The following is a 56,539-nucleotide window of genomic DNA, read 5'->3' as shown; positions in this document are numbered from 1 at the left end:
TTTGCCACGCAGAAGTATGTCGACTGGATGCGCGCCTACGCGCCGCCGGAAGCAGCGGGCATGACCTTCTCCGAATCCGGGCCGGTGCCGTCCCAGGGCAACATCGCCCAGCAGATATTCTGGTACACCGCCTTTACTGCCGACATGACCAAACCCGGCCTGCCGGTGATGAATGCCGACGGCACGCCGAAGTGGCGCATGGCGCCATCGCCGCGTGGGCCGTATTGGGAGGAGGGCATGAAGCTGGGGTATCAGGACGTGGGTTCCTGGACCTTCCTCAAGTCGACACCGGAGAAACAGAAACTGGCGGCCTGGCTCTATGCCCAGTTTGTGACCTCGAAAACCGTGTCGCTGAAGAAAACCATCGTCGGCCTGACGCCGATCCGCGAGTCTGACATCAACTCCCAGGCCATGACCGACCTGGCACCGAAGCTTGGCGGGCTGGTGGAGTTCTATCGCAGCCCGGCCCGTGTGCAATGGACACCGACCGGGACCAACGTGCCGGATTATCCACGCCTGGCCCAACTGTGGTGGAGCCATATTTCGGAAGCCGCCAGCGGCGAGAAAACCCCGCAACAGGCGCTGGACGGTTTAGCCAAGGACCAGGACGCCATCATGACGCGTCTGGAACGCTCCAAGGTGCAGCCGATCTGCGGGCCGAAGATGAACCCGGAGCGCGATGCGCAATACTGGTTTGATCAGCCTGGGGCGCCGAAGCCGAAACTGGCGAACGAGAAGCCCAAGGGTGAAACGGTCAACTACAACGAGTTGCTCAAGTCGTGGGAGGCGGCGCGTAAGTAAGAGGGGGCGTTAGTAGAACGGCACCGTGAGGTGCCGTTTTTTGTGGTGTTTCTGCTACCGCTATCGCGATAGCAATAGACGTCGCGCGGCCCCTCTTGGATCTATTCCCAGAAACGCAAAACGGCACCCGAAGGTGCCGTTCTATTTACTGCAATCGCCTAAACGATCAACCCGCCATCACCGCATGCTGCACCAAGGTGAGCAACGGTTGTGGGTAGACGCCGAGGAAGAACGCCAACAAGGCGATCGCCAGCAGCATCACGCCGCCGGCTTTCTGTTCCCAGTGCAGTTCGGCGTCGACACGGCGCAGGTTTGGCTCGATCAGGTACAGCGTCACCATCACGCGCAGGTAGTAGAAAACGCCGATGGCGCTGCCCAATACCAGCGAAGCCACCAGCCACCATTCGTGCGCTTCAACACCGGTAGCCACAATGTAGAACTTGCCGATGAAGCCAGCGGTCAGTGGGATACCGGCCAGGGACAGCATCATCATGGTCAACACGGCAGTCAGGTACGGGCGGCGCCAGAACAGGCCGCGATACTCGTACAGGGCGTCGGCGTCGCGGCCTTTGTAAGGCGAGGACATCAGCGTGATCACGCCGAACGCGCCAAGGCTGGTGATCACGTAGGTGACCAGATAGACGCCGATGGCTTCCACCGCCAGGCCCTTGCTTGCCACCAGGGCGATCAACAGATAGCCGAAGTGAGCGATGGACGAATAACCCAGCAGGCGCTTGAGGTTGTTCTGGGTCAGGGCCAGTAGGTTACCGAACAGGATCGACGCGATGGCGATGATGGTCAGCACGTCGCTCAGTACACCGGTGTTGGCTGCAGGCGAGATCTGGAACAAACGCACCATCACTGCAAACACCGCGACTTTCGAGGCGGTAGCCAGGAAAGCAGCGACTGGCGCCGGGGCGCCTTCGTACACGTCCGGGGTCCACAGGTGGAACGGCACCAGCGACAGCTTGAACGCCAGGCCGATCAACATCATTGCCAGGCCCAACTGGGCAATTGGCGCAGGCATGCTGGTGGCGGCCAGGGCGTGACCGATACCGCTGAAGCTCAGGCTGCCAGCTTCGGCGTAGAGCAGCGCCATACCGAACAACAGGAACGCGGAACCAGCCGCCGACAGCACCATGTACTTGATGCCGGCTTCCAGGGAGCGCTTGTTGAAGAAGGCGTAGGCCACCAGGCCGTAGGTCGGGATCGACAGCAGTTCCAGGCCGATGAACAAGCCGGCCAGGTGTTGCGCGCTGACCAGGACGATACCGCCGGTGGCAGCCAGCAGGATCAGCAGATACAGCTCTTCGCGGTTGCCTGGGTAACCGGTGCCGCCTTCGCCGAGGTAGGCGTGGGCGAGGGTGACGCAGGCCAGAGTGGCGACGAGGATCAACGCGATGTACAGCAGCGCGAAGTCATCGACCATCAACAGCGGGGTGACCGCCAGTGGCGCGACCTTGAGTGCCGGGATGATCGACAGCAAAGCCACGTTCAGGCCCGCCACCGAAATCAGGAAGGTCTGCGAGTGGTTGCGGCGCCAGGCGATCGCCAGCATCACCGTTACAACGGTGAGGCTGGTGATCAGCAGCGGCGCAAGCGCGATAAAATGTTGGATCGTGAATTCCATAGCGCTCTTACCGGGCCGAAGCGAGTTGAGTGAAGGCGGTGCCGAACCATTGCTGCACGCCATGCATCGTTGCGGCAGAGGTATCGAGGAACGGCTGCGGGTACACGCCGATGTAGATCAGCAGCACTGCAAGGCCGAGCACCATGATCAGTTCGCGAGCATCCAGGCCATGCAACACGGCGTCCGACTTGGACGGACCGAAGTAGGCACGGTGGATCATGATCAGCGAGTAGACCGAACCGAACACCAGGCCGGAGGTAGCGATAGCACTGACCCACGGTGTATTGACGAACGCACCCATCAGGATAAGGAATTCGCCAATGAAGTTGCCGGTACCCGGCAAGCCCAGGGACGCGGCGGCGAAGAACAGGCTGATGGCCGGCAGGTAGGCGATACGCGACCACAGGCCGCCCATCTCACGCATGTCACGGGTGTGCAGACGCTCATACAACTGGCCACTGAGGATAAACAGTGCCGCCGCCGAAACGCCGTGAGCCAACATCTGGATCACTGCACCTTGCAACGCGACCTGGCTGCCGGAGTAGATGCCGATCAGTACGAAGCCCATGTGGGAAACGGACGAGAAGGCGATCAGACGCTTGATGTCGGTCTGGGCGAAGGCCAGGAACGCACCGTAGAAGATCCCGATCAGACCGAGGGTCATGGCGATCGGCGCAAACTCGGCCGAGGCATTCGGGAACAGCGGCAGGGCGAAACGCAGCAAGCCGTAGGCCGCGGTCTTCAACAGGATACCGGCCAGGTCCACGGAACCGGCGGTCGGCGCCTGGGCGTGAGCGTCAGGCAACCAGGAGTGGAACGGCACCACCGGCAGCTTCACCGCGAAGGCGATGAAGAAGCCCAGCATCAAGATGTACTCGGTGGTCAGGGACATCTTGGTTTTCAGTAGCGTGGCGTAATCAAAAGTGATTACCCCGGTGCTGTTGAAGTTGACCAGTACCAGGCCGAGGATCGCCACCAACATGATCAGGCCGGAAGCCTGGGTGAAGATGAAGAACTTGGTCGCCGCGTAGATCCGGGTTTTCTTGCCGTCCGAAGAACTGTGACCCCAGAGCGCGATGAGGAAGTACATCGGCACCAGCATCATTTCCCAGAAGAAGAAGAACATGAACAGGTCGAGGGCGAGGAACACGCCGACAACACCGCCCAAAATCCACATCAGGTTCAGGTGGAAGAAGCCCACGTGATGCTGAATCTCTTTCCAGGAGCAGAGTACCGAGAGGATACCCAGCAGGCCGGTCAGCAGGATCATCAACAGCGACAGGCCATCGAGGGCCAGGTGCACGTTGATGCCAAAGCGCGGGATCCAGATGTGCTTGAACTCAAGCGCCCAGGTGGGATCGGCGCCAGGCGCCGGAGCAAATGAATAGTCGCCATGGGCCCACAGCCAGAGGCCGAGAGCGAGTTCCAGGGACATGGTCAGCAACGCAATCCAGCGGGGCAGGGTAGCGCCGAAGCGCTCACCCATCCAGCAGAGCAGGCCGCCGATAAAGGGAATCAGGATTAGCCAGGGCAGAATCATGACGGGCTCGTTTCCTTTCGCAAGTTCGCAAAGTTCATATCAGACCGCTACCACAACGATGGCGCCGATCACCAGCACGGCACCGGCCGCCATGGAAGCTGCATACCAGCGCAACTGGCCAGTCTCGGTGCGGCTCAGGGCGGTGTGACCAGCCTTGGCAGCACGCGGGATCAAACCGATGGTCTGGTCGAACGGGTCTTTGCGCAGTACGTGGCTGATCGCAAGGTAAGGCTTGACGAACAGTTTGTCGTAGACCCAGTCGAAGCCCCAGGCAGCGAACCACCAGGCCGAAAGGAAGCGGCCAATGGCACTGTTGGCAACGGCGGTGACGAAGCGACGCTTGCCGAGGAACAGCAGTGCCGCCAGCAGGATACCGGCCAGGGCGATGGCGCCCGAGGCGATTTCCAGGCTGTGCTTGGCGTCGCCGCCGGCATGGCCGACGCTTTGTGGTAACACGCCAGCCAGTGGCGGGGTGATCATGGCGCCGACGAAGGTCGACAGGATGATCAGCACCGACAGTGGCAGCCAGTGGGAGATGCCATGGCCCGCGTGGGCTTCGGTCTTCGCTTCACCGTGGAACGCGATGAAGATCAGGCGGAAGGTGTACAACGAGGTCATGAACGCACCCACCAGGCCTGCATACAGCAGTCCCTGGTTACCGCTGGCAAAGGCTTCCCAAAGGATTTCGTCTTTGGAATAGAAGCCTGCGGTCACCAATGGCAAGGCCGACAAGGCCGCGCCGCCGACGATAAAGCTGGTGTAGGCCAGTGGCAGCTTCTTCCACAGGCCGCCCATCTTGAAGATGTTCTGCTCATGGTGGCAGGCAACAATCACCGCACCGGAGGCAAGGAACAGCAGGGCCTTGAAGAAGGCGTGGGTCATCAGGTGGAAGATCGCGCCTTCCCAGGCACCAATGCCCAGGGCCAGGAACATGTAGCCGATCTGGCTCATGGTCGAGTAGGCGAGGATGCGCTTGATGTCGGTCTGAACCAGTGCAGCGAAACCGGCGAGCACCAGGGTCACACCACCGACGATGCCGACAAGATGCAGGACGTCCGGCGCCAGGGTGAACAGGCCGTGGGTACGGGCGATCAAGTAGACACCGGCGGTTACCATCGTCGCGGCGTGGATCAGTGCCGAAACCGGAGTAGGACCGGCCATCGCGTCCGCCAGCCAGGTTTGCAGTGGCAGTTGCGCGGATTTACCGACAGCGCCGCCCAGCAGCATCAGGGTCGCCAGGGTGATCCAGAAGTCACCGACCTGGAATTTCTGCGGCGCGAGCACCAGCAGTTCCTGGATATTCAACGTACCCAACTGTTGGAACAGGATGAACAGGCCGATGGCCATGAACACGTCGCCGATACGGGTGACGATAAAGGCCTTGAGTGCCGCGTTACCGTTGTTGCGGTTGCTGTAGTAGAAACCGATCAACAGGTACGAGCACAGGCCCACACCTTCCCAGCCGAAGTACAGGAACAACAGGTTATCACCCAGCACCAGGAACAGCATGCTGGCGATAAACAGGTTGGTGTAGGCGAAGAAGCGCGAGTAACCGGCTTCACCGCGCATGTACCAGGAGGCGAACAGGTGGATCAGGAAACCCACGCCCACCACCACGCCAAGCATGGTGATCGACAGGCCGTCGACGTAGAGGGCGAAGTTGGGCTTGAAGCCCTCCACCGACATCCACTGCCACAGCACCAGGGTGTAGTGACCACCCTCGGGCGGCGCGACGTTGAATTGCCAGATGACGTAGGCGGCGACAATCGCCGACAAGCCAATGGACCCGACGCCGATCAGGGCCGAGAGATTTTCCGAGAGACGTCCACGGGAGAACGACAGCAGCAGAAAACCGATCAGGGGAAATACGAAAGTCAGAAAGATCATGTTCATCCGCGCATCTCACTGGCAGCGTCGATATCAAGCGTGTGGAAGCGACGATACAGTTGCAGCAGAATCGCCAGGCCAATACTGGCCTCGGCGGCTGCCAGGCTGATCACCAGGATGAACATGACTTGTCCATCCGGCTGGCCCCACCTTGCACCTGCCACGATGAACGCCAGTGCAGCGGCGTTCATCATGATTTCCAGGCTCATCAACACGAAGAGAATGTTGCGGCGCACCATCAGGCCGACCAGGCCAAGGCAGAACAGGATGCCGGCGACCGCCAGACCATGCTCCAAAGGGATAGCAGGCATCATCATTGCTCCTTGGCTTCGTTGCGGCCCAAGTGGAAGGCGGTGATGGCTGCGGCAAGCAGCAGCATCGAAGCCAGTTCGACCACCAGCAGGTACGGGCCGAACAGGCTGATGCCCACGGCCTTGGCGTCTACGGTGGTGTGGCCGATGGCGTGGCCGCTCTGGTGAGCGAACAGCACATACAGCAGCTCGCCAAGCAGCAGGGCTGCCAGGATCACCGGGCCGATCCAGATGCCGGGTTTGAGCCAGACGCGCTCCTGGGCGACCGAAGCCGGCCCCAGGTTGAGCATCATCACCACAAACACGAACAGCACCATGATGGCGCCAGCGTAGGCGATCACTTCCAGCACACCGGCGAACGGTGCGCCGAGGCTGAAAAAGGTCATGGCCACGGCGATCAGCGAAATGATCAGGTAGAGCAGGGCGTGCACGGGGTTCGTGTTGGTGATCACGCGAAGCGTGGCCACTACTGCAATACCCGATGCGAAATAGAAAGCGAATTCCATCTTTCTTCCTTAAGGCAGCAAGCTCTTCACGTTGATCGGCTCGGCTTCGTTTTGCGCGGAGCCTTTTGGCTTACCGGCAATGGCCATACCTGCAACACGATAGAAGTTGTAATCAGGGTTTTTACCGGGACCAGAGATCAGCAGATCTTCTTTCTCGTACACCAGGTCCTGACGTTTGAACTCGGCCATTTCGAAATCCGGTGTCAGCTGGATCGCGGTGGTCGGGCAGGCTTCCTCACAGAGACCGCAGAAAATGCAGCGCGAGAAGTTGATACGGAAAAACTCCGGGTACCAACGACCGTCTTCGGTTTCAGCTTTCTGCAGGGAGATGCAGCCCACCGGGCACGCCACGGCGCACAGGTTGCAGGCCACGCAGCGCTCTTCGCCGTCGGGGTCGCGGGTCAGGACGATACGGCCGCGATAGCGCGGCGGCAGGTACACCGCTTCTTCCGGGTATTGCAGGGTGTCGCGTTTGCGAAAGCCGTGACCGAACACCATCACCAGGCTTCGCAACTGGGTACCGGTACCCTTAACGATGTCGCCAATATATTTGAACATGGGTCAAATCCTCACTGAACCGCGCCCGCTGGCGTGTTCAACAACACAACGGCAGCAGTCACCAGCAAATTGATCAGGGTCAGCGGCAAGCAGAACCTCCAGCCGAAATCCATCACCTGGTCATACCGTGGACGCGGGATGGCAGCGCGCAGCAGGATGAACAGCATGATGAAGAACGAGGTCTTCAAGACGAACCAGAGGAAAGCCAGTTGCGGCAGGATGCCGAACGGACCGTGCCAGCCACCGAAGAACAAGGTCACCAGCAGCGCCGAGATCAAGATGATGCCGATGTACTCACCGACGAAGAACATGCCCCATTTCATGCCGGCGTATTCAATGTGATAACCGTCGGCCAGTTCCTGTTCCGCTTCCGGCTGGTCGAAGGGGTGACGGTGAGTCACGGCTACGCCTGCGATGAAGAAGGTACAGAAGCCGAAGAACTGCGGAATGATGAACCACAGGTTCTGCGCCTGGTACTCGACGATGTCGCGCATGTTGAACGAGCCGACCTGCACCACGATGCCCATCAGGGCCAGGCCCATGAACACTTCGTAGGACACGGTCTGGGCCGAGGCCCGCAAGGCGCCCAGCAGGGCGAACTTGTTGTTACTGGCCCAACCGGCGAACAGCACCGCATAGACCGACAGACCGGCCATGGCGAAGAAGAACAGCAAGCCGATGTTCAGGTCCGCCACGCCCCAGGTCGGGGTGATCGGGATGATTGCGAAGGCAATCAGCAAGGCGCTCATGGCCACGACCGGTGCCAGGGTGAAGATCACCTTGTCGGCAAACGGCGGGGTCCAGTCTTCCTTGAAGAACATTTTCAGCATGTCGGCGGCGATCTGGAACATGCCGAACGGGCCAACGCGGTTCGGACCGTAACGGTCCTGCCACCAGCCCAGCAGTCGACGTTCGACGAAGCTGAGCAGGGCGCCCGCGACCACCACGGCCAGCAGGATCACGATGGCCTTGACGACCGCAATGATCACGTCGATCACTTCAGGGGTGAACCAGGTCATTGCGCTGCCTCCTGCAGACCGTCAACGATAAAGCCTGCAATTGCCGGCGGGATACCGGCGATACCTGCTGGCAATGCCACCAGGCCGGCGCCCAGCTCTTCGTTGATGCGCAGCGGCAGACGCAGGGTCTGGCCGCCTACGTTCAAGCTGAGCAGGGCACCGTCGTTGACGCCCAGGCGATCGGCTTCCGACTTGGCCAAGGCTACATAAGCAGCCGGGATGCGCTCTTGAACCGGCGCGGCCTTGGAAGAGTTCTCTTCGCTGCCGAACAGGTGGAAGAACGGCACGACCTGCCATGTACCCTGGGCCGGGTTGAAGGCGCGTGGAACATTGGCGAACCAGTTCAGCGAGTCACCCTGGCTTTCGATCAAGCGGGTGCCTGGGTCGCCAGCGCGGATATGACCACCGACTTCGTCCTGGAACTTGTTCCAGGCTTGCGGCGAGTTCCAGCCCGGCGACCAGGCGAACGGCACCTGCTGGCGAGGCTCGACCGAGCCCGAGTAACCTTCCATGGAGAAGGCGAACGCGGTGTCGTTGTCTTGCGAAGTACGCGGTTCATGCACGCTGATGTCGGCGCGCATGGCGGTACGACCGGAATAACGCAACGGTTCACGGGCCAGTTTCATACCTTTGATGCGGAACGAGGCGGACGGTGCAGCGTCGACGATGCGGGCCAATTGCGGCGTGCTGGAAGCGCAGGCTGCGGTGACGTGGTCCAGTAGGGTCCAGTCGATTGGCTGGTTCAGCAAGGTGGCGCGCAGGGCATGCAGCCAGCGCCAGCCTTCGTGAACCAGGATGCTCGCGTCGAGGTACTTCGGATCGAACACTTGGAAGAAGCGCTGGGCGCGGCCTTCCTGGCTGACCAGAGTACCGTCGCCTTCAGCGAAGCTTGCCGCTGGCAGTACCAGGTGGGCACGGTCGCTGGTGGCGGTTTTCTGGTGGTCGGCAACGATCAGCACTTTGGCCGCGTTTAGCGCAGCGTCAACCTTGGCTGCGTCAGTGCGGGTGTACAGATCGTTTTCCAGCACCACGATGGCATCGCTGCTGCCGTCGATCACGGCTTGCAGGGCGGCGTCCAGGGACTCGCCACCCAGCATGGCCAGGCCGAGGCTGTTGGCTTCTGGCACGATCAGGCTGATGGAACCGTTCTTCTCGCGCAGCTTGAGGGCCTTGGCGATGTTGGCCGCGGCTTCGATCAGCGCCTTGGAACCCAGGGAGGTACCGGCGATGATCAGTGGGCGCTTGGCCGCCAGCAGGGCGTCGGCGATGCGCTTGGCCAGTTCCAGGGCTTCGGCGTCCAGGCCCTCAACGGCAGGCGCGCTGGCGTCGATGGCATGGGCCACGGCAAAACCGATGCGGGCGAGATCGTCAGGCGCGGCGTGAACGCACTCTTCGGCGATATCGTCGAGCTTGGTTTCAGCCAGGCTTGCGATAAACAGCGGGTTCAGCGCGTTCTGGCCGATGTTTTTCACCGCCGCGTCGAGCCATGGCTGGACGCGCAGGGCGTCGGCCATGTCTTCAGCCTTGCCCTTGACCGACTGGCGCAGGGCCAGGGCCATGCGGGCGGCGGTCTGGGTCAGGTCTTCACCGAGGACGAAGATCGCGTCATGGTCTTCGATGTCGCGCATGTTTGGCACAGGCAGCGGGCTGTCGTTCAGCACTTGCAGGACCAGGCGGATGCGTTCCAGTTCAGCGGCTTCGATACCCGAGTAGAAGTGCTCGGCGCCTACCAGTTCGCGCAACGCGTAGTTGCTTTCGAGGCTGGCGCGGGGCGAACCGATACCGACGATGTTGCGACCGCGCAGCAGGTCAGAGGCTTTATCCAGCGCCTGGTCCAGGCTCAGCTTGGCACCATCGGCCAGCAGCGGTTGGCGTGGACGGTCTTCGCGGTTGACGTAGCCATAGCCGAAACGGCCACGGTCGCACAGGAAGTACTGGTTGACCGAACCGTTGAAGCGGTTTTCGATACGACGCAGTTCACCATAGCGCTCGCCAGGGGAGATGTTGCAACCGCTGGAGCAGCCATGGCAGATGCTCGGCGAGAACTGCATGTCCCACTTGCGGTTGTAGCGCTCGGAGTGAGTCTTGTCGGTGAACACACCGGTTGGGCAGACCTCGGTGAGGTTGCCGGAGAACTCGCTTTCCAGCACGCCATCTTCAACGCGACCGAAGTACACGTTGTCGTGGGCGCCGAACACACCGAGGTCGGTGCCGCCGGCGTAGTCCTTGTAGAAGCGCACGCAGCGGTAGCAAGCGATGCAGCGGTTCATTTCGTGGGAAATGAACGGGCCCAGTTGCTGATTCTGGTGAGTACGCTTGGTGAAGCGATAACGGCGCTCGTTGTGGCCAGTCATCACGGTCATGTCTTGCAGGTGGCAGTGACCGCCTTCCTCGCAGACCGGGCAGTCGTGCGGGTGGTTGGTCATCAGCCATTCAACGACGCTGGCGCGAAACACTTTCGCTTCTTCGTCGTCGATGGAAATCCAGCTGCCGTCGGTGGCGGGGGTCATGCAGGACATGACGATCCGACCACGCTTGTCATTCTCGTCGGTGTACTGCTTGACCGCGCACTGGCGGCAAGCGCCAACGCTGCCAAGGGCGGGGTGCCAGCAGAAATAAGGGATATCGAGGCCTAGCGACAGACACGCCTGTAACAGGTTGTCTGCCCCATCGACTTCGAGCTCTTTGCCGTCTACGTGGATAGTGGCCATGGTTCAAAGTTCTTCGTTGGCCCGGTGTCAGCGGGCGTGGCTAATGGAATCTTGTTATTCATGTGAATCAACACAGCCTTAAAGGCGTCATCACATGAGAAAGCGAAGGGCACGGACCTTTCGCCTTGTTAAGCGTTACGCGCCGACTACGATCGGCCTCGCCAGAGGCGGGACGGCGGCGCTGGTGGGCGCGATGCCGGCTTCGAACTCCGAACGGAAGTATTTGATTGCGCTGCCCAATGGCTCCACGGCGCCCGGTGCGTGAGCACAGAAGGTCTTGCCAGGGCCGAGGAAGCCGACCAGACCCAACAGGGTCTCGATGTCACCGGGCTGACCTTCGCCTTTCTCGATGGCCATCAAGAGCTTGACGCTCCATGGCAAACCATCGCGGCAAGGCGTGCAGAAGCCGCAGGATTCGCGGGAGAAGAACTGCTCCATGTTGCGCAGCAAGGAGACCATGTTGACGCTGTCGTCCACCGCCATGGCCAGGCCGGTACCCATGCGGGTGCCCACCTTGGCGATGCCGCCGGCATACATTTGTGCGTCCAGGTGCTCGGGCAACAGGAAGCCGGTACCGGCGCCGCCTGGCTGCCAGGCCTTGAGGGTGTAACCGTCGCGCATGCCGCCGGCGTAGTCTTCGAACAACTCGCGACCGGTGATGCCGAATGGCAACTCCCACAAGCCAGGGTTCTTGACCTTGCCGGAGAAGCCCATGAGCTTGGTGCCCATGTCTTCACTGCCTTCGCGGGCCAACGATTTGTACCAGTCCACGCCGTCGGCAATGATCGCCGGCACGTTGCAGAGGGTTTCAACGTTGTTTACGCAAGTCGGCTTGCCCCACACACCGACGGCGGCAGGGAAGGGCGGCTTGGAGCGCGGGTTGGCGCGGCGGCCTTCGAGGGAGTTGATCAGTGCGGTTTCTTCACCGCAGATGTAACGCCCTGCGCCGGTGTGGACGATCAGCTCGAAATCAAAACCGCTGCCCAGGATGTTCTTGCCCAAAAGGCCGGCTGCCTTGGCTTCTTCCACTGCACGGTTCAAGTGCTTGGCGGCGGTGGTGTATTCGCCACGCAGAAAGATGTAGCCACGGTAGGTTTTCAGCGCTCGGGCACTGATCAGCATGCCTTCGATCAGCAGATGGGGCAGTTGCTCCATCAGCATGCGGTCTTTCCAGGTGTTGGGCTCCATTTCATCCGCGTTGCACAGCAGGTAGCGGATGTTGATGGATTCGTCCTTGGGCATCAGGCCCCACTTCACGCCCGTGGGGAAGCCTGCACCGCCGCGGCCTTTCAGGCCTGCGTCTTTCACGGTCTGGACGATGTCGTCCTGGGCCATGTCGGCAAAGGCTTTGCGCGCGGCAGCGTAACCGTTCTTGGCCTGGTACTCGTCGAGCCAAACGGCTTCGCCATCGTCACGCAGGCGCCAGGTCAGCGGGTGAGTCTCGGCCGAACGCTTGATGCGGTTGGCAGGACCGAAGGAAGTCAGGGTCATGGGTAGCCCTCGAGCAATTGGGCGACGCCAGCAGTTTGCACGTCACCGAATGTGTCGTCGTCGATCATCAACGCCGGCGCCTTGTCGCAGTTGCCCAGGCAGCACACCGGCAGCAGGGTAAACCGGCCGTCAGCGGTGGTCTCGCCCAGGCCGATGCCCAGCTTGCTCTGGATTGCGCCGACCACGGACTCGTGGCCGCCGATATAGCAGACCATGCTGTCGCACACGCGAATGATGTGGCGGCCCACCGGTTGGCGGAAGATCTGGCTGTAGAACGTAGCCACGCCTTCAACGTCGCTGGCGGGGATGCCGAGTATCTCGCCGATGGCGTAGATGGCACCGTCTGGCACCCAGCCACGTTCCTTCTGGACGATCTTCAAGGCTTCGATCGACGCCGCGCGCGGGTCTTCGTAGTGATGCAGCTCGTGCTCAATGGCCGAGCGTTCGGTTTCACTCAAGGTAAAACGGTCTGTCTGGATAAGCGTGCTGTTCATGCTTAGCGGTCCACGTCGGCCATAACGAAATCGATACTACCCAGGTACGCAATCAAGTCCGAGACCATGCTGCCTTTGATCACCGAAGGGATCTGCTGCAGGTGCGGGAAGCTTGGGGTGCGAATCCGGGTGCGGTAGCTCATGGTGCCGCCATCGCTCGTCAGGTAATAACTGTTGATACCCTTGGTCGCTTCAATCATCTGGAAGGACTCGTTGGCCGGCATTACCGGGCCCCACGAGACTTGCAGGAAGTGCGTGATCAGGGTTTCGATGTGCTGCAGGGTGCGCTCTTTAGGCGGCGGCGTGGTTAGCGGGTGATCCGCCTTGTACGGGCCTTCCGGCATGTTGCGCATGCACTGGTCGATGATTTTGATGCTCTGGCGCATCTCTTCGACGCGCACGATGCAACGGTCGTAGGCATCGCCATTGGCCGCCAGCGGGACTTCGAACTCGAAGTTCTCGTAGCCGGAGTACGGGCGTGCTTTACGCAGATCGAAATCACAACCGGTGGAACGCAGGCCGGCACCCGTGACGCCCCATTCCAGGGCCTCTTTGGTGTTATAGGCAGCGACGCCGATGGTCCGACCCTTGAGGATACTGTTGTCCAGGGCGGCTTTCTGGTACTCATCGAGGCGTTTTGGTAGCCACTCGACGAAGTCTTTCACCAGTTTTTCCCAGCCGCGCGGCAGGTCATGCGCAACGCCGCCGATGCGGTACCAGGCCGGGTGCAGACGGAAACCGGTGATAGCTTCGATCACCGTGTAAGCCTTCTGGCGGTCGGTGAAGGTGAAGAACACCGGCGTCATCGCACCAACGTCCTGGATATAGGTACCCAGGAACAGCAGGTGGCTGGTGATCCGGAAAAACTCGGCCATCATGATGCGGATGGTGTCGACTTTGTCCGGCACCTTGATGCCGGCCAGCTTCTCGACCGCGAGCACGTACGGCAGGTTGTTCATCACACCGCCGAGGTAATCGATACGGTCGGTGTACGGGATGAAGCTGTGCCAGGACTGGCGCTCGGCCATCTTCTCGGCACCACGGTGGTGGTAGCCAACGTCCGGCACGCAGTCGACGATTTCTTCGCCGTCCAGTTGCAGGATGATGCGGAAGGCACCGTGAGCCGAAGGGTGGTTCGGGCCCAGGTTGAGGAACATGTAGTCCTCGTTGGTGCCGGAGCGTTTCATGCCCCAGTCTTCCGGACGGAAGCGCGCGGCTTCTTCTTCAAGCTGCTGCTTGGCCAGGGTCAGGCTGTACGGATCGAATTCAGTGGCGCGGGCAGGGAAGTCCTTGCGCAGCGGGTGACCTTCCCAGGTCGGCGGCATCATGATGCGCGACAGGTGCGGGTGGCCGGGGAAATCGATGCCGAACATGTCCCACACTTCACGCTCGTACCAGTTGGCGTTTGGCCAGATACCGGTCACGGTCGGAATGCTCAAGTCGCTCTCGGAGAGGGCAACCTTGATCATCACGTCGCTGTTACGTTCCAGCGACATCAGGTGATAGAACACGGTGAAGTCGGCGCCGCTCGGCAGCCCCTGGCGCTTGGTACGCAGGCGTTCGTCCACGCCATGCAGGTCATAGAGCATGACGTACGGCTTGGGCAGGTTGCGCAGGAAGCTCAGGACTTCGACAAGCTTGGCACGCGCCACCCACAGCACCGGCATACCAGTACGCGTGGCCTGGGCGGTGAAGGCGTCAGGGCCAAAACGGTTATTGAGTTCGACGACCACATCCTGGTCGTCTGCCTTGTAAGGCGGGATGTACAGAGCACTGCCTGTAGTCATGGTTTTTTATCGCTTTCGGTCAACGTAAAGAATGAAGCCAGGTTTTCGTTCTATAAAAGAAGCGGCTCTGGATCAGACTTCGTCGGGGCTGCGCAGGTTGGTGACCTGAATACGCTGTTCGCGGCGCTGTTCCTTTTGTGACGGCATCTCGGCGCGGTATACGCCTTGATCTCCGACAACCCAGGAAAGTGGGCGACGCTCCTTGCCAATCGATTCCTGCAACAGCATCAAGCCTTGCAGAAATGCTTCAGGGCGGGGCGGGCAGCCAGGCACGTAGACGTCCACGGGCAGGAACTTGTCCACCCCCTGAACAACGGAGTAGATGTCGTACATGCCACCGGAGTTGGCGCACGAACCCATGGAGATAACCCACTTTGGTTCGAGCATTTGCTCGTAGAGACGCTGAATGATCGGCGCCATCTTGATAAAGCAGGTACCGGCGATAACCATGAAATCCGCCTGGCGCGGCGATGCCCGGATAACTTCGGCGCCAAAGCGCGCGATGTCGTGGGGCGCCGTGAAGGCGGTGGTCATTTCCACGTAGCAGCAGGAAAGGCCGAAGTTGTACGGCCACAGGGAGTTTTTACGCCCCCAGTTGACCGCGCCGTTCAGCACGTCTTCCAGCTTGCCCATGTAGATGTTTTTGTGGACTTGGTCTTCTAACGGATCGGAAACGGTTTCCCGCTCGCCGATGGGGTACTGCTCGTTAGGAGCATCCGGGTTGATCCTGGTGAGATTGTATTGCATCGCCAAAGCCTCATTGTTTCAGCTTCGCTTGCCGCTTGCGACGAGCTTCCGGAGCCCAGTCAAGGGCGCCCACTCGAAATAGGTAGACAAGGCCTGCCAACAGAATTGCTATGAAAACGAGAGCTTCGACGAATCCGGTCCAGCCACTTTCGCGGACGGACACAGACCAGGCAAAGAGAAAAAGGGCTTCGATATCGAAGATCACGAAGAGCATCGCGACCAGATAGAATTTGGCTGAGAACCGCAAGCGGGCGCCACCTGTAGGTAGCATGCCGGACTCGAACGGTTCGTTTTTGCTGCGACCCCAGGCTTTTGACCCCAGGAGGCTGGATACACCGAGCATGAAGGCGCAAAGGCCGACGACACCCAAAAGGAAAATGGCAAAGCCCCAGTTGTGGGCCATGAGTCCTGTCGCTTCGGGCATGCTGGTAATCCTTAACAGAGAGCAAGGGTCTCTGAGCTTGATAAAGAAATAAAGCAGTGACGATATGTCGCAGAGCAATCAATCGCGGTGATTTTATGGCTAAACACCGGGCAAGTAAAATTCCGAGAGCGAATTTATTCGATGGAATAAGGACATAGTGCACCTTTGTGGGGCTGCAGCCCATACGCTACGGGCATTAGCTTGATTTTCATCAATTATGTTTTGTTTAACGAGTAATGAAGTTTCTGCCCTCCAAATGATAATGACTATTGTTTGAGCGGATTTTAAACGGGTGTTGGGTGTGTTACGGGAGAAGTTGTTGTTACTTGCCCGTTTGGCCCAAGTTGGTAAAGGGGATCTTTTAACCGAATCTTCCGAAGCGAATACCGCTCTGGATCAATGTTCTGCGAAAATTCTGGCGCTGGGCGCATTTCCAGTGAGAGTCGGGCTTGTTGTGCCGAGTGGGCTTGTCGGATCACCGAACCGCCGCGTTGGAGCGCGGAGCACTCCCTGGCCGGCCACTGTGATTTATCAGAAAGACCGCAGTGATCTTACTGGGGCTACTGCGCAGCCCAGCGCGGGCAAGCCCGCTCGCCACAGGGAATTTACACATCAGCTAGCGCCCATCCGCTTTTGCTTTTCACCACTCAGGTCGGCTACCAGGCCGCCGTGCTTTTGCTTTTGATCTAAGGCGCCCCGTTAACCACGATGGCTGAACGCAGGCATTGATCCGTGGGTAAACCGGCAGGACGCCGGTTTAGCCGCGCTGGGCCAGGGATTGCCCATCGCGGCGGCCCACGGAGCAATGCCGCAGAGAGGGTATGCCGAGCCTAAGCGAGGCACCAAGTGGTGGGGCAAGAGCCTTTGGCTACTTTGGGCTTTTCAAAGTGACACGTCGTAAGGACGTAACCCTAATCCGCCCTGACCAAAATAACGGATATATACCCAGCCCAGCCCGCAACCCCAAAACCCTGCCGGCAAAGATGCGTAGATACCCATGCACCTATGAGGCAAGCCACACATTTGATCTTCGGTGTGCCAGGGAGATCTTCGCAGGCAAAAAAAACGCCCCGAACCAGTCGGGGCGTCAGATCGTGCGGCACTGCGGTTAGCTTTTTATCGGGTCCGCAATGGCCGTGTACTCAGGTTACTCAGTGGAACTGTTCTTCTTCGGTCGAGCCGGTCAGCGCGGTTACGGACGAGGAGCCGCCCTGAATTACGGTGGTCATGTCGTCGAAGTAGCCAGTGCCCACTTCCTGCTGGTGCGCCACGAAGGTGTAACCCTTGGAGGCATCAGCGAATTCCTGCTCCTGCAGTTTCACGTAGGCAGTCATGTCGTTGCGGGCGTAGTCGTGCGCCAGGTTGAACATGCTGTGCCACATGTTGTGAATGCCGGCCAGGGTGATGAACTGGTGCTTGTAGCCCATGGCGGACAGTTCGCGCTGGAACTTGGCGATGGTCGCGTCGTCCAGGTTTTTCTTCCAGTTGAAGGAAGGCGAGCAGTTGTAGGACAGCAGTTGGTCCGGGTATTCCTTCTTGATCGCTTCAGCAAAGCGACGAGCTTCGTCCAGATCTGGCTTGGCGGTTTCGCACCAGATCAGGTCGGCGTACGGTGCGTAGGCCAGGCCGCGAGCGATAGCCTGGTCAAGGCCGGCGCGTACTTTGTAGAAGCCTTCCTGGGTGCGTTCGCCAGTCACGAATGGCAGGTCGTACGGGTCGCAATCCGAAGTCAGCAGGTCTGCTGCGTTGGCGTCGGTACGGGCCAGGATGATGGTCGGTGTACCGGCAACGTCAGCCGCCAGACGGGCAGCGGTCAGCTTCTGTACGGCTTCCTGGGTAGGAACCAGTACCTTGCCGCCCATGTGGCCGCATTTCTTCACGGAAGCTAGTTGGTCTTCGAAGTGAACGCCGGCAGCGCCTGCCTCGATCATGCTCTTCATCAGCTCGTAGGCGTTCAGTACGCCGCCGAAGCCGGCTTCGGCGTCAGCCACGATTGGCGCGAAGTAGTCGATGTAGCCTTCATCGCCCGGGCCTTTACCGGCTTTCCACTGGATCTGGTCGGCGCGGCGGAACGAGTTGTTGATGCGCTTGACCACGGTTGGCACGGAGTCCACCGGGTACAGCGACTGATCTGGGTACATGGATTCTGCGGAGTTGTTGTCCGCAGCCACTTGCCAGCCAGACAGGTAGATCGCCTGGATACCGGCCTTGACTTGTTGCACAGCCTGGCCGCCGGTCAGGGCGCCCATGCAGTTGACGAAATCTTTATCGGGACGGAAGGACGGCTTGGCGCCCTGGGTCACCAGGTTCCACAGCTTCTCGGCGCCCAGTCTTGCAAAGGTGTGCTCAGGTTGAACCGAGCCGCGCAGGCGGACGACGTCAGCAGCGGAGTAAGCGCGTGTCACGCCTTTCCAGCGTGGGTTTTCAGCCCAATCTTTTTCGAGGGCTGCAATTTGCTGTTCGCGTGTCAGTGCCATGGAGATAAACCTCGTCGCATAGGTCTGGGTGGAAAAATCCTGTTGCCAGCCGCGCATTCAGTGCGTGGGCGTGGCTGCTCGCTGACCAGAGGCTTAGGCTTGGCGGGGACTGCGACGGGATGAACGATGAGCTCAAGGGGGAAGTGAGCAGGTAGAGGCGAACCGAGAACTGTCTTCGGGCATCGTGGGCCCTTGTACGATCCATCAGTGTATTGCCGGGTTACCTGGTTAGCTTCCGTCCCTCGGGACAACTTCGTTCCAGTCGCAACCTCGTCAAACACACCTTGTGGGCGGGTACAGACACGAATCGGCTCAAGTGGGTAGCTAAGAGCTGCGATCCGAAGGCCCTTGCCAGGGCCTCTGATTAGCGGGAGCGAGGCCATCATGCCCATGCTTTTTTGGATCGTCAAATGTTTTGTAGTGCTTTTTTTCAAGCACTACATCTTTAGTCTAAGACGACTAATCAGTCAGTTTTTGGTGCTTCAGTTCAATGTGTCGACTTTGACCCGCAAGGTCAGGTCATCCCTGCCCTGAGTCGAGTAGGTGCGGGTTGCGCCCTGTTTGTCGGCCTGGGTCTGACGATTGATCCCGGCCAGGGTGATCCATTCGCCCAGGCGGCCGCTGACGGTTGTGTCGGTACTTTGTACGTTCACTACATCGGGACGTTCCTGGCTCATGCGGTCACGATTGGTACTGATGCTCAGGTGGACGGTTTCGCCGGTGACGCTGGCAGTGACGTAGAAACCCTGGGTGACGTTGCGATATTGGGTCTGGTTTTGCGGGCGGCCGTAGGTGTCGGGTTGGGTTGTGGTGAGAGGTACGCTCTGGCCCACCTGGATCAGCGCCGGCACGCCTTCGCTGGCCTGGATCTGCTGGATGCCGCCGTCGCGGCTTTCAGTGCTGTAGGTAATGACTTGGTTGTTGGTTTGCTGATTGTTTTCATTAGTGTCGACGGTGATCAGCAGGCGCTTGGACGGTATGTCCAGTTGCGCGAGGAGGGCGCGCAAGCCCTGGATCTTGTCTGGCTCGGCGTTGACAATCAATTGATTGCCATAGGCGCTGACGGTGCCGTCCTTGCCGATAAAGTTCTGTGCCACTGGCAGCAGGTCGGCGCTGGTGCGATTACTCAGGGGCACGACTTCGGTGGCGGCCATCACCGAGAAGCTGGTGGTCAGGAGCAGGGCTGTGAGTAGGGTGCGTAGGGACATGTCCGTTATCTCTGCGAATAAATGAAGCCCCTAGGAGCTGTCGAGTAAAACGAGGCTGCGATGGGCCACCATAGCAAAATGCCCCGCTATCGACATGATAGCGGGGCATTTTGTGGTGTTGCTTATTGGGGCTTGGAGGCTTGGATCAGCCCTCACGCACCATATCAACATGAGGAATCCCTACTTCCAGGAACTCTTCGCTGACGATTTTAAAGCCCAGCCGCTCATAAAAAGGCGTCGCATGAACCTGGGCGCTAAGGATCTGTTTGGCCTGGCCGCGCTTCTGGGCCTCACCAATCACCGCATCCATCAGTGCATCGCCGACCTTCAGTCCGCGCCAGTCCTTGAGGACCGACACACGGCCGATCTCGCCGCTGGGCAGCAAGCGGGCGGTACCGACAGGAAAGTCGCCTTCCAGCGCGAGGAAATGCACCGCGCCAGCGTCGTCAGCATCCCATTCCAACTCAGGCGGAACTGATTGTTCGGCGATAAACACCGCTTCACGAATACGCCGAATCTCGGCGTTGTCCTTTAGCCAGTCCGCGACACGTACGCGAATCTTATTCATCGGCAAACCCCAGGCTTCCTTGCTTGACCAGTTCGCAGAGCAGATCACGGCCCTCTTCATCCGCCAACCAAGGACCGAGGTTGTCGACGTGCAGCGAATCGGCGGCGCAAACCATTTTCAACAGATCCCGCAGCTTGCCCGGCAACAGACGGCTATGGCCGCTGGCGAAGAGCAGCAGGTCGTCATCCACTTCCGACCATGCCAGGCGTGCGCTTGGGTTGCGAATCAGTACGGCGCCCTGTTCCAGGCTGCTCAGCAGGTCGTCTTCTTCCAGTTCCGGGCCTACTACCAGTTCGGGATAGCGCGGTTCGGTCATGAACTGTCCGAACCAGGTCAGCAGCATGCGCTCGTCGCTCATGTGCTCGGCCAACAGCCCCTTGAGGCGATCAAGGGCGTCGCTTTGGATCTGGTGCGGATCACTCACGGGCTGGGCGTCGGCGTCGGTGTAGCGCTCTTCATCCGGCAGGTACTGGCTGAGGAAGTCGGTGAAGTGGGTCAGCACTTCAGCGGCGCTCGGGGCGCGGAAGCCCACCGAGTAGGTCAGGCAGTCATCCACGGCAACACCGCAGTGGGCCAGGCGCGGTGGCAGGTAGAGCATGTCTCCCGGCTCCAGCACCCATTCTTCGGTGGCTTCGAAGTTGGCGAGGATGCGCAGGTCGGCGTGCTGCAGCAGCGGGCTTTCGGAGTCGCACATCTGGCCGATTTTCCAGTTGCGCTTGCCGGCGCCTTGCAGCAGGAACACATCGTAGTTGTCGAAGTGCGGGCCAACGCTACCGCCAGGGGCGGCATAGCTGATCATTACGTCGTCGATGCGCCAGCTCGGCAGGAAACGGAAGTTTTCCAGCAATTCGGCAACTTCCGGGACGAACTGGTCGACAGCCTGTACCAGCAGAGTCCAGTCACGCTCGGGCAAGGCGCTGAAGGCATCTTCGGCGAACGGGCCGCGACGCAGCTCCCACGGACGCTCGCCGTGCTCGATCACCAGGCGCGACTCGACTTCTTCTTCCAGGGCCAGGCCGGCCAATTCATCGGCATCGATCGGGCTTTCGAAATCGGGAATGGCCTGGCGGATCAGCAGCGGTTTCTTCTGCCAGTAGTCGCGCAGGAATTCCCGTGCAGTGATGCCGCCCAGAAGTTGAAGAGGAATATCAGGATTCATGTGTAACCTATTGAAAAAAAGCACTTTTAAGACGGGAATAAAAACGCCCGGCGCTGCCGGGCGTCTCAAGGGTCTTGCAGCAATCAGATGCGTTTGGCTTGTGCCACAGCGTTGCCGATGTAGTTGGCCGGGGTGAGCAGTTTCAGCTCAGCCTTGGCGGCGGCTGGCATGTCCAGACCGTCGATGAACGTTTGCAGTGCGTCGCAGGTGATGCCCTTGCCGCGAGTCAACTCTTTGAGCTTCTCGTAAGGGTTTGCGATGTTGTAACGACGCATCACGGTCTGGATCGGCTCGGCCAGGACTTCCCAGCAAGCGTCCAGCTCAGCGGCGATTTTCTGCGCGTTGAGTTCCAGCTTGCTGATGCCTTTGAGGCTGGCTTCGTACGCGATCACGCTATGAGCGAAGCCCACGCCGAGGTTGCGCAGTACGGTGGAGTCGGTCAGGTCGCGCTGCCAGCGGGAGATAGGCAACTTGCTGGCCAGGTGCTGGAACAGGGCGTTGGCGATACCGAGGTTGCCTTCGGAGTTTTCGAAGTCGATCGGGTTGACCTTGTGGGGCATGGTCGACGAACCGATTTCACCGGCAATGGTGCGCTGCTTGAAGTAGCCCAGGGAGATGTAGCCCCAGATATCGCGATCAAAGTCGATCAGGATGGTGTTGAAGCGCGCAATGGCGTCGAACAGCTCGGCGATGTAGTCGTGCGGCTCGATCTGCGTGGTGTAGGGGTTGAAGCCCAGGCCCAGCTCGTCTTCGATGAAGGCGCGGGCGTTTTCTTCCCAATCGATCTCAGGGTAGGCACAAATGTGCGCGTTATAGTTGCCGACGGCGCCGTTGATCTTGCCCAGCAGCGGTACGGCAGCGACTTGAGCGATTTGACGCTCCAGGCGGTATACCACGTTGGCCAGTTCTTTACCCAGGGTGGTCGGCGAGGCCGGTTGACCGTGAGTGCGCGACAGCATTGGCACGTCGGCAAAGCGGATAGCCAGCTCACGAATGGCCTCGCTGGTCTGGCGCATCAGAGGCAGCATGATGTCATCACGGCCTTCACGCAGCATCAGGGCGTGGGACAGGTTGTTGATGTCCTCGCTGGTGCAGGCAAAGTGGATGAATTCGCTGACCTGGGCCAGCTCTGGCAGTTTGGCCGCTTGTTCCTTGAGCAGGTACTCAATGGCTTTGACGTCGTGGTTGGTGGTGCGCTCGATCTCTTTGACACGCTCGGCGTGCTCCAGAGAGAAGTTTTCCGCCAGGGTGTTCAGTACAGCGTTGGCTTCGGCTGAAAACGCCGGCACTTCGCTGATGGCGGGGTGAGCAGCCAGGCGCTGGAGCCAGCGCACTTCAACCAGAACGCGTGCACGGATCAACCCGTATTCGCTGAAAATAGGGCGCAGGGCCTGGGTTTTGCCGGCGTAGCGGCCGTCAACAGGGGAAACCGCAGTGAGCGAAGAAAGCTGCATGGGGTGCTCTCGGACAGTCGGGCAACGAAATGGGGCGCGTATCATACATGAAAAAATTCGCCGGTCCGCTGCCAACTGACCGGCGTATTACGCGTAACGAGGTGATAAGGGGCCTGTATCTGCGACTTATTCGTTGCGCATCAACGGGTAAAGCTCTTTAAGTAATTTGCGACGGCTAATGACCAGCTGCCAACGATGACCGCCCAATTGCCGCCACAACCGCGCCGAACGAATACCAGCCAACAGCAGGGCACGGATTTTCGAGGCGTTGTTCGGTTGTTGCAGATTGCGCATGTCGCCGTGGACCTGGATGCGCTGGCGCAAGGTGCTCAAGGTGTCCTGGTACAGCGCGCCACAGGCTGCGATCACATTTTCGTGGGCCGGGCCGAAGTGCTCGACCTGAGACTGAATCTGCGGCAGGCGCTTGCCGATGGTTTCCAGCAGGTCGTCGCGCTTGGCCAGTTGCCGCTCCAGGCCGAGCATCGACAGGGCGTAGCGCAGTGGCTCGCGCTGCAGGGTGTTTGGGTCGCGCTCCAGGGCACCGATCAGGGCGCGATAACCTTCGCGCAGGGCCAGGTCGTCACCGCCGTAGACTTCCAGGGTGTCTTTTGGGTCGCGGATCAGCAGGCTGCCAAGCATGCAGGTTAGGCCCGCTTCGGTAACCTGGCCGGTCTTGGCGATTTTATCCACCAGCACGGCGGCAAGAAATACGCCGCCCAATGCCGTCAATTGCTCCTGGGTCGGGCTCATGCCTTGCTGCTCCAGGGTTCGGCGACTTCAATCACGCCGCCTCCCAGGCAAATCTCTGCGTCATAGAACACCACCGATTGCCCCGGTGTGACCGCGCGTTGCGGGTCGTCGAAGGTGGCGCGGTAGCCGTTGGCGGTTTTTTCCAGGGTGCACGGCTGGTCGCTCTGGCGATAGCGCACCTTGGCGGTCAGGCGGCGCGGCGTGCTCAGGTCCACCGGGTTGACCCAGTAGATGTCAGAGACGAGCAGGGCGCGGGAGAACAGGTACGGGTGGTCATTGCCCTGGCCAACGATCAGTTCGTTGTGCTCCAGGTCCTTGATCAACACGTACCACGGCTCGTCACTGGCGTCTTTCAGGCCGCCAATGCCCAGGCCCTGGCGCTGGCCGATAGTGTGGTACATCAGGCCGTGGTGCTGGCCGATGACTTCGCCTTCGGTGGTCTTGATCTCGCCCGGTTGCGCTGGCAGGTATTGTTTGAGGAAGTCACTGAAGCGGCGCTCGCCGATAAAGCAGATCCCAGTGGAGTCTTTCTTCTTGGCGGTCGCCAGTTCGTGTTTTTCGGCGATCTTGCGCACTTCGGGCTTTTCCAGTTCGCCGACCGGGAACAGCGTCTTGGCGATTTGTTCACCGCCAACAGCGTGCAAGAAGTAGCTCTGGTCCTTGTTTTGGTCCAGGCCCTTGAGCAGTTCGGTGCGGCCGTCTACATCGCGGCGACGCACGTAGTGGCCCGTCGCAATCAGGTCAGCGCCGAGGATCATGGCGTAGTCAAGGAACGCCTTGAACTTGATCTCGCGGTTACACAGGATGTCCGGGTTCGGCGTGCGACCGGCCTTGTATTCAGCCAGGAAGTGCTCGAACACGTTGTCCCAGTACTCGGCGGCAAAGTTGGCGGTGTGCAGCTTGATGCCGATCTTGTCGCAGACGGCCTGGGCATCGGCCAGATCGTCCATGGCGGTGCAATATTCCGTTCCATCGTCTTCTTCCCAGTTCTTCATGAACAGGCCTTCCACCTCATAACCCTGCTCCATCAGCAGGACGGCGGAAACGGAAGAATCCACGCCGCCGGACATACCGACGATGACGCGCTTCTTTTGTGTGTCAGAAGGGGCTGGATCACGCATAGGATTTCAACGGGTGTCTTTAAAAAGGACGCGATTCTAGCAGGCCCGAGCCTGCAAGGCTAAAGAGAAGGGCGGATCAATTTGAGACTGTGGTGAAAGCCTGCCAGATAATCATCGATGCAACGGATGATCAGCTCGCTGCGCCAGTTCTCGCGCAGCGCCATCAGCTCGTCACGGGTCAGCCAGCAGGCGCGCACGATACCGTCGTCCAGTTGATAGTCCGGATGGTGTTTCAGGGCTTTGGCGATGAAGCAGACCCGCTGGTAGGTCACGCCGTTGCTGGGGGCGGTGTACAGGTAGATCCCGACGATGCCGGTAGCTTCGACGTCCCAGCCGGTCTCTTCGAGGGTTTCGCGCACGGCGGCCTCGATCAAGGTTTCATTCGGGTCGAGGTGGCCGGCGGGCTGGTTGAGCACGGCGCGGCCGCCCTTGAGTTCTTCGACCATCAGGAAGCGGCCATTGTCTTCGACGATGGTGGCGACGGTGATGTGGGGTTGCCAGGTCATAAAAAGGTCTCGAACGATCAGATTGACATGAGTGTTCTGCGTGGTACGTGCGACATCATACGGGGTGCCTGCCAGCGCTTGTTTAATTTGGGCGCCCGGCAGGCATCGGAACGTCGGGCTTGGACCGCTGCTCATTTCAAGTAGGGGGGGGCAGCTATTTAAGTGCGTTGGTAATGGCGTCAAAGGCGACCATGTCGTCAATGACCTCGCCGCCCGTGGCTTTGGTTTGCGCTTCCCACACTACGATCACGACGTTATGGGTTGGGTTGATGTAGAGGTACTGGCCAAAGATACCTGCAGCAGTAAAGGCTTTATCGGCCTTTGAAGCGGCAGTCCAGCCCGGCCACCACATGGAAGCAAAGTCACCGTACGCGGGGTCAGTGCCCGTGGTCGCGCTGGCGAAGCTCGTCCAGCCTTTGGGTAGCACCTGCTTGTCGCCAGCTTTGCCACCGCTGAGTACGAACTGTCCGAAACGCCCGTAATCCTCCAGGGTCGCACTGATGCCGCTGCCCCCCACTTCATTGCCATTGGGGCCGTCGAGCCACCAGTTTGCGTCGGCTTGCATGCCGTATGGCACCCAGATTTTCTCACTCAAATATTGTGCTAGCGGCTTGCCCACGGCAGCGCTGACCAGTTGCCCCAATACCTGTGTTTCACCCGTGCTGTAGTTGGTGTGGGTGCCAGGTGGCGCGATGCTGGGCAGGCTGGCCATGTACTTGAGGGCGGAGCCGGGAACTTGCTCTGTTTGCAGCTTGAGCATCACTCTGCGGTCTGACGTTGGGTCGGCATATTTCTCGCTCCATTTGACGCCGGATCGCATGGCCAGCACCTGGCGTACTGTCGCCTGCTCGTAACCGCTGCCGGCCAGTGACGGCAGGTAGCGGGTCACTTTGTCATCAAGGCTTTTGATCGCGCCGTCCTGCAGTGCGGCGCCTACGAGGGTCGAGGTGATTGATTTGGCCACTGACATGGACATCCATCGGGTATCGGGTGTGTTGCCTTTTTCGTAGCGTTCAGTAACGACTTGACCGTCCTTGAGCACCAGCAAGCCTGTTACGCGGTTGAGGGTGACGAAATCATCGAGGCTGTAGCGTTTGCCTTCGTAATCAAATGCAACCGGCCCCAGTTGCTGGCTGCTGCGTGGTAATGGAAAAGGGTGACCGCCTGCCTTGATGGTGCGCACGGGGAATAAGCGGTCGATATTGCGAAAGGTAGTGACGGCGGTTTCTGCGCTGAGTTTGCCGTCGTACATGGTCTGAACGTTGCCAATCGGCTCCTGAGTGTGGAGGTAGGCACTCGTGGGCCCTGAGTTGGCCGTGCAGGCGGTCAGCAGGGCCAGTACTGAAGAGCAGGCTAGTGCCTGGAAGATACCGGCCCTAACACGCCGTTCCGCGCTTGATGAATGATCAAGAGTTGTTGGCATAGAAGCTCCCTTCTTTATAGTTTTTGATGGCTGGAGCACAAATGCGCAGCAAGTACTGCGCCAATAGGTGTGCGCCAAGGTATGAGAGCGGTTAGCAGTTAATTTCCGAATAAAAGGCAAAAAAAATCCGGAGTCCTTGTGGGACTCCGGATTTTCCTGCTGCTTGAGGATTAGTCAGCAATCCATCAGGGGCAGCGTCGCGGCACAAGGTCGCGTTTATATCTTTACACCAGCGCAGCAATCGCCGCGTTGAAGGTGTTGCTTGGGCGCATGGTCTTGCTGATCAGGTCGGTATTGGCGTGGTAGTAACCGCCGATGTCCACCGGCTTGCCCTGTACGGCGTTGAGTTCGGCAACGATAGTTGCCTCGTTCGCGGCCAGGGTCTTGGCCAGTTCGCTGAACTGCGCTTGCAGTGCGCTGTCTTCGGTCTGGGCAGTCAGGGCCTGAGCCCAGTACAGCGCCAGGTAGAAGTGGCTGCCGCGGTTGTCGATGTTGCCGACTTTGCGCGATGGCGACTTGTTGTTGTCGAGGAACTGGCCGGTGGCCTGGTCCAGGGTCTTGGCCAGTACCAGGGCTTTCGGGTTGTTGTAGTTCACACCCAAATGCTCAAGGGAGGCGGCCAGGGCCAGGAACTCGCCCAGGGAATCCCAGCGCAAGAAGTTTTCTTCCAGCAGCTGTTGCACGTGCTTTGGTGCCGAACCGCCAGCGCCGGTTTCGAACAGGCCGCCACCGTTCATCAGCGGCACGATCGACAGCATCTTGGCGCTGGTGCCCAGTTCCATGATCGGGAACAGGTCAGTCAGGTAGTCGCGCAGTACGTTGCCGGTCACCGAGATGGTGTCCTTGCCTTCGCGGGTGCGGTCCAGGGTGAACTTCATCGCGTCAACAGGCGCCATGATGCGGATGTCCAGGCCGCTGGTGTCGTGATCCTTCAGGTAAGCCTGAACTTTCTCGACCACTACGCCGTCGTGGGCGCGCAGTGGGTCCAGCCAGAAGATCGCCGGGGTGTTACTGGCGCGGGCACGATTGACGGCCAGCTTGACCCAATCCTGGATTGGCGCGTCCTTGGTCTGGCACATGCGGAAGATATCGCCGGCTTCGACGGTCTGTTCCATCAGCAGGTTGCCCTTGCTGTCGGTGACGCGAACTACGCCGTCAGCCTTGATCTGGAAGGTCTTGTCGTGGGAGCCGTACTCTTCGGCTTTTTTCGCCATCAGGCCAACGTTTGGCACGCTGCCCATGGTGGTTGGATCGAAGGCGCCGTGTTGCTTGCAGTCTTCGATCACCGCCTGGTAGATGGTGGCGTAGCAGCGATCCGGGATCACGGCCTTGGTGTCGTGCAGTTGACCGTCAGTGCCCCACATCTTGCCGGAGTCACGGATCATCGCAGGCATCGAGGCGTCGACGATAACGTCGCTCGGTACGTGCAGGTTGGTAATGCCTTTGTCCGAGTTGACCATGGCCAGGGACGGACGAGCGGCGTACACCGCCTGGATGTCGGCTTCGATCTGCGCTTGCTGATAGGCCGGCAGGGCCTTGATGCGGGCGTACAGGTCAGCGATGCCGTTGTTCAGATTGAAGCCAATCTGCGCCAGCACATCAGCGTGCTTGGTCAGGGCGTCTTTATAGAACTCGGCAACGATCTGGCCGAACATGACTGGGTCGGAAACCTTCATCATGGTGGCTTTCAGGTGAATCGACAGCAACACGCCTTGTTTCTTGGCGTCTTCGATTTCAGCGGCGATGAAGCTACGCAGGGCGTTTTTGCTCAGTACGCCGCAATCGAGGATCTCACCAGCCAGGGCGGTGGTTTTTTCTTTCAATACGGTGGTGGTGCCGTCTTTGGCGATCAACTCGATTTTGACAGCGTCAGCCGCTTCGATCTGTACGGCTTTTTCGCTGCCGTAGAAGTCGCCGGTGCTCATGTGGGCAACGTGGGACTTGGAGTCCGCAGCCCAGGCGCCCATTTTGTGCGGGTGCTTGCGTGCATAGTTCTTGACCGACAGCGGTGCGCGGCGGTCCGAGTTGCCTTCGCGCAGTACCGGGTTCACGGCGCTGCCCTTGATCTTGTCGTAACGTGCACGGGTTTCTTTTTCCGCGTCGGTGGTTACGGTTTCCGGGTAGTCCGGCAGGTCGAAGCCCTTGGCTTGCAGCTCCTTGATCGCGGCCTGCAACTGAGGCGTCGAGGCGCTGATGTTCGGCAACTTGATGATGTTGGCTTCAGGGGTGACAGCCAGGGCGCCCAGTTCGGCGAGGTGGTCCGGCACGGCCTTGGCGCCCAGTTGCTCGGGGAAGCTTGCGAGGATGCGCCCTGCGAGGGAGATGTCGCGGGTTTCCACGGCAATATCAGCGGAAGCGGTGAAGGCCTCTACGATAGGCAGCAGTGAATAGGTGGCGAGGGCTGGGGCTTCGTCGGTGAAGGTATAGATGATCTTCGAGCGGGTGGGCATATTCGGATTAACTCTCTTCTTTACTGAAAGCGTGCGCGGAAACTCGAGATGCGCCGGGTAAAGCGCGTTCGTTCAAAGTCATCCATGAGCCGAATGTCGATGTTTCTTCGCGATGATGTTGGGTTGCATCAGTCGAGCGTCAAGCGGGTGGACTGCTGTGGCAGCCCGGCTTTTGGGCGGAAAGTCTCGTAATAGAGAGGCCAGCCGTCGTGACTCTGTGGTCAGCGGCGGCATTATACATAGGTCGCTATGCTTACGCCGAGCCTTCATACAAAAGGTGTCTCGTCCATTGGTCTAAAGGTCGCAGGTACCGGGCTACGCCTAAAGTCGCACGTTGTGCTCAAGTTTGGCGTTTTTCCCTTTGATTTCAAGCTTGTAGGCGGCTAAATGTGCTGTTTTCGCAGCGAATGGGCAGGGGCTGAGGTTCCCGTTGCCAGGCAACTGGAGTACGCTCGAGCGCAGCCAGATGTTCAATCCACAAACGGAGTTCAGCATGGGATACAAGAAGATTCAGGTTCCGGCAGTCGGCGACAAAATCACCGTCAATGCAGACCATTCTCTCAATGTTCCTAACAACCCGATCATTCCCTTCATTGAAGGTGACGGTATTGGTGTCGACATCAGCCCGGTGATGATCAAGGTTGTCGATGCAGCTGTTAACAAGGCCTACGGCGGCAAGCGCAAAATTTCCTGGATGGAGGTTTATGCCGGCGAGAAGGCAACTCAAGTTTACGACCAGGATACCTGGTTGCCCCAGGAAACCCTGGACGCGGTCAAGGATTACGTGGTTTCCATCAAGGGCCCGCTGACCACTCCGGTCGGTGGCGGCATCCGTTCGTTGAACGTGGCCATGCGCCAACAGCTCGATTTGTATGTGTGCCTGCGCCCGGTGCGCTGGTTCGAAGGTGTGCCAAGCCCGGTCAAGAAGCCTGGCGATGTCGACATGACCATCTTCCGTGAAAACTCCGAGGACATTTACGCGGGTATCGAGTGGAAAGCCGGTTCCCCGGAAGCGATCAAGGTCATCAAGTTTCTGAAAGAGGAAATGGGTGTCACCAAGATCCGCTTCGACCAAAACTGCGGTATTGGCATCAAGCCGGTATCTCTGGAAGGCACCAAGCGCCTGGCGCGCAAGGCCCTGCAGTATGTGGTCGACAATGACCGCGACTCGCTGACCATCGTGCACAAAGGCAACATCATGAAGTTCACCGAAGGTGCCTTCAAGGAATGGGCCTACGAAGTGGCCGCCGAAGAGTTCGGCGCGACCCTGCTTGACGGTGGTCCGTGGATGCAATTCAAGAATCCGCGCACCGGCAAGAATGTCGTGGTCAAGGACGCCATCGCCGACGCCATGCTTCAGCAAATTCTGCTGCGCCCAGCCGAATACGATGTGATCGCTACCCTGAACCTCAACGGTGACTACCTTTCTGATGCCCTGGCGGCAGAAGTGGGCGGTATCGGCATTGCACCGGGCGCCAACCTGTCCGACACCATCGCGATGTTCGAAGCCACCCACGGTACCGCGCCGAAATACGCCGGTAAGGACCAGGTCAACCCGGGTTCGCTGATCCTTTCGGCAGAAATGATGCTGCGTCACATGGGCTGGACCGAAGCGGCCGACTTGATCATCAAGGGCACCAACGGCGCGATCTCGGCCAAGACTGTGACCTATGACTTCCATCGCTTGATGGAGGGTGCCAAGTTGCTGTCTTCGTCGGCGTTTGGTGATGCGTTGATTTCTCATATGTAAGCCGACAACCCGAAAAGAAAAAACCGACCCTCCCAAGTCATTGGGGGGTCGGTTTTTTTATCGTGGAGCGTTTACTCAGCGGCGAATCAAGCCGTTTGTTTTTTTGATTTTTGAGTCATGGGTCTTTCGATTGCGGTTGCGCTCAGATCGGGGGTTTCGGTCTGTGTGCTGGTACTCTCCGTGACATGCGCACGAATTTCCACCGCGTGCAGCCCCTTTGGCCCTTGAATGATTTCAAAGATTACAGGTTGTCCGGCCTTGAGCGTTTTATAGCCATCCATGCTGATGGCCGAAAAGTGCGCAAAAAGGTCTTCATCCTTGCCGTCTTCATTAATGAAGCCGTACCCCTTGGCATTGTTGAACCACTTGACCTTACCGCTAGCCATGCCCATATCCCTCTGCACCAGACTCCATCACTGGAGTATCATCCAGTTTATCCGTCCTAACCCGAACAAATAAGGTTGACTGCGCGGACCTTTTTTACCCACTGTGGGTTCTATTGGTTGTAACACCGATTTGCCGATAGTCAAGGCGACCAGTCGGTCAGAGATTGAAAATCTGACAGGCCGCCCCCATCACTGTATTTGCACAACTGACGAACCTTTCTTTCCATGCATGCAATCAGCCAGATTCGACTAACATTCAATCAGGACCGCCCGACTCTCCATAAGGATCATCCGGATGGTCACGAGGACGACGACGGTTCTGCAGGTATTGCTGTCCAGGAGGCCAAGCCTGCTTTACAGGCGCCGCCGATGTACAAGGTGGTTTTGTTTAATGATGACTACACGCCGATGGATTTCGTCGTCGAAATACTCGAGGTGTTTTTTAGCCTGAACCGCGAGTTGGCGACCAAGGTAATGCTGGCCGTTCACACAGAAGGACGGGCAGTATGTGGAGTGTTTACCCGCGACATCGCCGAGACGAAGGCCATGCAGGTCAACCAGTACGCCAGGGAAAGCCAGCATCCGCTACTCTGTGAAATCGAGAAGGACGGTTAACTCCGACCACTTGGGTATGAGGTGAAGCTATGTTAAACCGCGAGCTCGAAGTCACCCTCAATCTTGCCTTCAAGGAGGCCCGTTCGAAGCGTCATGAATTCATGACCGTCGAACACCTGCTGCTGGCACTTTTGGATAACGAAGCTGCCGCCACCGTTTTGCGTGCGTGCGGCGCCAACCTCGACAAGCTCAAGCATGATCTACAGGAGTTTATCGACTCCACCACACCACTGATCCCCGTTCACGACGAGGACCGCGAAACCCAGCCAACCCTGGGCTTCCAGCGGGTGCTTCAGCGTGCCGTCTTCCACGTACAGAGCTCCGGGAAGCGCGAAGTCACTGGTGCCAACGTGCTGGTCGCCATCTTCAGCGAACAGGAAAGCCAGGCGGTGTTTCTGCTCAAGCAGCAGAGCGTTGCCCGGATCGATGTCGTCAACTACATCGCCCACGGCATCTCGAAAGTGCCTGGGCATGGCGATCACTCCGAGGGTGAACAGGATATGCAGGACGACGAGGGCGGTGAGTCTTCTTCTTCAAGCAACCCACTGGATGCCTATGCCAGTAACCTCAACGAGCTGGCGCGCCAAGGGCGGATCGATCCGCTGGTGGGGCGTGAGCTGGAAGTCGAGCGCGTCGCGCAGATCCTGGCTCGTCGTCGCAAGAACAATCCGCTGCTGGTAGGCGAGGCGGGCGTGGGTAAAACCGCAATTGCCGAAGGCCTGGCCAAACGTATCGTTGATAATCAGGTTCCCGATCTGCTGGCCAACAGCGTCGTCTACTCCCTTGATCTGGGTGCGTTGCTCGCCGGGACCAAGTACCGTGGCGATTTCGAGAAGCGCTTCAAGGCGTTGCTCGGCGAGCTGAAAAAACGCCCGCAGGCGATCCTGTTTATCGATGAAATTCACACCATCATCGGTGCCGGTGCAGCCTCCGGTGGCGTGATGGATGCCGCGAACCTGCTCAAGCCGCTGCTGTCATCGGGCGATATCCGTTGTATAGGTTCGACCACGTTCCAGGAGTTCCGCGGGATCTTCGAAAAAGACCGTGCCCTTGCACGTCGCTTCCAGAAGGTCGACGTGTCCGAGCCTTCGGTCGAAGACACCATTGGCATTCTGCGCGGTCTCAGGGGGCGTTTCGAAGCGCACCATGGCATCGAATACAGCGATGAAGCCCTGCGCGCGGCTGCTGAGCTCGCGTCGCGCTATATCAATGACCGGCATATGCCGGACAAGGCCATCGACGTCATCGACGAAGCAGGGGCCTATCAGCGCCTGCAACCGATCGAGAAGCGTGTGAAGCGCATTGAGGTGCCTCAGGTCGAGGATATCGTGGCGAAAATCGCACGAATTCCGCCAAAACACGTCACCAGTTCCGACAAGGAGCTGCTGCGTAACCTGGAACGCGACCTCAAGCTGACGGTGTTTGGTCAGGATGCGGCGATCGATTCGCTGTCGACTGCGATCAAGCTGTCCCGGGCGGGCCTCAAGTCGCCGGACAAGCCAGTCGGTTCGTTCCTGTTCGCAGGGCCTACCGGTGTCGGCAAGACCGAGGCGGCACGTCAGTTGGCCAAGGCCATGGGCATCGAGCTGGTTCGTTTCGACATGTCCGAGTACATGGAGCGGCACACTGTGTCGCGCCTGATCGGTGCGCCTCCGGGCTATGTCGGGTTCGACCAGGGCGGGCTGTTGACCGAAGCGATCACCAAGCAGCCGCATTGCGTGTTACTGCTCGATGAAATCGAGAAGGCCCACCCGGAAGTCTTCAACCTGCTGCTGCAGGTCATGGACCATGGGACCCTGACCGACAACAACGGGCGCAAGGCGGACTTCCGTAACGTGATCGTGATCATGACCACCAACGCCGGTGCCGAAACGGCCGCGCGGGCTTCCATTGGCTTTACTCATCAGGATCACTCTTCCGATGCGATGGAAGTGGTCAAGAAGAGCTTTACGCCAGAGTTTCGCAACCGTCTGGACACCATTATCCAGTTTGGTCGCCTCAGTCATGAGGTCATCAAGAACGTGGTGGACAAGTTCCTTACCGAGCTTCAGGCGCAGTTGGAAGACAAACGCGTGCAGCTGGAAGTTACGGACGCGGCACGCAGCTGGCTGGCAGCGGGTGGCTACGACGCGGCAATGGGTGCGCGGCCGATGGCGCGGTTGATCCAGGACAAGATCAAGCGTCCACTGGCCGAAGAGATCCTGTTTGGCGAACTGGCTGACCATGGTGGCGTGGTGCACATCGATCTGAAGGATGATGAACTGACCTTCGAGTTTGAAACCACGGCTGAAATGGCCTGATAGCTGACTGCAATAAAGCAAAAAGGCGCCGAGAGGCGCCTTTTTACTGTGTGCAGGAGTGAGCTTGCTCGCGAAAAACGAAAGGGCGCCCTTGGTTGCCAGGTGCCCTGCGTTATTGTTAACCACCTTAGCGAGCAAGCTCGCTCACAGTGACTCAATGGTGTTGCTAAAAACTGCGCGCACAAAAACGCCCGGTATAACCGGGCGTTTTGTATTGACTTGATTAACGAGCGCGGTAAGTGATGCGCCCTTTGCTCAAATCATAGGGCGTCAGCTCGACGCGCACTTTGTCGCCGGTAAGAATACGAATGTAGTTCTTGCGCATCTTGCCGGAAATATGCGCGGTTACGACGTGCCCATTTTCCAACTCCACGCGAAACATGGTGTTGGGCAGGGTGTCGACGACAGTGCCTTCCATTTCGAAGCTGTCTTCTTTCGACATGCAGTAAAGCCCTCGGTATCCAATGAATGGCCCGGTGCAACTGCTCCAGGCAAAAGCGGCGTGCATTGTGCCCGAAAAATGGGGTTTAAGCCAAGGGGTTCTAGTTCAGAGTGACCCATCTTTGATTAATTAGCAGCTCAATGGGCCGATATTGGGTCTTGTAGTTCATTTTTTTGCAGTTCTTGATCCAGTATCCGAGGTATACCGCTTCCAATTCCAGCCTCAACGCTTCGCCGATTTGCCAGAGGATTGCAAAGCGTCCTAGGCTGCGGCGTTCTTCGGTAGGTTCGTAAAAGGTGTAGACCGCAGACAGGCCGTTGGGCAGCAGGTCCGTGACGGCAACGGCCACCAGCCGTCCCTCAAGGCGAAACTCGTAGAAGCGTGAGAACGGCAGCTCGCGCACCAGAAACGTGGAGAACTGGTCGCGGCTGGGAGGGAACATGTCGCCATCGGCGTGGCGTTGTTCGATGTAGCGCTGGTAGAGATCAAAATATTCTTCGCTGAAGCCTGGTTTGGCCGGTGTCACCGTCAGGTCGGCATTGCGCTTGAGAATGCGTTTCTGATTACGATCTGGCAAAAATTGCGCCACGGGAATGCGTGCCGGCACACAAGCATTGCAGTTCTGGCAGTGGGGCCGGTACAGGTGGTCGCCGCTGCGCCGAAAACCCATCTCTGACAGGTCGGCATAGACGTGCACGTCCATTGGCTGGCTGGGGTCGAGGAACAGCGTGGTGGCCTGCTCATCGGGCAGATAGCTGCAAGAGTGGGGTTGAGTGGCATAAAACTTCAAGCGCGCCAACTCGGTCATGATCAACCCTCGGATAAGCTTTGAAATAAGTGTAAGCCAGGTGCGACGAAGTCGCCTAGGAAACCCACGGTGCGGCGCTGGGTTGGTCCAGATGGTCGCGCAGGTAACCGGCAAAGTCGCTGCGGGGTATGGCGCGGGCGCCGAGGCTGTGCAGGTGATCGGTGGGCATCTGGCAGTCAATCAGCACAAACCCCCAGGCCTGTAATTGCTTGACCAGGGTAGCAAAACCGAATTTCGAGGCGTTGTCGGCGCGGCTGAACATCGACTCACCGAAAAATAACTGGCCCATCGCAAGGCCGTAGAGGCCGCCGACCAGTTCGCCCTGGTCCCAGACTTCCACTGAGTGGGCATAACCGCGTTGATGCAACTGCAGGTAGGCGCTCTGCATGGCGTCGGTGATCCAGGTGCCATCGGCGTAGCTTCGGGGGGCGGCGCAGGCCTGGATGACTGCGGCGAAGTCCTTGTCGAAGGTCACCTCATAGCGTTGCTGACGCAGCAGTTTACCCAGGCTGCGGGATACGTGCAGTTCGGCGGGAAATAGCACGGTGCGTGGGTCGGGCGACCACCAGAGAATCGGCTGGCCTTCCGAAAACCAGGGAAAGCAGCCGTGGCGATAGGCCTTGATCAGGCGGTCGGCAGACAGGTCGCCACCGGCCGCAAGCAGGCCATTGGGTTCGTGCATGGCTTTTACCAGCGGCGGAAAAGTCAGGGTGTTGCGTTGCAGCCAGGTCAGCATGGTATTCAGACTTAGGGGAGGGGAGGGCGGTGACAGGTCTAGGCCCGCCGCATCAGGCAGTGATTATTGTCGACGGGACGCAGCTCGGCTACCCCGAACGCGCAATCAGTGCCTGGATGCATAAGCGAGTGTTTCTGCAACTCTAAGGCAGAGGTGTGGTCGTAATCGGGTTCAGTGATGATCCGCTGGGCGGATGGCGCAGGATGATCGTTTTCAATGCTTGTCCAGTCTGATAACAACAGCTCATAAGCCTTTGTCAGCAAAGACAATGCATGCTCAAATTGAATTGCATGAAAATTGCCGTTGGCTAGACTGTATTGGTGAGCCAACTGCGTGGCAACGGGCACACAAACCCGTACAATGCGGCGCTATATCCTTGTGTTCAGGCGTTATCGCCGTTTCATGATCCCGTCACAGAGTGTTAAAAGAAGTATCAACGACGCGGGTTCACTTTTTACCTGTCCGGATTGGGCAGTGTTTTTGTAGTCATTCAACAGTTGGACGCGCTACAGGCGCAGGAAAAGACCAGTTTTGAAGAAATCCACCGTAACACCTAAAACAGCAGTAGTTCCGGCCTGGCGTCAGCATCTGCACTATCGGCTCAAGGAAGGTGCGCTGATTGCCATCGGCGCTTTATGCCTGTTCCTGATGATGGCCTTGTTGACCTATGGCAAGGATGATCCGGGCTGGAGCCATAACAGCAAGATCGACGACGTGCAGAACTTCGGTGGTCCTGCCGGCTCCTACAGCGCCGATATCCTGTTCATGATCCTGGGATATTTCGCTTATATCTTCCCGTTGTTGCTGGCGATCAAGACCTGGCAGATTTTCCGGCAGCGTCATGAACCCTGGCAGTGGAGCGGCTGGCTGTTTTCCTGGCGCTTGATCGGCCTGGTGTTCCTGGTGTTGTCGGGCGCGGCCTTGGCGCATATACATTTTCACGCACCTACCGGCTTGCCGGCTGGAGCGGGCGGCGCCTTGGGCGAAAGTCTCGGTGACCTGGCCCGCAAGAGCCTGAACATCCAGGGCAGCACCCTTATGTTCATCGCCTTGTTCCTGTTTGGCTTGACGGTATTTACCGATCTGTCCTGGTTCAAGGTCATGGACGTGACAGGCAAGATCACCCTGGACCTGCTCGAACTGTTCCAGAGCGCCGCCAACCGCTGGTGGTCAGCTCGCGTGGATCGCAAGCGCATGGTCGCGCAGTTGCGTGAGGTCGACACCCGCGTCAGCGAAGTGGTTGCCCCCAGCACGCCGGACCGGCGTGAACAGGCCAAGGTCAAGGAGCGGCTGATCGAGCGCGAGCAGGCCCTGACCAAGCACATGTCTGACCGCGAGAAGCAAGTACCGCCGGTGATTGCCCCCGCGCCGACCATGGCTGCGGAGCAGAGCAAGCGCGTGCAGAAAGAGAAACAGGCTCCATTATTTGTCGACAGCGCCGTGGAAGGGACCTTGCCGCCGATCTCGATTCTTGATCCAGCCGAGAAGAAAAAACTCAACTATTCCCCTGAGTCCCTAGCGGCCGTTGGCCATTTGCTGGAAATCAAACTCAAGGAGTTCGGCGTCGAAGTCTCGGTGGACTCGATTCACCCAGGCCCCGTGATCACTCGTTACGAAATCCAGCCTGCCGCCGGTGTGAAGGTCAGCCGCATTTCCAACCTCGCTAAAGACTTGGCGCGTTCCCTGGCTGTGACCAGTGTGCGGGTGGTGGAAGTGATTCCGGGCAAGACTACCGTCGGTATCGAGATTCCCAACGAAGACCGGCAGATCGTGCGCTTCTCCGAAGTGCTGTCGACACCGGAGTATGACAACTTCAAGTCGCCGGTCACCTTGGCCCTGGGCCATGACATTGGTGGCCGGCCGGTCATCACTGACCTGGCGAAAATGCCTCACCTGCTGGTAGCCGGCACCACTGGTTCAGGTAAGTCGGTGGGTGTGAACGCGATGATCCTGTCGATCCTGTTCAAGTCTGGCCCAGAAGACGCCAAACTGATCATGATCGACCCAAAAATGCTTGAACTGTCAATCTACGAAGGCATTCCGCACCTGTTGTGCCCGGTGGTAACCGACATGAAGGACGCCGCCAACGCCCTGCGCTGGAGCGTCGCCGAGATGGAACGGCGCTACAAGTTGATGGCGAAGATGGGCGTGCGTAACCTCTCTGGCTTCAACGCCAAGGTCAAGGAAGCCCAGGACGCCGGCACGCCGCTGACCGATCCGCTGTACAAGCGCGAAAGTATTCACGACGAAGCACCATTGCTGATCAAGCTGCCGACCATCGTGGTGGTGGTCGACGAATTTGCCGACATGATGATGATCGTTGGCAAGAAGGTCGAAGAGCTGATCGCTCGTATTGCCCAGAAGGCTCGTGCTGCCGGTATTCACTTGATTCTGGCGACCCAGCGGCCGTCGGTGGATGTTATCACCGGTCTGATCAAGGCCAACATCCCGACCCGCATGGCGTTCCAGGTGTCGAGCAAGATCGACTCGCGGACCATCATCGACCAGGGTGGCGCTGAACAGTTGTTGGGCCACGGTGACATGCTCTACATGCCGCCAGGCACGAGCCTGCCGATCCGGGTCCACGGTGCGTTCGTCTCCGATGATGAGGTACACCGTGTGGTAGAAGCCTGGAAACTGCGCGGCGCCCCGGAATACAACGACGACATCCTCGCAGGCGTCGAAGAGGCCGGCAGCGGCTTCGACGGAGGCAGTGGTGGCGACGATGATGCCGAAACCGATGCGCTCTATGACGAAGCCGTACAGTTCGTCCTGGAAAGTCGTCGCGCCTCGATCTCTGCTGTTCAGCGCAAGCTGAAGATCGGCTATAACCGCGCCGCCCGCATGATCGAATCCATGGAAATGGCTGGTGTGGTGACGTCCATGAACACCAACGGTTCCCGCGAAGTTCTTGCGCCGGGGCCGGTGCGCGACTGATATGTGCCGCGTGACCACGCGCGGCTCGCCTTTCAACCGAAATCTATGAGGACTCCCATGCGTCTTATCCGCATGCTGTTGTTGCCGGCGCTGGCTTTGACCGCTCTTTCTGCTCACGCTGATCCGGCCTCCGTTGCGAGCCTGACCAACTTGCTGGAAAAATCCAAGACACTGACCGCACGCTTTTCCCAGTTGACCCTGGATGGTGGTGGTACCCAGCTGCAGGAAACCGCTGGCGAAATGGCAGTGCAGCGTCCAGGGCTTTTCTACTGGCATACCGACGCACCCGCCGAGCAAACCATTGTCTCTGATGGCAAGAAGGTGACGCTGTGGGATCCGGATCTGGAGCAGGCGACCATCAAGACACTTGATCCACGCCTGAGCCAGACCCCTGCCTTGCTGCTGTCTGGCAATGTGTCGCAAATCAGTGAGAGCTTTGATATTACGTCCAAGCAGGCCAGCGGTGTGATCGACTTCACCCTCAAGCCGAAATCCAAGGACACGCTGTTTGACAGCCTGCGCCTGTCGTTTCGCAATGGCATGATTAACGACATGCAGTTGATCGACAGCGTCGGCCAGCGCACCAATATCCTGTTCACTGGGGTCAAGGCCAATGAGCCTGTCGCCGCTTCCAAGTTCAAGTTCGACATCCCCAAGGGTGCCGACGTGATCCAGGAATAAACTGCCTAGAGGTTACAAACGCTGCCCATGGACCTGTTTCGAAGTGACCCGATTGCTCAACCTTTGGCGGCGCGCCTGCGCTCGACCAACCTGGACGAGTACGTCGGGCAGGAACACCTGCTCGCTCGCGGCAAGCCCTTGCGCGAAGCCCTGGAGCAGGGTGCCCTGCACTCGATGATTTTCTGGGGGCCGCCGGGCGTGGGTAAAACCACTTTGGCGCGGCTGCTGGCAAAAGTCTCGGACGCACACTTCGAAACGGTCTCGGCGGTACTGGCCGGGGTCAAGGAAATCCGCCAGGCTGTGGAAATCGCCAAACAGCAGGCCGGTCAATACGGCAAGCGCACCATCTTGTTTGTCGACGAAGTGCACCGCTTCAACAAGTCGCAACAGGATGCGTTCCTGCCCTATGTCGAAGACGGCACGCTGATTTTTATTGGTGCCACCACCGAAAACCCCTCCTTTGAGCTGAACAACGCCTTGTTGTCTCGGGCGCGGGTCTATGTGCTCAAAAGCCTCGACGAAGCAGCCATGAAAAAGCTGCTGCAGAGAGCGTTGAGTGAAGACAAGGGCCTGGGCAAGCGCCAGCTGAGTCTCAGTGAAGAAGGCTTCAAGATTCTGCTAAGTGCCGCTGACGGAGACGGGCGACGTTTTCTCAACTTGTTGGAGAACGCTTCCGACCTGGCTGAAGATGCTAGTGAAATCGGTGTCGACCTGCTGCAAAGCCTCTTGGGCGATACCCGCCGCCGTTTCGACAAGGGCGGCGAAGCGTTTTACGACCAGATATCGGCGCTGCACAAGTCGGTGCGAGGCTCCAACCCCGACGGCGCGCTGTACTGGTTCGCCCGCATGATCGACGGTGGTTGCGACCCACTGTATCTGGCTCGGCGTGTGGTACGCATGGCCAGCGAAGACATTGGCAACGCCGACCCGCGCGCCCTGAGCCTGTGCCTCGCCGCCTGGGAAGTGCAGGAGCGCCTCGGCAGCCCGGAAGGCGAGTTGGCGGTGGCCCAGGCCATTACCTACCTGGCCTGTGCGCCGAAAAGCAACGCGGTTTATATGGGGTTCAAGTCCGCATTGCGCGCTGCCGCCGAGCACGGTTCGCTGGAGGTGCCGCTGCACCTGCGCAATGCGCCGACCAAACTGATGAAACAGCTGGGTTATGGCGACGAATACCGTTACGCCCATGATGAGCCGGATGCCTATGCGGCCGGCGAAGACTATTTTCCCGACGAGCTTGAGCCTCAGCCGTTCTACCAACCGGTGCCTCGTGGCCTGGAGCTGAAGATCGGTGAGAAACTCAATCACCTTGCCCAACTCGACCGACTTAGCCCGAAACAGCGGAGAAAGTAGTGCTTAGAACGATTCTTGCCGTGTCCGTGGCCGGCATCGCTGGTACATTATTGCGTTTCGCCGCAAGCAGCTGGGTGAGTGCCAACTGGCCGCGACATTTTTATGCGGCGACCCTGGCCGTCAACTTGGTGGGGTGTTTGATCATTGGCGTGTTGTACGGGCTGTTTTTGTTGCGCCCGGAAGTGCCAATTGAAATTCGCGCCGGTTTGATTGTCGGCTTTGTAGGCGGTCTGACGACCTTTTCATCCTTTTCTCTGGATACGTTGCGCCTGCTGGAAAGCGGGCAGGCACCGGTCGCCTTCGGGTACCTGGCCATCAGCGTGTTCGGCGGGCTGCTCGCCACCTGGGCTGGCCTGTCCTTGACCAAACTTTGATAAACGAGAGACCGACATGCTCGATTCCAAACTGTTACGTAGCAACCTTCAGGACGTAGCGGACCGCCTGGCATCCCGTGGCTTTGCCCTGGATGTTGCGCGCATCGAAGCGCTGGAAGAACAGCGCAAGACCGTCCAGACCCGCACCGAAGCACTGCAGGCTGAGCGTAATGCGCGTTCCAAATCCATCGGTCAGGCCAAGCAGCGTGGCGAAGACATCGCGCCGTTGATGGCAGATGTCGAGCGCATGGCGGGTGAACTGGCCAGCGGTAAAGTGGAGCTGGACGCGATCCAGACTGAGCTGGATTCGATCCTGCTGGGCATCCCTAACCTGCCGCACGAGTCGGTGCCGGTCGGTGCCGACGAAGACGGCAACGTCGAAGTGCGCCGCTGGGGCACACCGAAGGCCTTTGATTTCGAGGTCAAGGACCACGTCGCCCTCGGCGAACTGAGTGGCGGCCTGGATTTCGAAACCGCCGCCAAGCTGTCCGGCGCCCGTTTTGCCTTGCTGCGTGGCCCGATTGCCCGTATGCACCGTGCCCTGGCGCAGTTCATGGTCAACCTGCACACCGGCGAACACGGCTACGAAGAGGCCTACACGCCTTACCTGGTACAGGCGCCGGCGTTGGTTGGTACCAGCCAGTTGCCCAAGTTCGAGGAAGACCTGTTCAAGATCAGCCGCGAAGGCGAAGCCGATCTGTACCTGATCCCTACCGCCGAAGTGTCGCTGACCAACATCGTCGCCGGGGAAATCCTCGACGCCAAGCAGTTGCCATTGAAGTTCGTCGCCCACACGCCGTGCTTTCGTAGCGAGGCCGGTGCATCCGGTCGCGATACTCGCGGCATGATCCGCCAGCACCAGTTCGACAAGGTAGAGATGGTACAGATCGTCGAGCCGTCGACCTCCATGCAAGCGCTGGAAGGCCTGACTGCCAACGCCGAGCGTGTCCTGCAATTGCTGGAACTGCCGTATCGAGTGCTGGCGCTATGCACCGGCGACATGGGTTTCAGCGCGGTCAAGACTTACGACCTGGAAGTCTGGGTACCGAGCCAGGACAAGTACCGCGAGATTTCGTCGTGCTCCAACTGCGGTGATTTCCAGGCCCGTCGCATGCAGGCGCGTTTCCGCAATCCGGAAACCGGCAAGCCGGAACTGGTCCACACCTTGAACGGTTCTGGTCTGGCAGTGGGTCGGACCTTGGTCGCGGTGCTGGAAAACTACCAGCAAGCCGACGGTTCGATTCGTGTGCCAGAGGTGCTCAAGCCGTACATGGCGGGCATTGAGGTCATCGGCTAAATGGAATTTCTGCCGCTGTTTCATAACCTGCGCGGCAGTCGTGTGTTGGTCGTCGGTGGCGGGGAGATTGCCTTGCGCAAATCCCGGCTGCTGGCCGACGCCGGCGCGTTGTTGCGGGTGGTTGCTCCCCAGATTGAAGACCAGTTGCGTGAACTGGTGCACGGCAGTGGCGGTGAACTGATTGTGCGCGGTTATCAGGAAGTGGACCTTGATGGTTGCACCCTGATCATCGCGGCTACGGATGACGAGCCGCTGAACGCGCAAGTATCCAGTGATGCCCGGCGCCGTTGTGTGCCGGTCAATGTGGTGGATGCACCTGCCTTGTGCAGCGTGATCTTCCCGGCGATTGTCGATCGTTCACCTTTGGTGATTGCGGTCTCCAGTGGCGGCGATGCGCCAGTGCTGGCGAGGTTGATCCGAGCCAAGCTGGAAACCTGGATTCCGTCGACTTATGGCCAGTTGGCCGGGTTGGCTGCGCGCTTTCGCACCCAGGTCAAAGGCTTGTTTGCGGACGTGCAGCAACGTCGGGCGTTCTGGGAGGAAGTCTTTCAGGGGCCAATTGCTGATCGGCAGTTGGCCGGGCAGGGTGACGAAGCTGAGCGGCTGCTGGTGGACAAGATCAACGGTGCGCCGCCTCATGCGCCGGGCGAGGTTTATCTGGTGGGCGCAGGCCCTGGTGATCCGGACCTGCTGACCTTCCGTGCCCTGCGCTTGATGCAGCAGGCCGATGTGGTGCTGTACGACCGTCTGGTGGCGCCGGCGATTCTTGAGCTGTGTCGCCGTGATGCCGAGCGGGTTTACGTTGGCAAGCGTCGCGCCGATCACGCTGTGCCTCAGGATCAGATCAACCAGCAACTGGTGGACCTGGCCAAGCAGGGCAAGCGTGTATTGCGACTCAAGGGTGGCGATCCGTTCATCTTCGGCCGTGGTGGCGAAGAGATCGAAGAGCTGGCGGCCCATGGCATCCCGTTCCAGGTCGTGCCAGGTATTACTGCGGCCAGTGGTTGTGCTGCGTATGCCGGTATTCCGCTGACCCACCGCGACTATGCGCAATCGGTTCGCTTCATTACCGGGCACTTGAAGGACGGTACGTCGGACCTGCCCTGGAGTGATCTGGTGGGGCCATCACAGACCCTGGTGTTCTACATGGGCTTGATTGGTTTGCCGATCATCTGCGAACAACTGATCCAGCATGGGCGTTCGGCGGATACGCCGGCGGCGTTGATCCAGCAGGGCACTACGTCCAACCAGCGGGTGTTCACGGGTACGCTGGCTGACCTGCCACGCATGGTGGCGGAGCATGAGGTTCATGCGCCGACACTGGTGATTGTTGGGGAAGTGGTGCTGCTGCGTGAGAAGCTGAAGTGGTTTGAAGGCGCTCAGTCGCAAGTCTGATGGACGCCTGGCTTATTGTGGCGAGCGGGCAAGTCCGCGCGCCACAATCTGGTAAAAAAGCCTCTGCCTCGGATCAGTTCCAAACCCCTTTTGCGCTCAATCTCTCCCGATCATGCTTCGCATCAAACGCCTGCAACGGCCCCTTCGGTACAATCCCCGTCGGATTAATCGTCCGGTGACTGGCGTAGTAGTGACCCTTGATGTGGGCAAAATCCACCGTCTCGGCAACCCCCGGCCACTGATACAGCTCTCTTAGCCAATTCGACAAATTCGGATAATCGGCAATCCGCCGAAGGTTGCATTTGAAGTGGCTGTAGTACACCGCATCAAACCGAATCATCGTGGTGAACAGGCGCACATCAGCTTCGGTGAGGTATTCGCCGGCGAGGTAGCGATTCTCACCCAGGTGCTGCTCCAGTCGATCCAGCTCGGCAAACACATCGTCGAAAGCCGCTTCATAGGCCTTTTGCGACGTGGCAAAGCCTGCGCGGTAGACGCCATTGTTCACGGCGGGATAGATCCGATCGTTCAGTGCATCGATGGTTGAGCGCAGCGCCTCGGGATAGAAGTCCAGCTCGTTACCCGTCAGCCCATTAAACGCACTGTTGAACATGCGGATGATCTCCGCTGATTCATTGCTGACAATCTGCTTCAGCTTCTTGTCCCACAGTACTGGCACGGTGACGCGCCCGGTGTAACTGGCCGTATCGGCGGTGTAGCGCTGATGCATGTAGGTGAAAACGTCGAGCTTGTCGCCGCTGGAGCCATGAGCCTTGTCGAAGGTCCAGCCGTTCTCCAGCATCAGCCAACTGACCACCGACACGTCGATCAGGCTTTCCAGGCCTTTGAGGTTACGCAGGATCAGTGTGCGGTGTGCCCAGGGGCAGGCAAGGGAAACGTACAAGTGGTAGCGGCCCGCTTCGGCAGCGAAGCCACCGTCGCCGGTAGGGCCGGCCTTTCCGTCGGCGGTTACCCAGTTGCGGCGTTGCGCCTGTTCCCGTTGGAAGGCGCCATCTGCGCTACTTTCGTACCACTGGTCATGCCAGCGTCCTTCGATCAGCAAACCCATGACTGACTCCTTGGCTAATAAGCGTTGGAGTCCAGTCTAAAGGTCTGAGTTCGAACAAATAGCGCAAAGGCTGGGGGTTAATGATCGACTAAATCGATTTGTCCCGGGCGTCCCAGTATTGCTGGGCCAGCTCGAACGCCTGCTCCCGTGGGTGGCCAAGGCCGCGCAACGCCAGAGCCATGGTGGCGATTAGGGCCAGTTGCGGATAGCTGTCCTCTACATCGCCACACCACAGCGCCTTCAGATGCTTGGGGTCGAGGGTCGCCGGCTTGACGTGGCGCTGGGCGGAGAGGGCGGGCCACTCTTCATCCCAGTTTTCGCCGCCGGTGGTGCCGTACAAGTGGCTGATGGTGTCCGGGTTGATCTCGATCTCGCCGCCATCGCCCTTGATCACGATGGTATTGTCGCCGAGCAGGCCGCTGGCATCGCGATGCACACCCTGATAGCCGGGATGGAAGATGCTTTGCAGGCCGCAGCGAGCGTTCAATGGATTGAGGATGCGCGCCAGGGAGTGGATAGGCGAGCGCAGGCCCAGCGTGTTGCGTAGATCGATCATGCGCTGCAGCTGCGGCGCCCAGTCGCCCAGGGGCATAAAGGCCAGGTTGCCCTGTTCAAGGGCGGTCTCGACTTGCTGCCAAGTGCGGCACAGCGGGATCTGCAAGCCTTCCAGCAACTGCTCGGTGTAGAGCCGACCCGCTGTATGAGCGCCGCCGCCATGCATAAAAATGCCCACGCCGTTTTGTGCCAGGCACTTGGCCGCCAGCAGGTACCAGGGCAGGTGGCGTTTTTTCCCGGCATAGGTAGGCCAGTCGACATCTACTTGTAAGGCAGGGGCGTTGAGTCGTTCGCGTACCGCTTCGGTAAAGCCGGCGAGCTCTTCCGGGCTTTCTTCCTTGTGCCGCAACAGCATCAGGAACGCACCGAGCTGGGTGTCTTCGACTTTTTCATCGAGCAGCATACCCATGGCTTCCCGCGCTTCTTCGTGGGTCAGGCTGCGGGCGCCACGTTTGCCCTTGCCCAGGATGCGCACGAACGGCGCAAACGGATGCTCGGCAGGCGTTTCGGTGATCAGCGGGGAAAAATCGGTCATAAGCAATTCGTCGGCCTGGGCAGGCCCGCCAGCTTGGCGGCGAGTTTGGCGGGAGTGCCTTTAAACAGTCGGTTAAGGTGCAGGCTGTTGCCTTTTTCCGGGCCCAGCTTCAAGGCGGTGTACCTGATCAGCGGGCGGGTGGCGGGCGACAGCTGGAACTCTTGATAAAAACCACGCAGCACGTTGAGGATTTCCCAGTGTTCAGGGGTCAACTCAAGCGCTTCGGCGGCGGCCAGAGTGTTGGCCACCTCGATTGACCAATCGCTCAGGTCAACCAGGTAGCCGTCCTTGTCCAGCTCAAGGGTGTGTTCGCCCACGGTTAGGGTGTTCATAGCCAGGTGTTGACCTTGTCATGGTCGATCGACAGTTGGACAAAAGCCGGATAATCGACACTCTTGGCCCAGTCTGGTACGGGTAGGCCGCGAGCCTGGCTGTCTTCGACGAGGACAAACACCTTCAGCGCCTTGGCTTGCAGGGCCTCAAAGGGCGCGCTGCCGGCCTGCAGGGCATAGGCTGCGTCACCGCACAGCAGGATCGCGTCCTGGCCGCCACAAAGGCGCAGGCAGCTGTCCAGGCGACTATCGGTAAAAGGGGAGTGGGATACTACATGTAAGGTCGACATCAGAGGGTAATCACCTGACTATAACGGTCAATCATCCGGGAAATCTCTTCGTTGCTCAGCGGCTGCGCGCTGCCGGCAGTCAGTCCACGTTCGGCAAGGCTCTGGCTGCACGCGAACACCTCATCAATGCCAAACAGCGACAGCGCTTGCAGGTTGGCGCTGAGGTCTTTCTGCTGCACGGCTTTGGCGTCCTGGCCCGTTGCCAGTTGAAACACTCCGTCATCCAGAAACAACAGGCCAATCGGCAAATCAAACGCGCCACCGGCCAGAACAATATCCAGCGCTTCCCGCGCGCTCGGCCCGGACCACGGCGCCTGACGGCTGATAACCAGCAAGGATTTAGACATCTTATGGGCCTCCAAAACAGATCAGGCGGTCGGCGTCCTGCACGGCGTCGTGCAACTGCCCAAGGCCCGATAATGCCCAAGGTGCATCCAGACTCACAGCGCTACGTTGATAGCGTAAAGCCTCTTCGGCGTTCAGCACCCCACGACGCAAAGCTGCGGCGATGCACACCACGCCATCCAATTGGTGTTCACTGACAAACGCCCGCCATTGCTGGGGGATGTCCTGCTCATCCTGCGGTGTCACAACCGAGTTGGACGCGCTGTAGACGCCATCCTGATAAAAAAACAGCCGCACAATCTCATGCCCACCAGCCAGCGCCGCTTGGGCGAACAGCAGGGCGCGGCGCGAGGAGGGCGCATGGGCGGCGGAGAAAAGCGCAATCGCGAACTTCATGGAACACTCTTTATGGAACAGACTGTCGGCAAACCTGGGCCAATGATAAAGCCGCAGACAACAAAAAGCCCGCCGAAGCGGGCTTTTTGCATGAGGCTACGATCAGTCGTCGCGGCTCATGATGCCGAAGATCTGCAACAGGCTGATAAACAGGTTGTAGATCGATACATACAGGCTGATGGTCGCCATGATGTAGTTACGCTCGCCGCCATGGATGATGGCGCTGGTCTGGAACAGAATGCAGACCGAGGAAAACAGCACAAAACCCGCGCTGATTGCCAATTGCAGGCCGCTGATCTGGAAGAACATGCTCGCCAGCACCGCCGCCAGCAACACGAAGAAGCCAGCAGTGATGAAACCACCGAGGAAACTCATGTCCTTGCGTGTAATCAGCACATAGGCCGACAGACCACCAAACACCAGTGCGGTCATGGCAAACGCCGAGCTGACCACTTCCGCGCCGCCCTGCATGCCAAGGTAGCGGTTAAGGATCGGGCCCAGCAGGAAACCCATGAAACCGGTCAAGGCAAACGCCGACACCAGGCCCCAGGCCGAGTCACGCAGCTTGTTGGTCAGGAAAAATAGACCATAGAAGCCGATCAGTACCACAAAGATATTCGGGTAGCCGACGCGCATTTGCTGGGCCACGAACGCCATCACGCCGCTAAACGCGAGGGTGAGAGCGAGCAAGCCGTATGTGTTGCGCAGGACGCGGCTAACCTCTAGCTGCTCAGCCTGCACGTTGCTATTAACTGCGTAATCCTGTTCGCGCATGGCGACACTCCTTCAGTTTTGAAACGTTCAGTCGCAAAGATCATAACAGACGCCCTGTAACAAGCTACGCAGAGAGTTTGACAGTGTGTTTCATTCGGGTATTATGGCGCCCGCTGAGACAGGATGGACTACTATAATCCTGTGTTGCATAAGGGAAATTGGCAGAGTGGTTGAATGCACCGGTCTTGAAAACCGGCGAACGTTAATAGCGTTCCCAGGGTTCGAATCCCTGGTTTCCCGCCAAATTTAACGAAAAGCCTCGATTATTCGGGGCTTTTTCGTGTCTGGGGTTTGGGTAAGAAAAGGCGTCTTTTGGTAGGGGTTCCGAAACTTTCGGGTAGGCGTTCCGAAACTAACGCTATTTGGAGGGCTTGGCGGTCGCTCCGATACTTCTGTAGACCCGCTTAGTGATCTCCTGTTTGGTGTGCCCAAGCAGCAGACTCGCATCGCCGATATCGACGATTTCCGAGGCCGCCTTCGGCCGGATGTCACGGAACTGAAACCCTCCAATCTTTGCCGCGAGCATCGGGTCGCCTTGTTCGATGGCTTTCTGTTGTGCTTTTTCCCGCGCCTTGTCCCAACGCAAGCGCAACATCCCCTTCGTCATCCTTTTCCCATGTTTGCTGATCAGCAGGTACTTGGAAGGGTGGCAGGCGTTCCTTTCTGCAATCTCCCTCACCAACGCTGGGTGACGATTCATCGCCTGGATACGGACGAAGATCGAGAGAGGGAGGAGGTGATGGGGCTGCTGTCCGAAACGGATGACCTCGACATCACGCTCGATGACGACGGCGCGGTGACAGTGAGGTGGAAGGCCCAGGCAGGCGAAGACTCGCCTGTGGGTGTCGCGGACTTTGAGGAAGAGGCAGAGTTGGCGCCTTTCTGACGAGCATGAAAAAGCCCGCACGCGGCGGGCTTTTGGCAGTCGATTACGCAGCTAACTTAGAAGCGCTTAAGCTCTTCTTCAGCGATGCTTTCAGAACCAGCATCTGTTCGCCAAGCTCATCGAGCTTCGCCTTCCCAAGAAGTTTTTTGGCCTGAGGGAACATCTCTGTTTCCTCTTCCTTGATGTGGTGCTCCAGCAGCTCTTTAACCACTTTCAAGCGGCCGGCGAACTCTGGGCTGGCTGGGTCAGTTACTTTTAGGTCTGGCAGGACGAGGGAGTCAACTGTCCGATGTTCCTCCTTTGCCTCGTAGTACATCTCGTCTTGCTCCTTACCGCCAGCTTCCTTGAACGCAGGGTAAAGAATCTGTTCTTCGAGCTGGGTATGGATGGAGATCTCCATCTCAAGCTTGTCCAGCAAATCGGTGCGCTTTTTCACTGCCCGATCTGTTGATTCGCTCAGCTGGGTCAGGATAACTTTTACTTTTTCGTGATCGGTTTTCAGAAGATCGATGGCGTTCATTTTTGTTTCCTCATTAGCACGGATGGAAAACTGCCGATCTTGGTCGGCGCTTCATTAATGTCCTAATGGGTGTCGCATTTGCCGTGCCACTTCGTAGGATTTTTAAAGTGTCTTGCTTTCAATGAGTTGAGCAACAATATGGCGTATAGGCTTCATGCACCCTGCACGAGTATTACTTTAGGACGATGCATATAGCGGGATTCGCATAGAAAATGAGGGCCATCCCGCACCCATAGAAAAACCCGCATTTCCGGGCAAAAAACCGAGCGTAGGTGAATAAGTTGCAAGCCATGGAGAGTGAAGCCCAGGAGAGGCGAGCATCAAGGAGGGGAAAGGGTAGAGCAAGGGTCCCGTTTTGGCGGGCTCTTTATCCGAAAAGGCGAGTCGCCTGTCGCGACATCACCATTTCCTCCAAGATCTCGCGGGCCAACTTATTGATGCCAGCCTCGCCTTGGTAGTGGCGACGGTCTATGTTGACGATCGTGAACTGGTCCGAGCCCGGCCCCGTCACATCCACTGACAGGGTGTTGTCAGCGCTGAGCGTGCAGGAAATTATGCAGTTCGGCAGGCGGCTGGAGAGGACCGCTTCGATCTCCAGTCTGTTCAAGGCGTCCATTATCCTCTCCCAACTCAAAAACGTGAGCTTGTAGCTTAGACGTGCTGGGCGGACTGTAAATGATGGAAAAATGGTCTCAGGTTTAGCTCAAGTACCAAAAACCTGCCAGAAGCAAGGAGCCAGGCTCTAGGCCAGTATCAACGGTTGTATCACTCACTGTTTCAGTATTTTCCCTTGGTTGATGTCACTATGCCATCATTGTTCGGTGGCGCCTTGTTTTGGTGAGCGCTACCAAGGGGGAGTAATGAGAGCAGCGAAAAAAGCTCTGAACATGGCTGTTTGGTACAAGCTCATGGCTTTGCCCGAAAGCATTATCAACGCAGAGGTTAAGTACTTCAGGTTGCTCAAGGCGGCTGACGACATGGAGCGCGCCAACCTCATCAGCGGTGGTGAGTGGCGAAAGCTTGTTCAGCAGGCTGGAACATCTCTTGCCAGCACTGCGGAGTGCATGGGTGGAGCGGGGTAGGGCAGAATCGAGTAGGAGGCGGATTTACATCCGCCGTCCTCTCACACCACCGTACGTACGGTTCCGTATACGGCGGTTCAGGTTATGCGACTAAGCCGGTTGATCGTATCCAGTATCGAGACCAGTCCAAGCTGATCCCATAGTTTCTTCGGCAACGCCTGATTCATATGTGACGCTCCGGAGTTCCACCATGGGCCTCGGCCATTGAACGCTGATGTGCAGGCGCGCCCTTCGTCGAGTCCCAAACGCATCAGGTTGCGCGCCCTCGTCGAGGGCTGCTTCCATTGGCGCCAGATGACGCAGCGGAGTTTGTGACGCACCCAGCCATCAAGTATCTCCAGCGCTCGTTTGCCCTGAGTCAACTTGAAGTAGCCAGCCCAACCGCGGAGTACGGGGTTTATCCGCTCGATTATATTCGCCATCTTGCGGCCCCGCGCTCTGCGCAGCAGGTCTCTGAGTCGGTCGCGCAAGCGACCTAGACTCATCGTCGCCACCCTCAGTCTCGGCTGCTGATGCCAGCTCATCCCGTAACCCAAGTAATCACATATCCAAGACCCGGCTACTCGGCTACTCGGCTCTTGTCTCGGTTCAGCGTCAGTTTCAGGCGCTGATTCAGGAAGCACTCAACACGCCTCATCACTCGCATGCCCGCACGAGGACTGCGCACATAAATGTTCGCATCGTCGGCATACCAAGAGCATGATCATGGGCATGCGCATTCCGAGTTAGAAGGCCTGGAGTTGTGAATTGATGGCCATCAGGACGCGCATGAGCGTGCCCATGCCAACGATATCCGTAAGCGCTTCACCAATCGAGAGGTCACCACGGGCCAGATCGTCATGTTCGGCCTGACGGGCGGTCTGATTCCTTGTCCGGCTGCCATCACCGTTCTGTTGCTATCTCTTCAGGTTAAAGAAGTCGCGCTGGGAGGCATGCTCGTCCTGTGTTTCAGCATCGGATTAGCGCTCACCTTGGTCACTGTCGGTGCTGCGGCAGCTATTGGTGCTAAACAGGCTTCCAACCGTTGGCCATGGCTGGGCACCGTTGCTCGTCGTGCGCCGTACCTGTCCAGTGTCTTGACCATCGGTGTTGGTCTGTACGTGGGCTTCCATGGCTGGATCGGCCTGAACGCTTGAGGCGACTCTTTAGTGTTTGAACTCACGAGCTACGTTGGTCTGTTCGTGGCGGCATTTGCTGCCGCCACGTTATTGCCAATGCAGTCTGAGGCTGTGTTGGTCGGGATGTTGCACTCCGCCCAATACGTGGCTTCTACGCTCTTGGCGGTCGCCACCTTCGGCAACGTTCTTGGCTCCGCACTGACCTGGGTGCTGGGCCGTTCCGTTGAACGATTCCGTCACAAGCGATAGTTCCCAGTGAGCGAGAGCAAGCTCGAAAACGCCCAGCAGTCCTATCTGCGCTACGGGTGCTGGTCATTACTGCTGAGTTGGGTGCCGATCATTGGTGAACCTCTGACTGTCGTCGCCGGAGTCATGCGCGAGCCATTCTGGACTTTTCTGCTGATCGTCACCCTGGCCAAGGGCGTGCGTTATCTAGTGCTGAGCACCGTTACACTGGGGTGGGCATATCCAACCGTTCAACCGTTACTCGTTTCTAGTCATTAGCTCTTAACGGATTTTTCTTCCGACACTGAAACTGTGGGAGCTTCGGCACCCAGAGCGCGATACATATTTATTTCGCGTTGCTCAGTCGTTGAGCAGCGGAAAGGCCTGGAGAGATCAAGAGTTCGAGACTCAGGCCGATACAGCTAACAACAGCACCCCGGATCCTATCAACCGCCTGGGCTGTGACGAGGTGTTACTACGAGTCAGGGAGGATTCTTTTACCCGCCACTTTAGATATCTGCATGTAGTCTCATGTGCTGGCCCGTATTCACTGCACCGCCAGGAAGAGCCAAATGAAAAACAAGCAGAGTGATCCTCTTCTGAAGGTACAAACCTCCCATCTAACGCTTACCCGTATTGTCCTGATGGGCTTCTCTGGCTTATTGCTAACGATATTCTTGCTGACCAGCGTTTTGATTGTTTACATCGCCTCTAAGCAAGACCATGAAGCGGAGGCCCAAAGCTATTTTTATGCTGGAAAGGCCGTGCAATCCTTGGAGAAGTCGATACTTCTGACGATCAAGGACTATGCGTTTTGGGGTGATGCTTATGATCATCTTCATCGAAGGGTGGATACCGATTGGGCGTTCGTCCGCCAGAACGTCGGCTCTACCTTATATGACGATTTTGGATTTCAGGGCTTGTTTGTTATCGATCCGACCGGTCGAACGGCGTACTCGGTCATTGACGGGCAACTGCAATCGGTTGCGGCTGAAGACTGGTTGAAACAACCAATCACCGCGCTAATTGAGCGTGCCCGTGCGGGGGTGGAAAATGAAACGCCAATCGCCACGTACCTCGATGTCGATGGCGTTCCGGTGCTGGTCGCGGCCGCCCCGTTGACGCCTGGCACCGCCCCTCAGACCGAAGCTGATGACAGGCCTTCCTCAGTGCTGTTGTTTGTCATCAAGCTGGATGCCGTCAGATTGAGCGTCTTGGGCAGTGATTTCGGAATAGACCAATTGCGCATTGTCTCAAGCTATAGCCCTGCGCTCGGCCCGTCGTTTTTACGTCTGGGGGAAACCGGGGTCGCGGGAGCCTTGCAGTGGACGCCAACGCGTCCGGGACATCAGCTAATGATCCTAGTTTTGCCGTTGATCGGTATTGCGGGACTGATCATTGGGCTGATGACCTGGATTCTTCGGCGGCGCACTACGGCTGCGGCGATGGTTATGGATGCGAACTACAGCTCCCTGCATGCCAGCCAGACTGCCCTGGCGACCAGTGAGGCAAGATTTCGGGATGTCGCCGAAGCGTCTTCGGACTGGATTTGGGAAATTGATTCTGAGTTGCGTTTCACATATCTGTCAGAGCGCTTCGAAACAGTGACAGGGCTGTGCAGAGCCCTGTGTATTGGTCGACCTATCGATGACTTGCTGGTGTCTGATCAAGGGCCGCTCTCACAGTGGCTGAAAGACCACTCGCGGCGGGTCAATGCCATCTTGCAATGCAGTTATCAAGCAGCTGACGGTCAGGTCAGAATAAGCCGCCTTTCTGTGCGAGAAATGGAAGGGTTGGGTTATCGAGGCACTGCGAGCGATATAACCGAAGAAGTGGCGGCCCGCCGACGTATTGAATACCTGTCGCAACACGATGCGCTAACTGGCTTGGCAAACCGCGCTCGTATGCAGGAATTCCTGGATGGAAAACTTAAGGCGGCGCCGACACTGGACGATCCGTTAGTCATGCTCAGCATCGACCTTGATCGCTTCAAGTCGGTGAACGATTTGCTGGGGCATGCCGCAGGCGATCAAGTGCTCAACGAGGTCTCCAAAAGGCTGGGGCAATGCTTGCGCTCCGATGACTTGGTTGCGCGAATTGGTGGCGATGAGTTTGTGTTGGTGGTGGCGAATATGGTGTCTCAGGATGAGGTTGAGCACCTGTGTAAGCGTTTGATCGACTGCATCGAAGAGCCGTTCCAGATTGAAGATCATGAAGTGTTTATCAGTGCCAGCATTGGCATAGCCATGGCACCTGCCGACGCCACCCTGGCCGACGAGTTACTGCGCTATGCCGACATCGCGTTATATGAAGCCAAGGACGCAGGGCGTAATACCTGGCGTTTTTACGCAGGCGAGATGAACACTCGAATTCTTGATCGTCGTCAGTTGGAAAGCGATCTTCGCCACGCGATCAAACATGATGAGTTGCGTCTTCACTTTCAGCCGCGCTACCAGATTACAGGCCGAGTCATGGCTGGTGCCGAGGCACTGGTACGCTGGCAGCATCCGGTGCGTGGACTGTTGGCGCCCGATCTTTTCATACCTATCGCGGAAGAAACCGGGTTGATTCTGCCGTTAAGCAACTGGGTACTGCACGCCGCTTGCGAGGCCGCATCGGCCTGGCCTGAAGAACTCTTTGTTTCGGTGAACCTGTCGCCGACAGAGTTTCAGCGCGGGCAGTTGGTGGTCCGAGTGCAGGCGGTGCTGTCGCAGACCGGTTTAAATCCGGCCAGGCTGGAGTTGGAATTGACTGAGACCGTGATGCTGGAAGACGCCAAGGGAGCGCTGCAGATCATGCACGAGTTGAAAGCGTTGGGCGTTCGCTTGGCGATGGACGATTTTGGCACAGGGTATTCGTCGTTAAGCTACCTGCGGTCGTTTCCCTTCGATGGATTAAAGATTGATCGAAGTTTTATTTCCGGAATGCAGCCAGGCGGTGACGATCTTTCGATCATTGAGGCCATCATCGGGTTGGGGCGAGCACTGTCGCTGACGGTCACGGCAGAAGGGGTCGAGACCATTGAACAGCTCCAGGTGTTGCAGGATGCACGGTGCGATGAGGTTCAAGGGTATTTCCTGAGTATGCCTCTAAGCACACAAGCGATTGCTGACCTGATTGATGTTGAATCTGGCAATTCGGGGCTGCGGGTTTTTTCGGGACTTACGTCTGGCGGAAAGGCGGTTGAGCCTTCATAAGAGAGAATTTCAGAAAACAGCTTTTGGCGCATCGTGACCTCGCGCGGAGAAACTATGACTGCGAGCCGCCAATCTTAGTCTTCGCACAGGCATTCGAGGACTTCTCTTGCCATTTCATTGGGCGCTTGCCGGATCGTGGATGGCTGTTCGGAAGTCCTCGTAGGCTTCCGCACCCATCGTTTCGGGGGAAGCACCATATGAACTATTGGGGTCTGCCAGGATTGCTTGCTCCGGTTTCTCGGGTTGACCGAAGAAGAACCAGTGCCACCACTTTGCAGCGAACCGCGCGTCGCTGCGTTCAAGAGCCTCAATGATTGGCACGTCGTCCAGTATGCCGAGATGGGTATCAGCGCAAACATCGAGGTGCCTAGAATAGCCCATCATTTCAATCTGCCGCGAGGAGTCGTTATCGTCAGCATCGGAATCGGCCCATCTCAAAACCGCTGCTGATCTGGCTCTATATGACGCGAAGCATGGGAGCGTCATCGTGTTGTCACAAACTGTCCTGCGAGATAGCTGCCAGCGCCAGGTGATGATAAGTGTTCGCCATCCGGGGTGGCGGCTGAGCCCTTAGGGCTACTGAGCCGACTCCGGTCGTTTGGCCGCCGGTATAGGAGCGTTTTTCTTATGGTGTATTGGATATCCGAAAGGCTTGCCGGAAATCGGGATACCGGCTGGACTGCCTGTTTTGCTTGGGCATATCGAACAAGCTGGAGGTACGTGTATTTAGTCGAAAAGAGCGCTTTTGTGGGCTCTCGTAGTCAGGTGCGTCTATTTGCCGCAGCGCGAACATTTGTTGTGATGACCCGCAACCAGAACATCTTCTTCGACCTGATACTGCCGGCCTGACGCTGCATGTGTCCCTGGCCTCGCCGGTGCTCGTCACATCTTCATAGTCGCGTACTGGCAGCGGGTGATGTCTCTACCGATGGCAGTGAAACCACAAGCTAAATAGACCCCCATTACCCGTTTAGCGAGTAACTCCACGCCGTTTGTGGATTTGCCCCTACAAAACCGGACACCAACTCCCTGTTAAATTGGTGCTGCCGCCAAGCGCCTGAACTCCCTCGGTGAGCGATAGTTCAAAGCGCTGTGCGGATGCTGCTCGTTGTAATGTTCAAA

52 protein-coding genes, 1 tRNA gene and 3 pseudogenes (1 of these 56 cut by a window edge) are annotated in these 56,539 nt (G+C 58.5%); 16 read left to right on the top strand and 40 right to left on the bottom strand.

What is annotated here, in order from left to right; all coding sequences use genetic code 11:
* A protein-coding gene (locus tag FQ182_RS25070; RefSeq protein WP_133100255.1) for an ABC transporter substrate-binding protein crosses the window boundary here: on the top strand, positions 1–801 show its final stretch. It extends 942 nt beyond the left edge of the window; 801 of the gene's 1,743 nt are visible here — the last part of the coding sequence; the start codon falls outside the window, past its left edge; its stop codon occupies positions 799–801.
* A 166-nt stretch (positions 802–967) separates the two neighbouring features.
* Here the strand turns inward: FQ182_RS25070 and nuoN are convergent, their stop codons facing one another.
* From nuoN to FQ182_RS24955, 23 genes are all read right to left on the bottom strand, one after another.
* Complete coding sequence (gene nuoN, locus FQ182_RS25065) at positions 968–2,431, bottom strand: NADH-quinone oxidoreductase subunit NuoN (RefSeq protein ID WP_149414132.1); 1,464 nt, start codon at positions 2,429–2,431, stop codon at positions 968–970.
* Between the two features lie 7 nt (positions 2,432–2,438).
* Complete coding sequence (nuoM, locus tag FQ182_RS25060; protein ID WP_149414133.1) at positions 2,439–3,971, bottom strand: NADH-quinone oxidoreductase subunit M; 1,533 nt, start codon at positions 3,969–3,971, stop codon at positions 2,439–2,441.
* Positions 3,972–4,010: 39 nt separating this feature from the next.
* On the bottom strand, positions 4,011–5,864 hold the full coding sequence (gene nuoL / locus FQ182_RS25055) for an NADH-quinone oxidoreductase subunit L (protein ID WP_149414134.1): 1,854 nt from the start codon (positions 5,862–5,864) through the stop codon (positions 4,011–4,013).
* Positions 5,861–6,169, bottom strand: coding sequence for an NADH-quinone oxidoreductase subunit NuoK (gene nuoK / locus FQ182_RS25050; protein ID WP_003174727.1), 309 nt, complete (start codon positions 6,167–6,169; stop codon positions 5,861–5,863). Before nuoK ends, nuoL begins: the two co-directional genes overlap by 4 nt.
* Before the next feature lie 2 nt (positions 6,170–6,171).
* Positions 6,172–6,675, bottom strand: coding sequence for an NADH-quinone oxidoreductase subunit J (gene nuoJ, locus FQ182_RS25045; RefSeq protein WP_133100251.1), 504 nt, complete (start codon positions 6,673–6,675; stop codon positions 6,172–6,174).
* A gap of 9 nt (positions 6,676–6,684) precedes the next feature.
* Entirely contained in the window at positions 6,685–7,233 is a 549-nt protein-coding gene (nuoI, locus tag FQ182_RS25040; protein WP_149414135.1) for an NADH-quinone oxidoreductase subunit NuoI, read from the bottom strand.
* Positions 7,234–7,244: 11 nt separating this feature from the next.
* The gene (nuoH, locus tag FQ182_RS25035) at positions 7,245–8,252 is read right to left on the bottom strand and encodes an NADH-quinone oxidoreductase subunit NuoH (protein WP_133100250.1); all 1,008 of its coding nucleotides are present in this window, start codon (positions 8,250–8,252) and stop codon (positions 7,245–7,247) included.
* Positions 8,249–10,963, bottom strand: a complete 2,715-nt coding sequence (gene nuoG, locus FQ182_RS25030) for an NADH-quinone oxidoreductase subunit NuoG (protein ID WP_149414136.1) — start codon at positions 10,961–10,963, stop codon at positions 8,249–8,251. The genes nuoH and nuoG overlap by 4 nt, the downstream gene beginning before the upstream one ends.
* Positions 10,964–11,098: 135 nt before the next feature.
* Positions 11,099–12,454, bottom strand: coding sequence for an NADH-quinone oxidoreductase subunit NuoF (nuoF, locus tag FQ182_RS25025; RefSeq protein ID WP_149414137.1), 1,356 nt, complete (start codon positions 12,452–12,454; stop codon positions 11,099–11,101).
* Positions 12,451–12,948, bottom strand: coding sequence for an NADH-quinone oxidoreductase subunit NuoE (nuoE, locus tag FQ182_RS25020; RefSeq protein ID WP_149414138.1), 498 nt, complete (start codon positions 12,946–12,948; stop codon positions 12,451–12,453). Before nuoE ends, nuoF begins: the two co-directional genes overlap by 4 nt.
* A gap of 2 nt (positions 12,949–12,950) precedes the next feature.
* The gene (nuoC, locus tag FQ182_RS25015; RefSeq protein ID WP_133100246.1) at positions 12,951–14,735 is read right to left on the bottom strand and encodes an NADH-quinone oxidoreductase subunit C/D; all 1,785 of its coding nucleotides are present in this window, start codon (positions 14,733–14,735) and stop codon (positions 12,951–12,953) included.
* 72 nt (positions 14,736–14,807) lie between these two features.
* A complete protein-coding gene (locus tag FQ182_RS25010) occupies positions 14,808–15,482 on the bottom strand; it encodes an NADH-quinone oxidoreductase subunit B family protein (RefSeq protein WP_133100245.1) in 675 nt (224 codons plus the stop codon).
* A 10-nt stretch (positions 15,483–15,492) separates the two neighbouring features.
* A complete protein-coding gene (locus FQ182_RS25005; RefSeq protein ID WP_133100244.1) occupies positions 15,493–15,906 on the bottom strand; it encodes an NADH-quinone oxidoreductase subunit A in 414 nt (137 codons plus the stop codon).
* A gap of 1,151 nt (positions 15,907–17,057) precedes the next feature.
* Positions 17,058–18,383, bottom strand: a complete 1,326-nt coding sequence (gene aceA / locus FQ182_RS25000; protein WP_133100243.1) for an isocitrate lyase — start codon at positions 18,381–18,383, stop codon at positions 17,058–17,060.
* Positions 18,384–18,865: 482 nt separating this feature from the next.
* The gene (locus FQ182_RS24995; RefSeq protein ID WP_149414864.1) at positions 18,866–19,591 is read right to left on the bottom strand and encodes a secretin N-terminal domain-containing protein; all 726 of its coding nucleotides are present in this window, start codon (positions 19,589–19,591) and stop codon (positions 18,866–18,868) included.
* 145 nt (positions 19,592–19,736) lie between these two features.
* Positions 19,737–20,159 carry a GNAT family N-acetyltransferase gene (locus FQ182_RS24990; protein ID WP_133100240.1) on the bottom strand — a complete coding sequence of 141 codons (423 nt, stop codon included), beginning with the start codon at positions 20,157–20,159 and terminating at the stop codon, positions 19,737–19,739.
* Positions 20,152–21,318, bottom strand: a complete 1,167-nt coding sequence (locus FQ182_RS24985; RefSeq protein WP_149414863.1) for a cupin domain-containing protein — start codon at positions 21,316–21,318, stop codon at positions 20,152–20,154. Before FQ182_RS24985 ends, FQ182_RS24990 begins: the two co-directional genes overlap by 8 nt.
* 83 nt (positions 21,319–21,401) lie before the next feature.
* Positions 21,402–22,772 (bottom strand): adenylosuccinate lyase, encoded by a 1,371-nt coding sequence (gene purB, locus FQ182_RS24980; RefSeq protein WP_149414862.1) that lies wholly within the window; start codon positions 22,770–22,772, stop codon positions 21,402–21,404.
* Positions 22,773–22,898: 126 nt separating this feature from the next.
* A complete protein-coding gene (gene hflD / locus FQ182_RS24975) occupies positions 22,899–23,522 on the bottom strand; it encodes a high frequency lysogenization protein HflD (protein ID WP_133100237.1) in 624 nt (207 codons plus the stop codon).
* Positions 23,519–24,643: a tRNA 2-thiouridine(34) synthase MnmA gene (gene mnmA, locus FQ182_RS24970; RefSeq protein WP_149414861.1), complete on the bottom strand. Its 1,125-nt coding sequence runs from the start codon at positions 24,641–24,643 to the stop codon at positions 23,519–23,521. Before mnmA ends, hflD begins: the two co-directional genes overlap by 4 nt.
* Before the next feature lie 59 nt (positions 24,644–24,702).
* Positions 24,703–25,149 carry an NUDIX hydrolase gene (locus FQ182_RS24965; RefSeq protein ID WP_149414860.1) on the bottom strand — a complete coding sequence of 149 codons (447 nt, stop codon included), beginning with the start codon at positions 25,147–25,149 and terminating at the stop codon, positions 24,703–24,705.
* Between the two features lie 154 nt (positions 25,150–25,303).
* Entirely contained in the window at positions 25,304–26,401 is a 1,098-nt protein-coding gene (locus tag FQ182_RS24960) for a serine hydrolase (protein ID WP_178114525.1), read from the bottom strand.
* Positions 26,402–26,796: 395 nt separating this feature from the next.
* Entirely contained in the window at positions 26,797–29,022 is a 2,226-nt protein-coding gene (locus tag FQ182_RS24955) for an NADP-dependent isocitrate dehydrogenase (RefSeq protein ID WP_149414859.1), read from the bottom strand.
* 493 nt (positions 29,023–29,515) lie between these two features.
* Between FQ182_RS24955 and icd the strand changes: the two genes are divergently transcribed.
* Positions 29,516–30,772, top strand: a complete 1,257-nt coding sequence (gene icd / locus FQ182_RS24950; RefSeq protein ID WP_133100233.1) for an NADP-dependent isocitrate dehydrogenase — start codon at positions 29,516–29,518, stop codon at positions 30,770–30,772.
* Positions 30,773–30,858: 86 nt separating this feature from the next.
* On the opposite strand, the gene cspD is transcribed toward icd, so the two are convergent.
* Entirely contained in the window at positions 30,859–31,164 is a 306-nt protein-coding gene (gene cspD, locus FQ182_RS30765; protein ID WP_149414858.1) for a cold shock domain-containing protein CspD, read from the bottom strand.
* A 219-nt stretch (positions 31,165–31,383) separates the two neighbouring features.
* Here cspD and clpS point away from each other — a divergent pair, with 219 nt between their 5' ends.
* Both clpS and clpA read left to right on the top strand, forming a co-directional pair.
* The gene (clpS, locus tag FQ182_RS24940; RefSeq protein ID WP_149414857.1) at positions 31,384–31,773 is read left to right on the top strand and encodes an ATP-dependent Clp protease adapter ClpS; all 390 of its coding nucleotides are present in this window, start codon (positions 31,384–31,386) and stop codon (positions 31,771–31,773) included.
* A gap of 29 nt (positions 31,774–31,802) precedes the next feature.
* Positions 31,803–34,073 carry an ATP-dependent Clp protease ATP-binding subunit ClpA gene (gene clpA / locus FQ182_RS24935; protein ID WP_149414856.1) on the top strand — a complete coding sequence of 757 codons (2,271 nt, stop codon included), beginning with the start codon at positions 31,803–31,805 and terminating at the stop codon, positions 34,071–34,073.
* 223 nt (positions 34,074–34,296) lie between these two features.
* Here clpA and infA read toward each other — a convergent pair whose 3' ends face one another.
* The 4 genes from infA to FQ182_RS24915 all read right to left on the bottom strand — a co-directional run bounded on the left by infA (position 34,297) and on the right by FQ182_RS24915 (position 36,406).
* Complete coding sequence (infA, locus tag FQ182_RS24930) at positions 34,297–34,515, bottom strand: translation initiation factor IF-1 (protein ID WP_002553999.1); 219 nt, start codon at positions 34,513–34,515, stop codon at positions 34,297–34,299.
* A 100-nt stretch (positions 34,516–34,615) separates the two neighbouring features.
* Positions 34,616–35,323 (bottom strand): arginyltransferase, encoded by a 708-nt coding sequence (locus FQ182_RS24925; protein WP_149414855.1) that lies wholly within the window; start codon positions 35,321–35,323, stop codon positions 34,616–34,618.
* A 55-nt stretch (positions 35,324–35,378) separates the two neighbouring features.
* Entirely contained in the window at positions 35,379–36,059 is a 681-nt protein-coding gene (gene aat / locus FQ182_RS24920; RefSeq protein ID WP_149414854.1) for a leucyl/phenylalanyl-tRNA--protein transferase, read from the bottom strand.
* Between the two features lie 38 nt (positions 36,060–36,097).
* The gene (locus tag FQ182_RS24915) at positions 36,098–36,406 is read right to left on the bottom strand and encodes a hypothetical protein (RefSeq protein WP_149414853.1); all 309 of its coding nucleotides are present in this window, start codon (positions 36,404–36,406) and stop codon (positions 36,098–36,100) included.
* 184 nt (positions 36,407–36,590) lie between these two features.
* Here FQ182_RS24915 and FQ182_RS24910 point away from each other — a divergent pair, with 184 nt between their 5' ends.
* Genes FQ182_RS24910 through cysG form a run of 6 tightly spaced genes read left to right on the top strand, consistent with a single transcriptional unit; the run spans position 36,591 to position 44,093 of the window.
* Entirely contained in the window at positions 36,591–38,996 is a 2,406-nt protein-coding gene (locus tag FQ182_RS24910; protein ID WP_149414852.1) for a DNA translocase FtsK, read from the top strand.
* Between the two features lie 57 nt (positions 38,997–39,053).
* Positions 39,054–39,677 (top strand): outer membrane lipoprotein chaperone LolA, encoded by a 624-nt coding sequence (lolA, locus tag FQ182_RS24905; RefSeq protein ID WP_133100226.1) that lies wholly within the window; start codon positions 39,054–39,056, stop codon positions 39,675–39,677.
* Between the two features lie 27 nt (positions 39,678–39,704).
* Positions 39,705–41,027, top strand: a complete 1,323-nt coding sequence (locus FQ182_RS24900; protein ID WP_133100225.1) for a replication-associated recombination protein A — start codon at positions 39,705–39,707, stop codon at positions 41,025–41,027.
* On the top strand, positions 41,027–41,401 hold the full coding sequence (crcB, locus tag FQ182_RS24895) for a fluoride efflux transporter CrcB (RefSeq protein WP_149414851.1): 375 nt from the start codon (positions 41,027–41,029) through the stop codon (positions 41,399–41,401). The genes FQ182_RS24900 and crcB overlap by 1 nt, the downstream gene beginning before the upstream one ends.
* Before the next feature lie 16 nt (positions 41,402–41,417).
* Positions 41,418–42,698: a serine--tRNA ligase gene (gene serS / locus FQ182_RS24890; RefSeq protein ID WP_149414850.1), complete on the top strand. Its 1,281-nt coding sequence runs from the start codon at positions 41,418–41,420 to the stop codon at positions 42,696–42,698.
* A complete protein-coding gene (cysG, locus tag FQ182_RS24885) occupies positions 42,699–44,093 on the top strand; it encodes a siroheme synthase CysG (RefSeq protein WP_149494053.1) in 1,395 nt (464 codons plus the stop codon). It abuts the gene before it with no gap.
* Positions 44,094–44,166: 73 nt separating this feature from the next.
* Here cysG and FQ182_RS24880 read toward each other — a convergent pair whose 3' ends face one another.
* The 7 genes from FQ182_RS24880 to FQ182_RS24850 all read right to left on the bottom strand — a co-directional run bounded on the left by FQ182_RS24880 (position 44,167) and on the right by FQ182_RS24850 (position 48,389).
* Positions 44,167–45,162, bottom strand: coding sequence for a glutathione S-transferase family protein (locus FQ182_RS24880; RefSeq protein ID WP_149414848.1), 996 nt, complete (start codon positions 45,160–45,162; stop codon positions 44,167–44,169).
* 88 nt (positions 45,163–45,250) lie between these two features.
* A complete protein-coding gene (locus tag FQ182_RS24875) occupies positions 45,251–46,252 on the bottom strand; it encodes a glycosyl transferase family protein (protein ID WP_149414847.1) in 1,002 nt (333 codons plus the stop codon).
* Positions 46,249–46,584 carry a TusE/DsrC/DsvC family sulfur relay protein gene (locus tag FQ182_RS24870; RefSeq protein ID WP_149414846.1) on the bottom strand — a complete coding sequence of 112 codons (336 nt, stop codon included), beginning with the start codon at positions 46,582–46,584 and terminating at the stop codon, positions 46,249–46,251. The genes FQ182_RS24875 and FQ182_RS24870 overlap by 4 nt, the downstream gene beginning before the upstream one ends.
* Positions 46,581–46,874, bottom strand: coding sequence for a sulfurtransferase complex subunit TusB (gene tusB, locus FQ182_RS24865; RefSeq protein ID WP_149414845.1), 294 nt, complete (start codon positions 46,872–46,874; stop codon positions 46,581–46,583). Before tusB ends, FQ182_RS24870 begins: the two co-directional genes overlap by 4 nt.
* On the bottom strand, positions 46,874–47,221 hold the full coding sequence (gene tusC / locus FQ182_RS24860; RefSeq protein WP_149414844.1) for a sulfurtransferase complex subunit TusC: 348 nt from the start codon (positions 47,219–47,221) through the stop codon (positions 46,874–46,876). The genes tusB and tusC overlap by 1 nt, the downstream gene beginning before the upstream one ends.
* Before the next feature lies 1 nt (position 47,222).
* Entirely contained in the window at positions 47,223–47,615 is a 393-nt protein-coding gene (gene tusD / locus FQ182_RS24855; RefSeq protein WP_149414843.1) for a sulfurtransferase complex subunit TusD, read from the bottom strand.
* A 102-nt stretch (positions 47,616–47,717) separates the two neighbouring features.
* Positions 47,718–48,389: a Bax inhibitor-1/YccA family protein gene (locus FQ182_RS24850; protein WP_133100215.1), complete on the bottom strand. Its 672-nt coding sequence runs from the start codon at positions 48,387–48,389 to the stop codon at positions 47,718–47,720.
* A gap of 152 nt (positions 48,390–48,541) precedes the next feature.
* Here FQ182_RS24850 and FQ182_RS24845 point away from each other — a divergent pair.
* Positions 48,542–48,632 (top strand) — tRNA-Ser (locus tag FQ182_RS24845).
* Between the two features lie 115 nt (positions 48,633–48,747).
* Here the strand turns inward: FQ182_RS24845 and FQ182_RS24840 are convergent.
* The gene (locus FQ182_RS24840; protein WP_256666367.1) at positions 48,748–48,984 is read right to left on the bottom strand and encodes a hypothetical protein; all 237 of its coding nucleotides are present in this window, start codon (positions 48,982–48,984) and stop codon (positions 48,748–48,750) included.
* Positions 48,985–49,035: 51 nt separating this feature from the next.
* On the opposite strand from FQ182_RS24840, the gene FQ182_RS24835 reads away from it, so the two are divergent.
* Positions 49,036–49,275, top strand: a complete 240-nt coding sequence (locus FQ182_RS24835; protein WP_256666368.1) for a DUF1654 domain-containing protein — start codon at positions 49,036–49,038, stop codon at positions 49,273–49,275.
* Between the two features lie 43 nt (positions 49,276–49,318).
* Here the strand turns inward: FQ182_RS24835 and FQ182_RS24830 are convergent, their stop codons facing one another.
* Positions 49,319–49,795 (bottom strand): hemerythrin domain-containing protein, encoded by a 477-nt coding sequence (locus FQ182_RS24830; RefSeq protein WP_149414841.1) that lies wholly within the window; start codon positions 49,793–49,795, stop codon positions 49,319–49,321.
* Between the two features lie 367 nt (positions 49,796–50,162).
* On the bottom strand, positions 50,163–50,411 hold the full coding sequence (locus tag FQ182_RS24825; protein WP_149414840.1) for a hypothetical protein: 249 nt from the start codon (positions 50,409–50,411) through the stop codon (positions 50,163–50,165).
* Positions 50,412–50,655: 244 nt separating this feature from the next.
* On the opposite strand from FQ182_RS24825, the gene FQ182_RS24820 reads away from it, so the two are divergent.
* Positions 50,656–50,877: a hypothetical protein gene (locus FQ182_RS24820; protein WP_149414839.1), complete on the top strand. Its 222-nt coding sequence runs from the start codon at positions 50,656–50,658 to the stop codon at positions 50,875–50,877.
* A gap of 77 nt (positions 50,878–50,954) precedes the next feature.
* On the opposite strand, the pseudogene FQ182_RS24815 reads toward FQ182_RS24820, so the two are convergent.
* Positions 50,955–51,568 (bottom strand): annotated as a pseudogene (locus FQ182_RS24815) (group II intron maturase-specific domain-containing protein); the annotation flags it as partial.
* Between the two features lie 7 nt (positions 51,569–51,575).
* Here FQ182_RS24815 and FQ182_RS24810 point away from each other — a divergent pair.
* The 3 genes and pseudogenes from FQ182_RS24810 to FQ182_RS24800 all read left to right on the top strand — a co-directional run.
* Positions 51,576–52,013 (top strand): annotated as a pseudogene (locus tag FQ182_RS24810) (nickel/cobalt efflux transporter); the annotation flags it as partial.
* A gap of 12 nt (positions 52,014–52,025) precedes the next feature.
* Positions 52,026–52,499 (top strand): annotated as a pseudogene (locus FQ182_RS24805) (YqaA family protein).
* Positions 52,500–52,792: 293 nt separating this feature from the next.
* A complete protein-coding gene (locus tag FQ182_RS24800; protein ID WP_149414838.1) occupies positions 52,793–55,417 on the top strand; it encodes an EAL domain-containing protein in 2,625 nt (874 codons plus the stop codon).
* Between the two features lie 114 nt (positions 55,418–55,531).
* Here FQ182_RS24800 and FQ182_RS24795 read toward each other — a convergent pair whose 3' ends face one another.
* Complete coding sequence (locus FQ182_RS24795; protein WP_149414837.1) at positions 55,532–55,855, bottom strand: hypothetical protein; 324 nt, start codon at positions 55,853–55,855, stop codon at positions 55,532–55,534.
* Positions 55,856–56,539: the final 684 nt, after the last annotated feature.

Origin of the sequence: Pseudomonas sp. ANT_H4 (genome assembly GCF_008369295.1) — a bacterium.
Classification (GTDB): Bacteria; Pseudomonadota; Gammaproteobacteria; order Pseudomonadales; family Pseudomonadaceae; genus Aquipseudomonas.
This window is presented reverse-complemented; position numbering and strand designations above follow the sequence as displayed.

Coding starts and splice junctions, on each gene's coding strand:
- FQ182_RS24960 (WP_178114525.1), bottom strand. CDS start 26,401: ATGTACGACGGCAAACTCAGCGCAGAAACCGCCGTCACTACCTTTCGC.
- nuoC (WP_133100246.1), bottom strand. CDS start 14,735: ATGACTACAGGCAGTGCTCTGTACATCCCGCCTTACAAGGCAGACGAC.
- nuoI (WP_149414135.1), bottom strand. CDS start 7,233: ATGTTCAAATATATTGGCGACATCGTTAAGGGTACCGGTACCCAGTTG.
- FQ182_RS24800 (WP_149414838.1), top strand. CDS start 52,793: ATGAAAAACAAGCAGAGTGATCCTCTTCTGAAGGTACAAACCTCCCAT.
- FQ182_RS24830 (WP_149414841.1), bottom strand. CDS start 49,795: ATGAACGCCATCGATCTTCTGAAAACCGATCACGAAAAAGTAAAAGTT.
- tusC (WP_149414844.1), bottom strand. CDS start 47,221: ATGTCTAAATCCTTGCTGGTTATCAGCCGTCAGGCGCCGTGGTCCGGG.
- clpS (WP_149414857.1), top strand. CDS start 31,384: ATGCATGCAATCAGCCAGATTCGACTAACATTCAATCAGGACCGCCCG.
- purB (WP_149414862.1), bottom strand. CDS start 22,772: ATGCAGCTTTCTTCGCTCACTGCGGTTTCCCCTGTTGACGGCCGCTAC.
- nuoN (WP_149414132.1), bottom strand. CDS start 2,431: ATGGAATTCACGATCCAACATTTTATCGCGCTTGCGCCGCTGCTGATC.
- FQ182_RS24880 (WP_149414848.1), bottom strand. CDS start 45,162: ATGGGTTTGCTGATCGAAGGACGCTGGCATGACCAGTGGTACGAAAGT.
- FQ182_RS24820 (WP_149414839.1), top strand. CDS start 50,656: ATGAGAGCAGCGAAAAAAGCTCTGAACATGGCTGTTTGGTACAAGCTC.
- FQ182_RS24995 (WP_149414864.1), bottom strand. CDS start 19,591: ATGTCCCTACGCACCCTACTCACAGCCCTGCTCCTGACCACCAGCTTC.
- icd (WP_133100233.1), top strand. CDS start 29,516: ATGGGATACAAGAAGATTCAGGTTCCGGCAGTCGGCGACAAAATCACC.
- mnmA (WP_149414861.1), bottom strand. CDS start 24,643: ATGCGTGATCCAGCCCCTTCTGACACACAAAAGAAGCGCGTCATCGTC.
- nuoH (WP_133100250.1), bottom strand. CDS start 8,252: ATGACCTGGTTCACCCCTGAAGTGATCGACGTGATCATTGCGGTCGTC.
- FQ182_RS24850 (WP_133100215.1), bottom strand. CDS start 48,389: ATGCGCGAACAGGATTACGCAGTTAATAGCAACGTGCAGGCTGAGCAG.
- FQ182_RS24825 (WP_149414840.1), bottom strand. CDS start 50,411: ATGGACGCCTTGAACAGACTGGAGATCGAAGCGGTCCTCTCCAGCCGC.
- tusD (WP_149414843.1), bottom strand. CDS start 47,615: ATGAAGTTCGCGATTGCGCTTTTCTCCGCCGCCCATGCGCCCTCCTCG.
- FQ182_RS24955 (WP_149414859.1), bottom strand. CDS start 29,022: ATGCCCACCCGCTCGAAGATCATCTATACCTTCACCGACGAAGCCCCA.
- FQ182_RS24870 (WP_149414846.1), bottom strand. CDS start 46,584: ATGAACACCCTAACCGTGGGCGAACACACCCTTGAGCTGGACAAGGAC.
- clpA (WP_149414856.1), top strand. CDS start 31,803: ATGTTAAACCGCGAGCTCGAAGTCACCCTCAATCTTGCCTTCAAGGAG.
- aat (WP_149414854.1), bottom strand. CDS start 36,059: ATGCTGACCTGGCTGCAACGCAACACCCTGACTTTTCCGCCGCTGGTA.
- FQ182_RS24985 (WP_149414863.1), bottom strand. CDS start 21,318: ATGAATCCTGATATTCCTCTTCAACTTCTGGGCGGCATCACTGCACGG.
- FQ182_RS24965 (WP_149414860.1), bottom strand. CDS start 25,149: ATGACCTGGCAACCCCACATCACCGTCGCCACCATCGTCGAAGACAAT.
- FQ182_RS24900 (WP_133100225.1), top strand. CDS start 39,705: ATGGACCTGTTTCGAAGTGACCCGATTGCTCAACCTTTGGCGGCGCGC.
- FQ182_RS25010 (WP_133100245.1), bottom strand. CDS start 15,482: ATGCAATACAATCTCACCAGGATCAACCCGGATGCTCCTAACGAGCAG.
- FQ182_RS24990 (WP_133100240.1), bottom strand. CDS start 20,159: ATGAATAAGATTCGCGTACGTGTCGCGGACTGGCTAAAGGACAACGCC.
- nuoK (WP_003174727.1), bottom strand. CDS start 6,169: ATGCCTGCTATCCCTTTGGAGCATGGTCTGGCGGTCGCCGGCATCCTG.
- nuoL (WP_149414134.1), bottom strand. CDS start 5,864: ATGAACATGATCTTTCTGACTTTCGTATTTCCCCTGATCGGTTTTCTG.
- hflD (WP_133100237.1), bottom strand. CDS start 23,522: ATGAGCCCGACCCAGGAGCAATTGACGGCATTGGGCGGCGTATTTCTT.
- FQ182_RS24875 (WP_149414847.1), bottom strand. CDS start 46,252: ATGACCGATTTTTCCCCGCTGATCACCGAAACGCCTGCCGAGCATCCG.
- tusB (WP_149414845.1), bottom strand. CDS start 46,874: ATGTCGACCTTACATGTAGTATCCCACTCCCCTTTTACCGATAGTCGC.
- cspD (WP_149414858.1), bottom strand. CDS start 31,164: ATGGGCATGGCTAGCGGTAAGGTCAAGTGGTTCAACAATGCCAAGGGG.
- FQ182_RS25005 (WP_133100244.1), bottom strand. CDS start 15,906: ATGCCCGAAGCGACAGGACTCATGGCCCACAACTGGGGCTTTGCCATT.
- nuoF (WP_149414137.1), bottom strand. CDS start 12,454: ATGACCCTGACTTCCTTCGGTCCTGCCAACCGCATCAAGCGTTCGGCC.
- FQ182_RS24925 (WP_149414855.1), bottom strand. CDS start 35,323: ATGACCGAGTTGGCGCGCTTGAAGTTTTATGCCACTCAACCCCACTCT.
- serS (WP_149414850.1), top strand. CDS start 41,418: ATGCTCGATTCCAAACTGTTACGTAGCAACCTTCAGGACGTAGCGGAC.
- infA (WP_002553999.1), bottom strand. CDS start 34,515: ATGTCGAAAGAAGACAGCTTCGAAATGGAAGGCACTGTCGTCGACACC.
- FQ182_RS24840 (WP_256666367.1), bottom strand. CDS start 48,984: ATGTTGCGCTTGCGTTGGGACAAGGCGCGGGAAAAAGCACAACAGAAA.
- nuoM (WP_149414133.1), bottom strand. CDS start 3,971: ATGATTCTGCCCTGGCTAATCCTGATTCCCTTTATCGGCGGCCTGCTC.
- aceA (WP_133100243.1), bottom strand. CDS start 18,383: ATGGCACTGACACGCGAACAGCAAATTGCAGCCCTCGAAAAAGATTGG.
- nuoG (WP_149414136.1), bottom strand. CDS start 10,963: ATGGCCACTATCCACGTAGACGGCAAAGAGCTCGAAGTCGATGGGGCA.
- cysG (WP_149494053.1), top strand. CDS start 42,699: ATGGAATTTCTGCCGCTGTTTCATAACCTGCGCGGCAGTCGTGTGTTG.
- nuoJ (WP_133100251.1), bottom strand. CDS start 6,675: ATGGAATTCGCTTTCTATTTCGCATCGGGTATTGCAGTAGTGGCCACG.
- lolA (WP_133100226.1), top strand. CDS start 39,054: ATGCGTCTTATCCGCATGCTGTTGTTGCCGGCGCTGGCTTTGACCGCT.
- nuoE (WP_149414138.1), bottom strand. CDS start 12,948: ATGAACAGCACGCTTATCCAGACAGACCGTTTTACCTTGAGTGAAACC.